Consider the following 54,187-nt stretch of genomic DNA (forward strand, 5'->3'; position numbering starts at 1 on the left):
AGTCCGCTCGCCAGCACCGGGGTGCCCGCCGCCATCGCCTCGGTCAAGATCATCCCGAAGCTCTCGCCGCCCGTGTTCGGCGCGCAGTAGACGTCGACGCTGCGCAGCGCCCGCGCCTTCGTCTCGTCGTCGACCTGGCCGAGCAGGTCGATGTGCGGTGCCAGCTCCGGCCCGGCCTCGCGCCGGAGCTGATCCGCGTCGCCGCGGCCGACGACCAGCAGCCGCAGCTCCTTGAACTCCGGCAGCAGCATCCGCAGCGCCTCCAGCAGGACGCCCATCCCCTTGCGGGGCTCGGTGTACCGCCCGACGAACCCGACCGTGCCGCCCGCCCGCGGATAACCGTCCAGCGGGAGCGCGCGGGAGAAGAAATCGACGTCGACGCCGTTGGGCACCTCGACCGCGTCACCACCGGCGTGCTCGACCTGGACCCGGCGGGCCAGCGCCGACACCGCGATCCGCGCGGTGATCTTCTCCAGCAGCGGCCGCAGCACCGGCTGGAACGCCGCGAGGGTGCGCGAACGGGTCGTCGCGGTGTGGAAGGTCGCCACGATCGGGCCGTCGGCGACTTTCAGCGCCAGCAGGGAGAGACTCGGCGCGGCGGGCTCGTGCAGGTGCAGGACGTCGAAATCGCCGTCGCGGATCCACCGCCGGACCCGGGCATAGGACACCGGGCCGAACTGCAGTCGCGCGACCGACCCGTTGTACGGAATCCCGAGCGCCTTCCCGGCGGGGACGACGAAATCCGGGACGTCGGAATCTTCGTCGGCGGGCGCGAGGACGGAGACTTCGTGCCCGCGCGCGAGAAGCGCCTTCGCGAGATCGATGACGTGGCCCTGCACGCCGCCCGGCACGTCGAACGAGTAGGGGCAGACGATCCCGATCTTCATGACCCGCGCCTGAGCCATCGGCTCAACTCGCTTCGCCGAGGTCGGCCTGTTCGCCGGCTTCGAAGTCGGAGAGCCAGAACTTCTGCATCATGTGCCAGTCGGCCGGATGCGCGGCGATGTCCCCGGCGAAGATGTCCGCCAGCGCCTGGGTGGCCGCCGGGACCTCGGACCGGTTCGTGACCCGGATCCGCGGATGCAGCCGGATCTGCCAGCCGTCCTCGGTGAACCAGCAGCCCGCCGGGATCAGCGCCGCGCCGGTGGTCGCGGCCAGCCGGGCCGGCCCTCCCGGCATCCGGGTCTGCTCGCCGAAGAACTTGACCGGCACCCCGGAGTTCGTCAGGTCCCTGTCCCCCACCAGGCAGATCGCCTTGTTCTCCCGCAGCCGTTTGAGCAGCACGCGCATCGCGGAACTGTCGCCGGTCAGCGGCACGATCTCGAAGCCGAGCGATTCCCGATAGGACACGAACCGCTGATACAGCGATTCGGGTTTCAGCCGCTCCGCGACCGTGGTGAATCCGCCGAGGTAGTCCGCGAGCCAGACGCCCGCGGCGTCCCAGTTCCCGCTGTGCGGCAGCGCCATCACCGCGCCGTTGCCCTCGGCGAGGGCGGCGTCGAGGTTCTCCACCCCGGTGATCGACTGGGCGACCTTGCGGCTGACCTCCTTGTGGTCCATCGAGGGCAGCCGGAACATCTCGTGCCAATAGCGCGCGTAGGACCGCATCGCGCGGCGGGTCAGTTCGTCGAGTTCGACGCCGTCGGCCTGCGGGACGACCCGGGCGAGATTGCGCCGCAGCTGACGCACGCCGCCGCCGTCCCGCTTCACGGCGAGGTCGGCGCCGAGCCCGAAGGTCACCGCGCCCGCCGACTCCGGCAGCCAGCGTGCGAGCCGCCAGCCCGCCGCGTAGCCGAAGTCGCCGAGCCGCTGGGAGAACCCGCTCATGCCCCGCCCTCCGCAACGGGTGGCCCGGCCGCCTTGGCGGCCCTCGCCGCCTTGGCCACCGCGGCGGTCCGCTGCAGCAGGGTGATCACTGAAAGCACCGCGAGCAGCCAGAGCGAGATGTCCACGGTGTACGGAACGCCCAGCCCGTGCAGCCCGGTTCCCACGAGGGCGATGATCAGCCGTTCCGCGCGTTCGACGAGCCCGCCGTCCGCCTCCAGCCCGGAAGCCTCGGCGCGGGCCTTGACGTACGAGATGACCTGGGCGAGCACCAGGCAGATCAGCGCGGCGGCCGCGGCAGGCCGGTTGTCGTCGTGGACGAAGCACCACCACGCGATCGCGGCGAACAACGCGCCGTCGACCAGCCTGTCGCAGGTCGCGTCCAAGACGGCCCCGAACGCCGTGCCGTACCCGCGGGCGCGGGCCATCGCGCCGTCGAGCAGGTCCAGCATCGCGAAGCCCCAGACGGTGAAGGTGCCCCACAGCAGCATGTCGTTGGGAAAGAACCCGAGCGCGCAGAGAACCGCCCCGGCGGTGCCGATGACGGTCATCGCGTTCGGGGTCAGACCGGCGCGCACGAGCACCTTCCCCATCGGGTCGGTGACGCGGGAAACGGAGGCGCGCGCGAAAATGTTGAGCATCGGTTCTTCAGGTGCACCTAAGCAGCAGGGTCGGGTGGCCGTCCGAAGCCTATCCACCCGCACCGACACCTGTCGTCGTGCCCGCCCCGGACGGGCTCCCGGTCAGTCCGCTTTGGCCAGTTCGGCCGTCTCCTCGATGTCCGCGAGGGACTCTTCCCGCAACGCCATCTCCGCCTCGGCGGCGGCGCATTTCGGCGACAACCGCGCCAGCACGGCCGCGCTGATCTCCCCGAGCGCCTTCACCTGTTCGGGGGTCAGTGGGTCGAAGAGGCTTTCCCGGACGGCCTCGACGTGGCCGGGCGCGGCCTCCTCAAGGGCGGCGAAACCTTCGGGGGTGAGCACCGCCCAGGAGCCGCGTTTGTCCGTCGGACAGGACTCACGACGGACCCAGCCGTTCGCTTCGAGCCGCGCGACCGCGTGCGAGAGCCTGCTGCGCGACGCCTTGCGCGCGTCGGCCAGCTCGCTCATCCGCAACCGGCGTTCCGGCGCCTCGGACAGGGCGACGAGCACTTCGTAGTAGGTGTGGGGCATGCCCGCCTCGTGCTGAAGCTGGCCCTCCAGATGCGCTTGCAGCATCCGCGTGGCCGCGGAGAAGTCGCGCCAGACTTTTTGCTCCTCGTCGGAGAGCCATCGGGGTTCGGACATGAGACCCATACTACCCCTGGTTGAACGCTCAACCAAACTGCGCTACAGTCATTGTTGAGCGCTCAACCAGACGAGGGTTCACCACAGACTCACACAGACTTTGGAGATCGACTCTCATGACCACCACCGAGATCCCGGGCTACGTCGCAGGCAAGTGGACGATCGACACCGCGCACTCCGACATCGCCTACACCGTGAAGCACCTCGGCCTGGCGAAGTCCCGGGGCAACTTCACCGCCTTCACCGGTGAGGTCGTCACCGCCGACAACATCCTCGACTCCTCGGTCACCGTCGAGATCGACGCCTCGTCGGTCGCCAGCGGTGTCGACGGGCGTGACACGCACCTCAAGTCCGAGGACTTCTTCCACGTCGACGAGCACCCGGTCATCACCTTCCGCTCGACCGGCATCCGCGAGGACGGCGGCGACTACGTCATCGACGGTGAGCTCACCTGGCGCGGCAAGACCGTCACGGTCTCGCTCGAGGCCGAGTTCAACGGCATCGGCGCCAACCCGGCGAACGACAACGCCACCACCCTCGGCGTCTCGGCCAGCACCACCGTGAACCGCCGCGACTTCGGCATCGGCCCGGAGGGCAACGCCTTCCTGTCCGAGAAGGTCAAGATCGACATCGAGCTGCAGGCCGCGCTCAACGCCTGAGGCCGCTTTTGCTTCCTGGCGCCGGCGGATCCACTTCCGTCACGCACAGGTCCGTGAAGGCCTCCTTGAGGGAACCTGAGTCACTCAAGGAGGCCTTCACGGCATCCTGCAAAGGAGAGTTGACGGACGACGCGCGTGATCCGACGGACGACACGCGTGACTGGATGGACGACACACCGACGAGGCCGATCCCGCCGCGAGTCGTCCACCCAATCACGCGTGTCGTCCACTGGCGTAAGTACACGAAGGCCCCCTTCACTGCGCCTAGCGCAAGCAAGGGGGCCTTCACGGACTTCAGACCGCGGTCACCAGGCCTCCGCCAGCAGCTGCCGCGTCTCCCCCAGCAACTGCGGCAGCACCTTCGTGTGCCCGATCACCGGCATGAAGTTCGCGTCGCCACCCCACCGCGGCACCACGTGCTGGTGCAGGTGCGCGGCGATGCCCGCGCCGGCGATCACGCCCTGGTTCATCCCGATGTTGAACCCGTGCGCCGACGAAACCTCGCGGATCACCCGCATCGCGTGCTGGGTGAACTCCGCGACCTCGGTGGTCTCGTCCGCCGTCAGATCCGTGTAGTCCGCGACATGGCGGTACGGCACGGCCATCAGGTGACCGGGGTTGTACGGGTACAGGTTCAGCACCGCGTACACGGTCTTCCCGCGCGCGAGGATCAGCGCGTCCTCGTCGCTCTTCTCGGGCAGATGGCAGAACGGGCAGACTTCGTCGGGTTTCTTCGACCCTTGCACGTAGGCGAGCCGATGCGGGGTCCACAGGCGCTGCAACGCGTCCGGGACCCCCACACCGTCCTGTCCGACGACTTCGGGGCCATCGGGGCCCGTCACCGGAGTACCGCCTCCAAGCTCGCCACGGTCGGCGAGGAGTTCTCGCGGCGCTGGACCCAGCCGGCGATCGCCTCGACCGCGTCGGCCACCGGGACGCCGTTGATCTGGCCGCCGTCGCGGAACCGGAACGACACCGCGCCCGCCTCGACGTCCTTCGCGCCCGCCAGGAGCATGAAGGGCACCTTCTGCGTGGTGTGGGTGCGGATCTTCTTCTGCATCCGGTCGTCGCCCGCGTCGACGTTGACCCGGATCCCCTTGGCCCGCAGCGCCTTCTCGACCCCGCGCAGATGCTCGACCTGGTCCTCGGTGATCGGGATGCCGACCACCTGGACCGGCGACAGCCACGCCGGGAACGCGCCCGCGTAGTGCTCGGTCAGCACGCCGAAGAACCGCTCGATCGAGCCGAACAGCGCGCGGTGGATCATCACCGGACGCTGACGGCTGCCGTCGCCCGCGGTGTACTCCAGCTCGAACTTCTCGGGCAGCATGAAGTCCAGCTGGATGGTCGACATCTGCCAGGTGCGGCCCAGCGCGTCCTTGGCCTGCACGGAGATCTTCGGCCCGTAGAACGCCGCGCCACCCGGGTCCGGCACCAGTTCCAGCCCGGAGTCGACGGCGGCGGTGCGCAGCACCTCGGTCGCCTCGGCCCAGACCTCTTCGGAACCGATGTACTTCTCGTCGTTCCGAGTGGACAGTTCGAGGTAGAAGTCGTCGAGACCGTAGTCGCGCAACAGGTTCAGCACGAAGTCCAAAAGGGACTTCAGCTCACCGGGGACCTGCTCCAGGGTGCAGAAGATGTGCGCGTCGTCCTGCGTCATGCCGCGCACGCGGGTCAGGCCGTGGATCACGCCGGACTTCTCGTAGCGGTACACGGAGCCGAACTCGAACATCCGCAGCGGCAGTTCCCGGTAGGAACGCCCGCGCGAGCGGAAGATCAGGTCGTGGAACGGGCAGTTCATCGGCTTGAGGTAGTAGTCCTGGCCGGGCTTGCGGACCGAACCGTCCTCGTTGTGCTCGGCGTCCAGGTGCATCGCCGGGTACATGCCTTCGCGGTACCAGTCGAGGTGTCCGGAGGTCTCGAACAGCGCGCCCTTGGTGATGTGCGGCGAGTAGACGAAGTCGTACCCCGCCTCGACATGCCGCTGGCGCGAGTAGTTCTCCATCTCCTGCCGGATGATCCCGCCCTTGGGGTGGAACACCGGCAGGCCCGAGCCGATCTCGTCGGGGAAGGAGAACAGGTCCAGCTCGACCCCGAGCTTGCGGTGGTCGCGCCGTTCGGCCTCGGCGAGCCGCTCCAGGTAGACGTCCTGCGCCTCGGCGGATTCCCACGCGGTGCCGTAGATCCGCTGCAGCTGCGGGTTCTTGTCGTCGCCGCGCCAGTACGCGGCGGCGACGCGAGTGAGCTTGAACGCCGGGATGAACTTGGTGGTCGGCACGTGCGGACCGCGGCAGAGGTCGCTCCACACGCGCTCCTTGGTGCGCGGGTCGAGGTTGTCGTAGATGGTCAGCTCGCCGCCGCCGACCTCCATCACCTCGGAAGTGTCCACATCGGACTTGATGTCGACCAGTTCGAGCTTGAAAGGCTCGTCGGCCAGTTCCTTCTTGGCCTCGTCGACCGAGTCGAAGACGCGGCGGGAGAACTGCTGCGAGCCCTTCACGATCTGCTTCATGCGCTTTTCGAGCGCCTGCAGGTCTTCCGGGGTGAACGGGGTGTCGACGGCGAAGTCGTAGTAGAAGCCGTCCTTGACCGGCGGGCCGATGCCGAGCTTGGCCTGCGGGAACTGCTGCTGCACGGCCTGGGCGAGCACGTGGGCGGCCGAGTGGCGGATGACGCTGCGGCCGTCTTCGGTGTTGGCCGCGACGGCCTCGACCTCGACCTCGGACTCCGGAGCCCAGGAAAGGTCGCGGAGGTTCCCCTCGGCGTCGCGCACGACGACGATCGTGTCCGGCCCCTTGGTCGGCAGCCCGGCTTCGCGGACCGCGGTGCCCGCCGTAGTGCCCGCCGGTACCACCACGCGCGAGGCGGTTGCGGCTGCTACTGACGACGGCTGGGACACGATGAGCTCCTCGCGATGAAAGCGGATGTTTCGTGTGATGTTAGTCGTCACCCGCCGCACGGCTCACGCGCATTACCCCTAACACCGCGAAGGCCTCCTTCCCGTCGGAAGAAGGCCTTCGCGTGTCGAGCGGCGAGGTCAGACGGTCTCGACGACCTCGTCGAAGTCCAGCCGCGGCAGGCGGTCGTACCAGGGGTTCTCGCCCGGCTTGCCGACGTTGATCACGACGAGGGACTTCCACGCCTTGTCCGCGAAGAACTCCTTGTCGATGCCTTCGGCGTCGAAGCCGGTCATCGGGCCGGCGGCCAGCCCGGCGGCGCGGACGCCGATGATGAAGTAGCCCACCTGCAGCAGCGCGTTGAGCTTGGCGGTCTCGACGCGGCCCGCCTCTTCGGCGAACAGGTCCTTGGCGCCCGGGAAGTGCGGGAAGGTCCGCGGCAGGTTCTCGTGGAACTCGGTGTCGGCGGCCAGCACGACGGTCACCGGCGCGGTCTCGGTCTTGGCGCGGTTGCCCTCGGACATCAGCGGGGCGAGGCGCTTCTTGCCCTCTTCGGTGCGGATCACCAGCGCGCGCAGCGGCTGGTTGTTCATCGACGTCGGGGCCCACTTGACCAGCTCGTAGATCGCGCGGATCTGCTCGTCGGTCACCGGCTCGTCACTGAAGCTGTTCGCGGTGCGGGCCTCGCGGAACAACAGGTCCTGAACGTCCTGCGGGAGGTTCAAGGCTTCGGTCGGCTCAACGCTGGTGGTCATCGGTGGATCTTCCTTCCGTACGCGTCCTGTTACTCGCCTCAACCTAGTTGAGCGCTGAACTATTTCTCGCTCAACTACCTCTGTGTGTGCGGTCGATCACAAGAGCGGCCGCCGCCCCGGAGGACGACGGCCGTCGAGCCGATGCGGCGGAAGGATCAATAAGCCCCGCGTCCCTGCACCACGGCCCGGAAGGTCTTCCACAGGATCACCAGGTCGAGGGCGAGGGACCAGTCTTCGACGTAACGCAGGTCGAGGCGGATGCTCTCGGCCCAGCTGAGGTCGCTGCGCCCGCTGACCTGCCAAAGCCCGGTCAGCCCCGGCTTGACCAACAGGCGGCGTCGCGCGTCGGGGGCGTACTTCACGGTCTCCTCCGGCAACGGCGGGCGGGGACCGACGAGCGACATGCGGCCGCTCACGACGTTGAGCAACTGCGGCAGCTCGTCGAGCGAGTACCGGCGAAGCATGGAGCCGACCTTCGTGACGCGTGGATCCTTCCGCATCTTGAACAGCGGTCCCGCACCCTCGTTCTCCGTCTGGAGGTCCTGCTTGAGCTTGTCGGCGTTCGTCACCATCGTGCGGAACTTGAGCATGGTGAAGGTGTGACCGTCGCGGCCGACGCGACGCTGCCGGTAGATCACCGGGCCGCGGTCGTCGAGCTTGATCGCGACCGCGATCGTCAGCAGCAGCGGGGAAACCAGGGTGAGGAGGAACGCGGAACCGAGCCGGTCGAGCACTTCCTTGACCAGACGGCGGCCACCGGTGAACATCGGCGCGCTGACCCGCAGAAGCGGCATGCCGAGCACGCCGGAGACGTTCAGCCGGGGACCGGCGACCTCCATCAGCATCGGGGCGACCACCATCTCGGCGGAGGTCCCTTCGAGGTCCCAGGCGAGCCGCTGGAGGCGTTTCGGGTTCCAGTGCTGATCCGCGGTCACGGCGACCACCCGGTAGCCGCCACGACGGACGTGGCCCGCGAGGTCGTCGAGCTTCCCGACGACCGGGACGCCTTCGACCTCGCCGCTCCCCCGCTCCGCGCCGGCGCCGGAGTAGGTGCAGACCGCCTCCACCCGCCAGCCGACGTGCGGATCGGCCTTGGTGCGGGCGATGAGATCGGCGACCGTGTCGGGGCTTCCCGCCGCGAGCACCGGCAGCAGGCACTCACCGAGCCGCCTGCGCCGGTGCAGCACCTGCCTCAGCGCGTACCGCTGCAGGAACATGAAGACGGAGATCATCGGGACGACGATGAAGACCCAGGGCTGGACGGCGAGGGCGCCGAAGAGCAAGCCGCCCAGCGCGACGAGGACAGCGGTGGCCACCAGGCCCCGGCCCAGCGTCCGGTACTCCTCGGCGCCCTCGCCCAGCACCCGTGGACTCCAGGCCCGGCAGACCGACAGCCCGAACACGAAGGCGGCGGCGGTGCCGAGCGCGTGCATGTCGTGTGGATCGGATCGATCGATCAAGAACGCGCTCATCATGATGAGCACGAAGGCCGTGAAAACGTCACTACCGATGACCCAGGCGCGGTAGCGCGATTCCCAAGCCGCGTAAGGCGGCTGCGCCGGCGTCGTGTCGACGGCCGCGGCGTTGCCCGCACCCCTTTGCGGGGGGAGCGGGATCGACTGAAGGTCGATGTGCTGCGGCGTCCCGTTAACGGTGGACGACGGCCGCACCGACTCTTCCATCAGACCTCCCGGAGTGGGGATTCCCGAACGCCGGATCAACACGCTGAGTAAATGAGACCGATTTCGAAGAGTGATCGATTCTCGAGATCCATCAGCGGCCGATGGGGCGACACACGCCAAGGTATCGGCCACTCTCCGACCATCGTTACAAGGATTTCCAGCCACATCCTGCGCGAGCTTCCGGCAAATGAATGCCGCGTTGATAACAAGATGATGACGATGGGTAATAGATCGTATCCTCCGTACAACTACGCAAAGTAGTCACGAATTCGCAGTTTTCCCGGCCACTCGGGGCACCGCGCCCCCGATCGGCCGAATGGCCCCGAAAACTCCACAGTGGACGGTCCGCGCGAGTCGATCTCCAGCCGGTCCACTGTGGATTTCACGCCGCCAGGGAAGCGTCGCGCGCGAGCCGCCCTCACGGCGGGCGGATCTTCCTTGTCAATCGGTCACCGGAGTGGCGTTTCGTCACATCACGTCAGCGTCACGGCGGGCCGCCCGCCGGAGCCGGTCGAGTGAGCCGCTCCCCCATGCCCTGCATCACTTTCACCGTGGTCTGGACCTTTCGCCGGAGGTCACCGTGCCGAGGATCACAATGTCGTCTCGATGGACGGATCGTGTGACGTTTTCACGGCGCGACGGGAAGTCCCCGGCGAATGTCCACACCGGCCGGAACAACGACTTCAGGGATCTTCGAACCGGCGGCGCCCCCGCTACCCCCGCCGCACCGAGCGCATTCAGCCCGTGACACCGGACCGGCCCGCGACGGCAGAAGTACCGCCCCCACATAACCCGCGTCCGACCTGGGGATCGAATACCTCCGGACGGCCCCGCCACCCTTGGTGTCCGAGAATGAATCAAGGCCCCGGACCGATGGTCCAGGGCCTTCATCCGGTGGGCGATACTGGGATCGAACCAGTGACCTCTTCGGTGTGAACGAAGCGCTCTCCCGCTGAGCTAATCGCCCGCTCGCGGTGTCCGGGAGACTCTACCCCACGACTTTAGGGGGCCTGCAAACGGGTGGTTCCCTCCGACCACACTCCGCTCACCAGCAAATACGGAGCGAACAACCACGAGCTAGCCGGGGTTGTCCAGACCGGGGGCCGCCCGCAACGCGTTTCGACATTCGTGCGACGGTGCTATCGCGTGACGACTAAACCGCGCAGTATGTAGGTGTGGACTGCCTGCAGGGCGCATGTAGGGCTGCGCGTCGCGCGGGTGATGATGGGGTGACGGAGTAGGGAGCCGGGGTCCGATGACCCCAACCGGGTGATCTGCGGCAAAACCGCGTTCCGATCGGCCGGCCGAAACGTCACATCATCGCCACTCGGTTCGACCGGGCCGGGAAGGAGACGAAGGGTAGGACGATGCGCAACGATCACGTGACGCTCCGCTCGACGGCGGTGTTCGACCTCCTGGCGCCGCGGACGCCCGCGGTTCCGGTCAAGGTGGAACTGCGATACGACACACGCGACCCCTACGCGGTCGTCGCCGCCTTCCGCACCGGCCGCGCCGGCTGGGTCGAGTGGGTCTACGCGCGCGATCTCCTCGCCGACGGCCTCCTGGCCGACGCCGGCGACGGCGACGTCCGCATCCGCCCCTCCGTCGAAGACCCCGAGTCCGTCCTCATCGAACTGAACTCGCCGTCCGGGCACGCCATGTTCGAGGCGTCCGCCCAGGAGCTGGCCGACTTCCTCGACCGGACCTACGACGTCGTGCTGCCGGGCAACGAACATCTGTGGGTCGACGTCGACGACGCCCTGACTCACCTCATCCCCAACGATCTGGCCTGATGACGGGCTTGCGAACAGCAAGTGGCACCCCGGTTGCAGAGCCGATTTCGGGGTCGGATAGTGTTCACACACACCACGGCGACGGGGTGAGGGACGAAACCGCAAGGTTCTGACCTTCAAGTTGACCGAGGATGTGCGGATGTAGCGCAGCTGGTAGCGCATCACCTTGCCAAGGTGAGGGTCGCGGGTTCGAATCCCGTCATCCGCTCGGAAGGCCCTCTCGGGCCTGTCACGGTGGAGTGGCCGAGAGGCGAGGCAACGGCCTGCAAAGCCGTGTACACGGGTTCGAATCCCGTCTCCACCTCGCGCGATTAGCTCAGCGGGAGAGCGCTTCCCTGACACGGAAGAGGTCACTGGTTCAATCCCAGTATCGCGCACCACCTGTTGACTGAAGCCCCGCCTCTCTTCGGAGAGGCGGGGCTTCAGTCGTTCAAAGGCGATAGCCCTTGGAGTGGTCTCTACCTGCCCGTCATGGAAGGTGGCATGCAGGTGCGGGAACCACTCCCCCAGCTTCGTCCGCTCACTCGGGGTGAGCGCAACGAGGGACCCGATCCAGCGGGTCTCGAGCGCTTGCAGGATCTGACGGCGCATCAGCGGGGTCACGTGGTCGTAGACCCTCGCGATGCCCTTCATCTTCTGCCCCAGCCGCGCTCGACGGGCGACTTCGGGGATACCGTCCTCGGCCAGCCATGTGCTGTGACTGTGCCGCCCTTCGTGGAAGGTGAGGGTCGGCAGGATCGGCTGCACCACTTCCGGAGAACGCGCGTGTGTTCAGCGTCACTGCCATCCCACACCGGACGCCAGTAGCGATTGCGGAAGTTCGACCGCCGCAACGGCGCACCCTCAGCACCGCACAGCACGAACGGGAAGCTGTGGCTGTCCATCAGCTCTTCGTAGAAGATCGCGATGCTCGGCGGCAGTTCGACGCTGCGCGTACCAGCAGGGGTCTTGGTCCGCCCCTTCTTCGCCCTGTCGTCTCGGCGTCACCGGGCGAGCTCACGGATCTGGATCGCCCCTGTAGGGACGTGCGCCCATCCGGATCAGCGAGAGTCCGCCGGTGTGTTCGCAGGGGCGTGCAAGAGCTGGTGTTCTGGGCCACCGGCGCAGTGGACCCATCGTCAGCGACCGCTTATCACCAGGACATCTCCGCCGGTGAAGAGCTGATCGGGGATCCTGTCAGGCGCGATCAGTTCGCGACGGTGCACGCCGCGCCTCGACGGCCCCGTCCGGACCGGGCTGGTCGGTGCTGAAGCCGGCGGACCGGAGGATCCGCAGGGCGGCCCGGTTCGACTCGAGAGTCGACGCACTCAGCGTCGCCACGCCGGACGCCGATGCCTCGCCGATCAGCAGTCGCACAGCCTCGGCGCCGACGCCGCGGCCCCGTGTCGACCGGGCGAGCCAGATCCCCAGTTCCGCGGCCGCGTCATCGGTGGGGCCGGCCGCGAGGCGCACCGCCCCCACGATCGTTCCTTCGGCACGGACCGCCCAGGTCCGTTCCCGGCAGGGTCCGGCCAGACAGGCTCGACGGTCCCGGTGGTAGGCGCGCAGCCAAGCGACCCGCTCGTCGCTCCATGAGCCGTCCGCTGTCAACGGCGGCGTCACGTCGTCAGCCGAGGCATCCTCGACCGCGATCCTGACTAGAGCGTCAAGTACCGCGTCGTCCACCGCGACAAGTTCCACGGCATCAGAAGGTTTCGGGGTCATGGGAGGCACTCCTTACGATCCAGACTCGTTCAGCTGCCGCGGCATGCGTGGATTCTCGCTCGTCACGGAGATTCCTGACGGCGTCGCCGCCGACTCCACCAGTCGACCAGGAGTCCACCGGTGAACGGACCCAGCCCGACGATCCCGTGGAACCAGACGTCCGCGCGACCGAACAGGTAGTTGATCCCGACGGCGGCCAGATAGCACAGTGCGGCGAGCCCCACGAGAGACGCCACTACCCGGGCGCGACGGCGTCGCGATTTCACGGGTACTCGTTCCTGATCCGGACTGGACACGCTGTCCAGCATGCCTTGTCCGCCCAGGCTGCGCCCGGCATTAAGCGAAACATGTGTGGGAGGCGGCTTTCCGGGGAACACACGACCATGACCGACCTGACGAACGTTCGTGCCGGAATGACCGAGACTGTTGGACGTTCCGGCCAGATCGCCGCCATACGGCGGATGTTGCTCGCCTTCGGGGTCGGCGGAGCGCTGGGATGCCTGGCCTGGATGGCGTTTTGGCTCGCGACACAACTGTGAGCGTCCGAGGGTTCGGCCGTGATCGGCACCCTCTTCTCGCGGTACCCGTCGTAAGTGGCCGACTCTCCTATCGCCGTCCTGGACATCGACGGGACGCTCATCGATTCCAATTACCACCATGCGCTCGCCTGGCATCGGGCTGCGCCGGCTCGGCGAGATCTATCCGGTGTGGCGGTTGCACCGGCTGATCCGCTCTCGGTGGTGAAGATCTGGAACGTCGGGTCGGCGACCGCGCGCGGGAGTTGCAGGGCGAGGAGACCGACTCGATGCTCGACGAAATGGCGACGTTGCCGGCGCCCGCGACCTGCTGCTCGCGATCAAGGAGCGAGGCCATCGGCTCGTCCTCGCCAGCTCCGGTCAGCAGCGCGCTCGCATGACATCCCCGAGCCGGAAGTCCGGTGATCGAGGGCGTGAAAAACGATTTCAGCCCAAGGTGTCCAGACCGTGCTGCCACCGTTGCCGCCGTTCCGCGCGATCCTGCTCCCACCACGGGGTGCCCCGCTCCCCCAAGGCGACCTTGGCGGCGTGCACCCGTGCCCGGGCCTCCCGCTCGGCTTCGGAGTCCTGAGCACGACGGGCCGCGCCGACGTCCCGGCGAGCGCGCATCAGCAGACCGCGCAACCGGGCCGCCGCTTCCTCTGGGATCTCCGGGTCGGTCGCTCGCCAGCGCCGGCCGTCGATCACGACGAAGCGCCCATCAGGTGTGCGCTCCGGCTCAGCCATGCGCACTCTCCGGCAACCGGATCCTGATCGGCCCTGCCCACTCTCCGTCCGGGTCGAGTGGACTTCCACGCTGGGTCAGTCGCACCTCTCCGGCCCTCGCGAGTTCACGCGCCACCTCCCGGGCTCGAGACAGTAGCGGACGCCACTCGTCCGCCAACGCTCTCGCCGCGTCGGAGGGGCAGGTGCTGCTGTCTTCGCCCCGCGCGGAAGCCAAGGCGAGGATCGCCGCCCGCAGCCGGTCCGGAAGCGGCCCGGAACCCAATGCGATCCGGGCATGAGCCGCAGCCGGTCCGGCGCTCTCCCGGATCCGCTCCAGTTCTCGTCGTGGTCCCGGCTGATCGGGCATGGAATCAGGGTCGCACCGATCGCGCTCTTCCGCCGCCTGGGCCAGTCACCGCGAAGGTCGCCTGGACGAGTGGTTTCCCGCCACGGCGAGCACGGGCAATCCTGGAGAGGACCGGGAGCTTACGGTCCACTTTGGACGACGGCGCGTACTCCGTTGCCTAGTGTGAGAGCAACTGCCAGAGTCACCGCAAGGAACCGGAATCGACGTGGATCCCGCCGGGGTCCTTCGTGGGCCGCAACGACACGCCCCCCTCGATCATGCCCTACCCGCCGAAGCGCGCGTGATCGTGATGGTGAGCAGGCCGCCGCTACCGCGGCCTCGACGGCCTCAGACCGAGCGCGCCGGAAATGTCGTTGTTCCACGGATTCAGCGGCGCGGCCGCTCATCGCGGCACGCGATAGCAGTGATCCGCGCGAGACACTTTCCGTTCTTCGCACTTTTGGAAGAATCACAGGAAGCTAATCTTCCTCGTTTTGGGAAAGGCGGAGAGAATGTCGGAAATCAGCAGGCGGGGTGCGCTCGGCGCGGGCGCGGGAATCGCTGCCGCGACCGCGCTCGGGGCGACCGGGACGGCGGGGGCGAGCACGGTGGAACCGGCCAAAACGACCACGCCGCCGTATGTTTTCCCGCTCGCCAAATCCACGCCGGCCGTCCATGACGGCGGGACGTTGCGTGGAGCCCACGAGAAGAACTTCCCGGTGCTGGCCGGTCAGCAGGGCTCGGTGTACCTGGTGCACCTCGACCCCGGCGGGGTCCGCGAACCGCACTGGCACCCGTCCGCGTGGGAGCTGAGCTACATCATTTCCGGCAAGGCGGACTGGAGCATTCTCGGGACCCACGAGGACGGCAGCTATCACAACGAAGTTTTCAGCGCGAGTGCTGGGGAACTCGTCTTCGCCCCCCAGGGGTTCTTTCACTATTTCGCGAATTCCAGCACCACCGAAGGCCTGGACGTGCTCGTCATGTTCAACACCAGTACCGGGGAGCCGAACGACGACATCGGCATCGTCGGGACGCTGAACTCGCTGCCGAGGGAGATTCTCGCCATCTCGTTCGGGGTTCCGGTGTCCGCGTTCGCCGCGATCCCCAAGGACCTCAAGCCGGTGGTGATCACCCGCCGCAGGTAGTGGCAGCGCACACACATGGTAGACGGTCGCGCACTGACAGTGGTACTCCGGAGTAGTGATCGATCCGGTGCTGCTGCGCACTTTTCTCACCGTGGCCGAGGCGGGCGGATTCTCCGAAGCCGCCCGACGGCTGGATCTCGGGCAGTCGACGGTGAGCCAGCAGGTCCGCCGCCTCGAGACGGCGCTCGGCAGCGTGCTGTTCGAGCGCGACACGCACAGCGTGCGGCTCACCGGCGACGGCGAGACGATGACCGGCTTCGCCCGTAGCATCCTCGACCAGCAGGACCGCGCGCTGCGCTATTTCTCCCGGCCGGGCCCACGCGGGCGGGTCCGGTTCGGGGTGTGCGAGGACTTCCTGCTCGGCCACGCCGCGGACGTCCTCGAGCGGTTCCGCAGCGCGCATCCGGGGATCGACCTCGACCTGTCGGTCGAGCTGAGCGAGGTGTTGCACTCCCGGCTCGCCGATGGAGACCTCGACCTGGTGCTGGCCAAGCGCGATTCCGGAGCGGGTGTGCGACGGGATCCGCTCGTGTGGGTGAGCTCGCCCGGTCTGGACCTGATCCCGGGCGAGCCGCTGCCGCTGGTCCTCTACCCGGAGCCGAGCGTCACCCGGGCCCGCGCGCTGAACGCGTTGCGCCGTAACGGTGTCCAGTGGCGGATCGGTTGCGTCAGCGAACGGCTCAACGGCCTGCGGGTCGCGCTCGAAGCGGGGCTCGGCGTCGGCCTTTTCGCGGCGTCCGTGGTCCCGGACGGGCTGGTCCCGATCAGCGGGTTGCCCGATCCGGGATCGGTGACATTCGTGCTGAGTCACGGGGGAACGGCACGGGGCTCGACGGCGGCGTTGGCGGACACGATCCTGTCGGCCCAATGGAGTCGATCGCCGCTCACGTTTCGGCAGCCGCCACTTCCGCAGCGATAGCCGAAGCGGGCAGGACGACCACACCGTCGTCAGCGTCCACCAGATCGCCCGCGCGCCCTCAGCGGAACCGTGACCCGTGGTCCGCTCAGCCCCAGGGTCGCGACCGTGCCCAGGACAGCGACACCCAGCGCCACGAACATTCCGGACGGCAGGTCCGGCTCACCGCTCCCCAGCGCCACGGTGCCGATCACCGCCGTTCCGAGCGCGGACCCGAGCTGAGGCGCGGTGTTGAGCAGGCCTGACGCGATGCCACGATCCGTCTCGCCCACCATGGCCGTCCCGGCGTTCGTCGCCGCGACCGACGCCGCGCCGAGGCCTGTTCCCGATATCGCGAGCGACACCGCGAATCCGGCTGTCGAACCAGTGCTCAGCCCGATCAGCCCGATCACCAGCGCCACCACCACGACACCGAATGCCCCGACGGCGACCCAACGGCCACTGAGCCGGTCGAGCAGCCGAGTGCCCAGCCAGCTCCCGCTCACGACACCGAGACTGAACGGGGCGAACAGAAATCCGGTCGTTCCGGCCGACAAGCCCTGCTGTTGCTGGAAGAACACCGTGCCGAGCACGCTGGCAGGCGTGGTGGCGAAGGTCAGCGCGAACGCCACCCCCAGGGCCGCGTCGAACCGCAGTGTGCCGACCAGGCGCGCCGGAACCAGAGGATCGGCTGTCCGTCGCTCCACCATCAGGAAGCCCGCCAGCAAAGCTCCGGAGAGCGTCAGTGCGATCGCACGGACCGTTCCCGTCGCCGCGCTGATCCCGTAGATCCCGGCGAGCAGTCCACCGGTCACCAGGATGGCACCGGGCAGGTCGACCGCGCCGCTGCCGGACCGCTCGGTACGGGCCGGCAGCAGCGAACGCGCGAACACCAGCACGCCCAGGCAGATCGGCACGTTGAGCAGGAAGATCGACCGCCAGCCCGCGTAGTGCACCAGCAGCCCACCGAACAGGAATCCCGCCGCTCCCCCGGCCGCCGCCGTGGCCGTCCACCAGCCGACCGCCACCACCCGCTCCCGCCCCTCCCTGGTCAGCGACAGCAGCAACGCGAACGCCGACGGGACGACGAACGCGGCGGCCAGGCCCTGGACCGCGCGCGCGGTGATCAGCACCTCGATGCCCGGTGCCAACCCGCCCGCGAGACTCGCGGCCAGGAACGCGGCCATCCCCCAGACGAACGTCCGCCGATGCCCGTAGCGGTCGGCGACGCGGCCGGCCGAGACCAGGAACCCGCCGAACAGCAACGCGTACCCGCTGACCACCCACTGTGTGGAGGCTTCCGCACCGGGGAACCGGCGGCCGATCTCGGGCAGCCCGATCACCGCGATCGTGACCCCGAGCACGTCCACGAACTGAGCCGCACACAGCAGCAGGACCGCCGCCCGCTCGCGCATCACATCACCCCGTCACCCTGTCCAGCCTGCGGTCACGAACCCGGTCCCGCCACTCACGGCGGACATACGGCAGCCCGTTGAGGTGCACCACGGGCACACTGCCGTCGTCGAGCACCGTCGTCCCCAACGCGATCCGCCGGGTACCGGCGTGCGGTCCCCACGGCGGCGCGCCGGGATCGAATCGGGCCGAGCTCCGCCAGACGCCGCCGAGATACGGGGTGAGCCGTGCGCGTTCCTCCTGCGACCGGAGTTCAAGATCGTTTTCGCCGTCGCCGGACACCTTCAGCGTCGGCGCTCCCGTGCGGACGTACTCGCCGGGCAGGTCCCGCGCGGTGACGAGGTCGGCGCGCGTGTCGGTGCCGGACTCCTCGATCCTGCCAAGCCCGTCGAACATCGACGCCATCGTCTCGTAACGCCGTTCCCGCAGTTCCTCCCCTCGGTTGTCCATCCACACCACGCCCCGCCCGCGTGCGGGGTCGAGGATCAGCTTGGCCCACATCCCCCCGAGAAACCCTTCGTGGCCGATCTGCCGGACACCCCCGCTTTCGGGCGTGAGATAGCAGCCGAGGCCGTACCGCAGATCGATGTCCAGCCTCGGATCGGAATGCGGCTTGTGCATGGCTTCCAAGCCGCTACGCAGGTGCAGCGCACCGAAGCGGGCCATGTCCACCACGGTCGAGTAGCACAGCGACGACGGTTCGTGTTTCGTCCCCGCCCTGGCGTCGTGCTCGACGCGAAGTCCCGCACTCGTACGGAGGTGATGCTGGGCCAGGGAATGCGTCATCGCGACCATCGGATCGTGCGTGCTGCGCGTCATCTCCGTCGGTGCGAAGAGCCTTTGCCGCATCAGCTCCGCGAAGGGCGTACCGGTGATCTCCTGCGCGGCGAGCCCGGCCAGGCTGACGCCGAGATTGCTGTAGCCGTAGAACTGTCCGGGGCTGGTCAGCACCGGCGTCCGTGCGTAGTCGCGACGCACCGCCTCGGCCAGGCCTGCCGGGTCGCGGCTGAGACCGTCGTGCGTCACGGCGTCCGGGAGAAGCCCGGAACGATGGCTCAGCAGGTGCCGCAGGGTCGCACCGCCGGTCCCTTCGCCGGTGCGGCGGCGGAGGCCGGGCACGTAGTCGTCGACCGGCCGATCGAGATCCAGCACGCCCTCGGCGGCGAGGGTGACCAGCACGGTCGCGGTGAGCATCTTCGTGATCGAGTAGATCCGGAACACGGTGTCCGGACTCATCGCGTGGCCGGTCTCGACACTGGTCACCCCGTCCGCCACCGCGACGTCGGGTCCAGCGGCGGTGAAGGAACAGACGGCGACGCCGGGAACGTCATGCTCCTGGCGGAAACGACGCAGGCTGTCTCGGACGTCGACGGTCATCACGCCATCGCCCCCACCCGCTGCCTCGCCAGCGCCCGTTCGACAGCGTCGACGACGTAGTCCGCGTCGTCGAGGCCGAGCTGCGGCGAAAGCGGCAGGTTCACCAGCCGGCGGAACCAGACGTCTTCCGCGACCGGCACCGACCCGAAGACGCCTCCGCGCCGACGCCATTCCGGCAGCAGGTGAACCGGGAAGTACCGCAGCACGACCTCGACCCCTTCCCGTTCCAGGTCCCGCACGAGTTCGTCGCGGTCGATGTCGTCTCGCAGCAGGAACGCGTAGAGGTGGTGAGCGTGGACATGACCTTCGGGCGTCCCCAGCACCTGGACGCCGAGTTCGCGCAAGCCGGCGTCGAGCCGTTCGGCGACGGCGCGGCGCCGCGCGAGCAAGCTGTCCAGCCGCCGCAGCTGGGACCTGCCCATCGCCGCGGCCGGGTCGGCGAGCTGGGCGTTCACCCCTCCGGACCGGATCCGAGCGCAGTCATGGGTGTAGGCGTTCTTCTCATGGGTGACGGGCCTGGGCACCGTTCCGGTCCCGTAACGGCCGAACTCGGCCGGCTTGCTCCTGGGCACGAACTCGGCGTCCGGGTTGATCGCGCGCAGCGCCCGGAGCCGGTCGGCCACTCCGGCGTCCCGGACGGTGAGCATCCCGCCCTGGCCGAGGGTCGAGATGTTCTTCAGCGAGTGGAAACTCCAGCAGCCGAGGTCGCCCCAGGTCCCCGCGCTGCGCCCGCCCGCGGCCGCGCCGATGGCGTGCGCGCAGTCCTCGACGAGGGCGACGCCTGCCCGTCCGGTCAGCGCTCGCAGCTCTTCGACACCGCCGCAAAGCCCGCCGTAGTGGGTGGTGAACACCGCGCGGGTGCGCGGCGTGAGCGCAGCGGTCACGGACGCCGGATCGAGGCACAGTGTGGTCTCGTCGATGTCCGCGAACCGGACGGTGACGTCGCGGCCGAGCAGCGGCGCCGCGGTCGCCTGGAAGGTGAGCGGGGTCGTGACGACCTCGTCGCCCGGTTCGAGTTCGAGCACGCGCGTGGCGAGTTCCAATGCCATCGTGCAGCTCGACACCGCCACCGCGTGGGCCGCCCCGGTGCGCCGGGCAAACTCCTCCTCGAAGCGCGCCACTTCGGCGCCGTCGGAGAGATGGCGACCGGCGGTGAGCACCGCCGTCACGGCCGTAAGGTCTTCTTCGGTCACGCCGCTGCCCTGGCCGTGCTGCGGGATTCGGTAGGTCGTCATGGCTGCCCCTCAGCTCGCGATCGGCCCGGCCGGTTTGAAGTACGTCGGCACGGCGGGCAGTTCCGGGGACGGCCCCAGCTCCGCGGCGAGCCGGGCGACGCCCTCATCCAGCGGGATCTCCGGCCGGAAACCCAGTCCGCGCAGGCGGCCGATGTCGGGGACATGGCGATAGGTGTCTTCGGTGACGGAGGTGTCCACGACGAGATCGACCTCGCGTCCGGTCGCCGCCGAGATGGTCTCCGCGAGCCGGCGCAGGCTGTATTCGGCACCGGAGCCGAGGTTGTAGGTGGCGCCGCGCTCTCCGCGCGCGGCCACCAGGTCCAGCGCGCGCACCACGTCGGAGACATGGGCGAAGTCGCGGGTCTTCCGGTCGATGTCCCCCGCCGCTTGGACGGGAAGACCGTTGAGGTGCCAGCGAAGGTATTGCGAAACTTCTCCCCCGGCGGTGCGTGGATCCTCACCAGGCCCGTACAGCGTGAACGCGCGGGCGATGACCGTGTCGAGACCGAATGTCTCGCCGAATGCCCGCACCACGTGCTCACCGGCCAATTTGGACGCCCCGTAAGGCAGAAACGGTTCCGTGGCATGGGTTTCCGGCATCGGCACCGCTCGCGGCCTGCCGTAGACCATGGCCGACGAAAGATAGAGCAGCCGGGAGACCCCGGCCGACACGGCGCCCGCGCACAGGTTCGCCGTGCCGAGGGCGTTGATCCTGAAGTCGGACAGCGGGTTCTCCACCGATCGCGTCCCGCTCGGGTTGCCCGCGAGGTGGAACACGGTCCGCGCGCCGACCAGGGCCGCCTCGGCCTGTTCCGGATCACGCAGATCCGCCCGCCGATAACCGATTCCCGGCGGCAGGACGACCGTCGCCGGGTCGACGATGTCGGCGACGACCACCCGGGCGCCGGCGTCGTGCAGATGCCGCACCAGATGCCCGCCGACGAAGCCGAGCCCGCCGGTGACGACGGTGATTCCTTTTTCTTCGATCGACATGTTCGTTCCCCTATCGAACGCGATGAAGCTCGGTTCGGCAGCACGGAACACTGCTGCCGCGCGAAAGTCGATTCAGCTGCTGATCACCAGGGCGCCGCCTAGGCCGACGAGCGCCGTCCCGGTGACCCGGTCGAGCACCTTGCGCGGTCCGCTGCGGCGCATCAGGGTCGACAACCGGGCGGTGAGCAGCACGAACAGTCCCCACCAGAGGACCCCCAGAACGATGTCCAGCCCGCCCAGCAGCAGCACCTGGGGCGCCACGGCGGCGTCCCGGTCGAGGAACTGGGGCAGCACGCTCACGAAGAAGAGCGCGGCCTTCGGGTTCAGCACGTTGGACAGGAACGCCTGGCGGAAGATCCGCCACGGACGTCCGATCACCGGTTCGTCCGCCTCTTCGGCGGGCTTCTCACTTTTCGGCTCGCTCTTCCACGACTTCCAGAGCGCTTGTGCCCCCAGGTAGACGAGGTACGCGGCACCGACGAGCTTGAGCACGGTGAATGCCACAGAGCTGTGCAGGAGGGCGGTCGAAACGCCGAGTGCCGCGGCCGTCATGTGCACGGCCAGGCCGCACTGCACGCCGATCGCCGCGATGAACCCGCTGGACCTCCGGCGAGCCGAATAGCGCAGGATCACCATCCAGTCCGGGCCGGGGACGACGTAGGCGATCATGACCACGCCGATGAACACCGCCAGCGTTCCCGCGCTCATCGTCCTCCCTCTCCGCTCGGCACGTTCTGGTTCCCGGGTTCCCGATCATGGGCCGGTCCAATCACGCGGTGGCGGCCCCCTGATCGGCATCACTCGAAAGCAGGATCCCGGCATCGGCTCAGCCTTGCCGCACGGTCGCGATGGAGAACCGGTACAGCATCTCCGCCTCGTGCCCGTCGCCGAGTTCCCCGGTGCCGAACAGTTCGCTGACGTCCAGCTCTCCGTCGTATTTCGCGGCGAGCTTCCGCATCAGCATGATGACGGCCCGATTGCTCGGGTTGACCGTCGTCTCGAAGGTCCGGGCGCCGTCGGAACGGACCCGGCGCGTGATCTCGTCCATCATCGCGAAAGCGAGTCCCGGTACCGGCCGGTCCTGATCGATCGCCGACTGCCAGGCGAAGTAGACGGCGGGGTCGCGCGGCGGCCGGTACCCGGTCACGAAACCGAGGATCGCGCCGTCGTGCTCGGCCACCAAGGAGGTCGACGCGAAGTCGCGGCACCAGATCAGGTACGCGTACCGCGTGTTGACGTCGAGCCGTCCGGACCGGCGCACGAGATCGTGCACGCCGGCGGCGTCCTCGACGGCCGGGGACCGCAGTGTCACCTGGAACGCGGCCGTTTCGCTGGATGCGGAGGTCATCGTGCTGCCTCGATTCGTTCGGTCATGGCGTGTCCGATCCGGGACGGGGCGTGTTCGCTGTTCCACAGCGCGACCCGGTCCAGCCCGGCGACCAGCGCCGGCGCGTGCGGCTCGTCGAGCACTCGTTTCACCTCGGCGAGCACGGACGGCGGTTTGGCCCGGGCGAGGTCCGCGAACCGATCGGCCGCCTGCCGGGCGGCGGCCATCGAGGGTGCCACGTCGTTGACCAGGCCGGCCCGCAGCGCGCGGTCCGCCTCGAACCGGCCCCCGCCGAGGGCCAGTTCCCGGACCACTCCCTCCCCGGCGAGGCGGGGCAGCCGCTGCAGTCCCCCGAGATCGGCGACCACGCCCAGGTCGGCTTCGGGCATGGAGAACCAGGCACGCTCGGTCGCGAACCGGACGTCGCACGCGCTGACCAGCTCGAACGCGGCCCCGGTGCATTCACCGTCGATGATCGCGACGACCGGGCGCGGGCAGGAAGCCAGACCGGTGATCGCCTGCTGCAGCCGCCGGATGTCGGACGACAGCGTCTCGGCGGTTTCGCCGCGCCGCCCGGCGCGCCGGAGCCGGGTGAGGTACCACCGCAGGTCGAGCCCGCGGGAGAAAAGGTCCCCCGCTCCCCGCAGGAACACGCACCCGCGTTCCTCGGTGAGCGAGCCGGTCAACTCGGCGAGTTCGGTCCAGAACGCGCCGCCGAGCACATTTCCCTCGCCGGTTCCCCGCACGACGACGTCGAGATCTCCCTCCGAGGTCCGCTCGACGGACAGCGCGGTCATGTCGCGCCATCCCGTTCGACGATGATCGCGAGATCACCGATCCGGTGGATGTTGCCGAGGTCTTCGTCCTCGATCGTGCAGCCGAAGTGGTCCTCCACCTGGGAAAGCAGGTCGATCACCTGCGCCGAGTTCATCCGGAGGTCGTTCTCGAGTGACGAGTCCGCGGTGATCTCGCCGGGCGGCTCTTCGAGCTGTTCGCGGACGAGCGCGGCGATGGCGGGTACGGAGTCGGACATGGCAGGCAGCTCCTTTCTGGTCAGTCGCCGGTGCCGTCGAGCACGGCGAGCGCTCCGGCGGCGCTGCGGCCGGTCTCGTGTTCGAGGTCGGCCAGCTCGGCGAACGCGCCCCGCACCAGGGACGGGCGAGCCCGGCCACGGTGGACCGACGCGGTCGCGAAGCGCAGAGTGCGCGGCAGCTTCGACCAGCCATCGGCCGCCGAGGTGAGCGTTCTCCGCTGCCGGGCGTCGGTGGTGCGGTAGTGCATGTGGCGAGTCAGCCGCCGGTAGCGGAAGAGATGGTGCCGCGACGCGGCCCAGCAGTCGTCGACGATGCCGGGATCGTCGAGCAGCGCGTCGCCATCGGACAGACGTTCACCCAGGCGTTCCAGGGCGGTGGCGCTGTCGGCGATCCAGCCAGCAGGCAGTAAGGAGGGCCGCAGTTGCGGGAACCTCCGCTGGAGCAGCAGGTAGCGGCTGTCGCCGGGTACGGGGACCTCGAACCCGAACGCGAAAGTGTTACGCAGGCGGTGTTTCGCGGGTTCGTCATGGTCCCTGCGCATGAGCGTGCCGAGTCCGGTGTCGTCGATCCAGCCGTCGAACGGCACCTGTTCGGCGCCGCTGGTCATCAGTCCGGTGAACCGGTCGTGGACGTGCCAACGGCCGTCACGATGGCCGTCGACGAGCACGAAATGCGGCGCCGCCGCACCGCCTGGGGCCGCCGACCATGGCAGCTGGGAGCTGTAGCCCACGACCAAGGCCCGGCCGTACCTGCCGATCTCGTGCCGGACGGCCGCACGGACCGCTTCGAAGTCGTCGAAGCCCTGGTAGGTCAGCCGCGACCCGTCACCGAGCCGGTTGAGCGGGCGGTCGTGGTGCGACATCGCGATCAAACCGTCGGGCCGGTCGAGGTCGACGGCCAGCCGCACGGACGCGGCGAGGAAGTCGGCGCCGGACGGTGTCTCGCTTCCTTCGAGGTAGGCCGCGAGGTTGGCGGTGTAACAGCTGAGCCCGGGCGCCGTCTCCGTCATCGGTTCGTCCTTTCCGTGTACGCGCAGCAGACCGCGGCGGCGCTGTCGGCGTCTCGCAGGTGCAGCCACCGCAGTGCCCGCCAGGAGCCCGTCCGGTCGCCGGGGTGAACGGGGATTTTCCAGGGGTGACCGGCGATCCCCTCGCCGGTCGCCTTGACGCAGGCTTCCTGCGCGGCCCAGATCCGGGCGAACCGCCGGGCGCGTTCCGGCGGTGGCGCCTCGGTGAGGTCCGCGACGAGGCCGGGTTCGCAGCAGCGCCGCATCATGCCGGGACTGGGCAGCCACGCTTCCTGCACGTCGACGCCGACGTCCCGGCCGGGCGCGACCGCGACGGCGACCATGTCCGCCGAATGGGACAGGCTTATCCCGACGTCACGACGTCCTGGCAGCAGGGGCTTCCCGTGTGCGGTCTTCCCGAGTCGCGTGCCGTCGATGTCCAAAGTGGACAAAGCATGGACGAGCAGCGCCCTGGCCGCGGTGTATTCCTTCGCCCGCCAGTCGGACAAGGCGCGGGCCTCCGCGGCGGCTTGGGCGGGGATCGGCAGGTGGTCGAGGACGTCCGAGATGGGTCCGAGGACGACGTGCACGCCCTCGTCGGCGTCGGTTCGCGCGATCACAGCACGGCCTTCAGTTCCCGGCGATGCACCAGAAGCGGGCTCAGTTCGTCCCGGATCTCGCTCCAGCGCGGCGCCCCGACGACCAGCACGTGGTCGGCGTACGGGAGTTCGTCCGCGACGTCGCAGGTGAGCGCCGCGACGCCGCCGCCGGGGACCGGAAGCCCGTCGACGTCGCGGAGCTCGGTGCGGTGAAAACGTTGTGTGGCGGGCAAGACGGAGAAATCCGAGCACAGGCCGCCCTGGCCCGAGCTGAGCACGGTGATCGCGAACCGCCCTGCTCGCCTGAGATGTCCCAGTGTCGAACTCCCGACGCCCAGGGCGAGCACGATCAGCGGCGGCGAGTCCGACAGGGACATGAGCGCGTTGACGGTGCATCCCGCCGGGCCGTCCGGTCCGAGGGTGGTGACGACGGTGACTCCGGTAGGCCACTGGGCCATCAGCGACCGGAACCCCGCCTGGTCTTCGGTGAGGGAGAGGGTCATCGCCGCCTCACCAGTCCAGCGTGACGTCTCGGTCGAACAGCGCCAGGGCGCCGTTCGCGTCGAGCAACCGGTCGTTGGCGTAGTTCAGGCTGGACGCGCGCAGATCGCGGAAGACCCTCTCCAGCGGGATCGCCGATCCTCGCATGTATCCGTGCCGTAGTCCGGTGAGCTCGATCAGTCCGTCGACCACCGCCAGCGCTCGCTCGGCGGCGAAAACCTTCAAGCCGTTGAGCCGCAACTGCACCGGAACAGCTTCCGGATCGGGCGCTGTCTCCGCGTCCCGGACGACTTGCCCCAGCAGGGCCGCCATGGCGTCCAGGTCGAGCCGGGCGGTGGCCAGCCGCCGCCGGAGCAGCTCCGACGCCGGATCGAACTGGCCGCGGGTGCGGGAAGAGCGGATCATCTCCAGCACCGCGGAGAGCGCGCCACGGGCGCCGCCTAGCCAGCACGCGGCCCAGCCGACGTGCCCGGTGGGCACGAACGTCCGGATCGCGACGTCGCGGAACTCCCCAGGCTCCCCCACCACGTTCGTGGGGGCGACCTCGCCGGTCAAGGTGAGCGGAACGCTGTGCGTGCCGCGCATGCCCATCGGGTTCCACTCACCTCGCCCGACGGTCACCTCCAGGTCGGCGCGGTCGGCGTAGACGAGGGAGACGTCGTCGTAGCCCGCGTCCGGTCCTTTCCGCATCGTGACGAGGAAGCCGTCGGCGACCGCGCCGCCGGTGACGATCGGAGCGTCCCGGTGGATCGCCAGCCGGGAGCCGGACGGCGTCAGCGGCGCGTCCGCGGTGAGCAGATGCCCGCCCTTGCCGCGTTCACTGGTCACTGACGCGAGGTAGACCTCACCACCGGCGATCCTCGGCAGCAGGTTCTCCCGCAGTTCGCGGCCACCGTGGGTGACGACGGCCGAAACCTGCTGGCAGTGCATCGCCCAGATCATCGCGGTGGACACGCACGCGCCGCCGAGTTCGACCGAGACCCTGGCCAGGTCGGTGAGATCGCCACCGAATCCGCCGAACTCACGCGGGACGAGCAGTCCCATCAGTCCGGACCGGCGCAGTGCCGCCAGTTGTTCCACCGGGAATTCGGCCGATTCGTCGATCGCTCGGGCGTGTTCCCGGAGCACCGGGATGACCTCGGCGGTCCGCTCGGCCAAGGTGGCCGGTTCCGTCGCGGTCGCGGTCATCAGCTGCTCACCCCCGCGTCGTGGGCCTGGCGGACCCGGTCGTACAGCGCGCCCTGCGTGGCGAAGGTGCTGTCGGTCATCGCGTCGTCGGGAAGTTGCACGCCGAATTCGTCTTCCAGGTCGAAGAGCAGGTCGATGGCGCGCATCGAGTTCAGGCCGAGCTCCTTGAGCTTGGCGTCGGCCGTCAGGTCCTGTCCCGGTTCGAGGTTCGTGAGGTGCTTGCGCAGGACGAGGTTGAAACGTTCGGTGTCCATGGTTCCTCCAGTCAGAGCGGGTCCCGGCCGACGGTCAGTCGGGACGCGGATTCGACACGGCCGTCCGTGACGACGATTTCGGCGGGCGCGGGGTGGCCGAGGAAGGCCAGCAGGCTGGCCGTCGGGCCGTAGGCGCCGGTGTTGGGGATGGTGACCAGGTCCCCGGTGGCCAGCGGCGGGAGCTGCGCGCCGCGGGCGAGGACGTCGAGCGGGGTGCACAGCGGTCCGGCCACGGTGGTGGGTTCGCCGCCGGGTGTGTGTTCGCCGCCAGCGCCGTGCACGGAAGCCGAGACGGCCGGGATGCGCCGCAGTCCGGACATCCCGCCGAGGTGGTGCACCCCCGTGTCGAGCATCGCGTACCGGGTCCCTTTGGAGGACTTGACGTCCACCACCCGGCTGACGAGCACCCCGCAGTCGCCGACGAGGTACCGGCCGGACTCGAACGAGATCGACGGCGTGCCGTCACGCCAGCCGGGGAGCTGTTCGTCCAGCAGCGCTTCGAGACCGGCGGCCAGCCCACCGAACACCGGACGGTCACCGGCGCGGGCGAACGGGAGGCCGAAACCGCCGCCGAGGTCGACCTCGGTGAGGCCGGGGAACACCGTCGCCAGTTTCGCGGCGATGCCGATGCCGACCTCGAACTGGGCGAGCAGGTCCTTCTCTTCGGTGAGGTTCGTGCCCATGTAGAGGTGCAGTCCCGAGACGGTGGCGTGCGGCCTGCTGCCGAACCGCGGCGTCTCCGCCAGCACCCACGAAAGGTCGGCGCCGAACTGTGAGGACGTGCCGGTCATGCTCAGCCCGGCACCAGGTACGGCGAGATCGGCGTTGATCCGCAACGCGCACTCGGTGCGGACGTCGCGTTGGGCGGCCAGCCGGTCGACCCGCGTCAGGTCCTCCGGCGACTCCACCGAAAAGCGCCGGACGCCGTGCTCCAGGGCGTGGGCCACGGTCCCCTCGGTCTTGGCCGGACCGGTCAGCAGGATCGCATCGGACGTGACGCCTGCCCCGAGCGCGGCGTCGATTTCGCCGGTGGAGCTGACTTCGGCACGGCACCCGAGCGCATGGAGCAGCCCGATCACCCTCGGATGCGGGTTGGCCTTCACCGAGTAGTACACGGTGGAAGGTCGAGGGAGCGCGGCGACGAGATCCGCGTGCGCTCGTTCGATCGCATCCAGGTCGTAGACGAAGGCAGGCGTGCCGAACCGTTCGGCGACGGCGGTGGGCGTGGTCGTCACAGCGCGGCCTCCAGTTCTCGTTTGTCGACCTTTCCGTTGACACCGTGCGGGATCTCGGCGAGGACCAGCAGACGGTCGGGCACCTTGTGCGGCTCCAGCCGCCGGTTCAGTTCGGCGCGCAGCCTCACTTCGTCCAGTGATCCGGTGACGGCCAGGACGGCGGGGCGGCCGTCTCGCGGTGGCAGGACCGCGACCTCGGTGACACCGTCGACGTCAGCGGCGGCTCCTTCGACCTCGATCGCGCTGACCCGGAACCCGTTCTGCTTGTAGATGTCGTCGTCACGGCCGTCGAAGTAGATGTGGCCTTCGCCGTCGACGCGGCACCGGTCGCCGGTGAGAAGTGTGGCGCGCCCGAATTCGTCGCGCGGGAAACGGGCGGCGGTCAGCTCCGGTGCCCGCCAGTACCCGGCCATCACGTTCGGCCCGCGCACGGCGAGCTGACCGACCTGTCCGGTGGGCAGTTCCTCGCCGTCTTCGCCGAGGACGACGACTTCGGTGCCCGGCAGCGGTTTCCCCACCGAACCGGGCCTGACGACGTCGGCGTTCGGGCTTTCGATCGAGACACGCTTGCATTCGGTCAACCCGTACATCGGGACGACCAGCAGTTCGGGCGCGTACTCGCGGAGTTTCGCCGACGTCGCCGGGGAAAGCGCCGCGCCGGTGTTGGTGACCAGCCGGAGTGTCCCGGGCAGGCGGCCTGCCCGTCCGGCGAGCCGCAGAAGCGTCGCGGCGAGGCCGGGGACCAGTGGGAGTACCGAGATCCGGCGCGCCTCCAAGGTGCGCAACAGCGCGGGCCCGGCGTCGCCGTCATCACCGAGTACCAGGCAGGCACCAGCCGACGCGGCCAGGAACACTTGGTAAAGCCCATAATCGAAGGACAGCGGCAGACAGCAGAACACCCGGTCCTCAGGCAGGTAGCCAAGTTTCTCGGTGATGGCGTCGATGGCGAAGAGTGCCTGGTGGTGCGTCGACACCACGGCCTTCGGTTTCGCGGTACTGCCCGAGGTGTAGATCAGGCTGAGAATGTCGGTGCCCGTCACCGTGACGGACGCGGGCTCGCCGTCGTGCTCGTCCGGCAGTTCGTCGAGCTTTCGGACACCGGAGGCCAGTTCGGCGAACGCCTCCTGCGCCTCGGCCGAGGCCAGCACCAGTTTCGGTTCGCTGTCCCGCACGATGTGCTCGAGGTGGAACGGCCGCGTCTGATCGCTCACCACCACGTAGACGGCTCCGATCCGCGAGGTCGCGTAGAGCAGCGCGACGGTGTCCGCGGCGTGCGGCGCCGCGATGAGGACCCGGTCTCCGCGCCCGACGCCCTGCGCGGTCAACCAGGCCGCGAGTGTCCGCGAACGCCGGGCGAGGTCACGGTAGGTCCAGGTCAGGTCACCACGGACGACGGCGGGCGCGTCCGGCGTGCCGGTCGCCCGGAGGTCGACCAGATCGTGCAGCAGACGCGCGGTCATGACCGTCCTCCGTCCGCGCCGGCGACACTCAGCAAGCCGGCGAGGGAGTCCACGGTCTCGAAGGCTTCCGGCACGATGCCGTCCGCGGGGACTTCGACGCGCCAGCGGTCCTCTAGGCGTTCCAGCACGCTGACGATGGCGACCGAGTCGAAACCCGGCAGGTCGAACAGGGTCCTCTCGGCGACCACGTCGTCCGTGGTGAGGCCGAGCAGATCGGCGATGGTGCCGGTGATGGATTCGGTCAGCGCCGCGGTGGGCGGCGAGGTGGCCGGGGTCATCGGGTCTCCGCTCCTCGGTCGAGGTCGAGCGCGCCGATCAGCGCGCGTTTGGATGTCTTGCCGGTGCCGGTGGTCGGCAGTCCGTCGAGCACGTGGACGCGGGCGGGCACCATGTAGTGCGGCAGGTGATCGCGGCAGTGCCGCAGCAACGCCGGGATCAGTGATTCGTGGTCGGCCGCGCCCCGCGGGACCACGGCCGCGTGCAGTTCGTTGGTCAGCGCCGGATCCGGGACGGCGACCACGGCGACGGAGTCGACCTCCGGATGGGTGGCGAGCTGGGCCTCGACGTCGCCGAGTTCGACGCGGTAGCCGCGGGTCTTGACCAATCCGTCGTTGCGTCCGAGCAGGCGCAGTGTCCCGTCTTCGTCGCGCCGGGCGAGATCCCCGGTGCGATAGAATCGGCGAGGTCCACTGTGGACCATCGCCGCCTCCGTCAGCCCGGGACGACCGAGGTATCCCGGCGTGACGCAATCACCGGCGACGACGAGTTCCCCTTCCGCGGCACCTTCCACGCTGATGTTCCCGTCTTCGGTCCGCAACCCGATCGTGGTGCCGTCGACCGGAGATCCGATCGGGATCCGGACGCCGGGTTCCGGTGGGGCCCCCACCACGTGGCTGGTGACGACGTTGGTCTCGATGGGGCCGTACAGGTTCGCCATCCGGGCCTGAGGCAGCGCGCGCATGAGGTCGGCCAGCGGCGCGGCACGGAACTCCTCGCCCGCGAACAGCACCCGGCGCAGGTCCGGCAGCCCTTCCTCGGCCAGCTTCGTGCGGCGGACCAGCGCGCTGAGCGCGGTCGGCACCGCGTAAAGGTGGGTGATGCGGCGTTCACGGAGAAACCGCCCGAAGGCTTGGGGGAACAGCGCGGCTCGTTCGGGGACGAGGTGCAGCCAGGCTCCCGCCCCGAGACCGACGAAGAGGTCGTACACGGGCAGGTCGAAATGCAACGGTGCGTGCACCGCGATCCGATCGGCCGGGTCGAGCGGGAAGGCACGCTCCGCCCAGGAAACGAAGGCCGCGGCGTTCTCATGGGTGATCACCACCCCCTTGGGCTCGCCGGTCGAACCGGACGTGTACAGCACGTATGCCTCGTCTCCCGGTGCCGGACCCGGCGGCGCCGCGGGTCCGCCGGGCGCGTCGAGCAGAGCGCCGAGATCGAGGTCGTCGAACACGCGGGTACAGCCGGCGTCTTCCACGATGAAGCGTCGGCGCTCCTCCGGTAGACCGGAATCGATGGGAACATAAGGGATTCCGGCGCGGAGGCAGCCCAGGAACGCGACCACCGCACTGGCTCGTTTGCGGCTCACGACCGCGATCCGGCCGCGAGTTCCGACAAGCTCGGCCGCGAGCACTCCGGCAGCATGGGCGAGTTCACCGTAGGTCAGGTCACGGCCGTCGCCGTCGGTCACGGCGGGCCGATCCGGTTGTTCGGCGGCCTTGGCGAAGAATCGGTGATGGATGGCCTTCACTGCGTCACCCTCCGGATCCGGTCGGCGTTCAGGTGGGTTCGCGCGGTCCGGGCTTCGGCATCGAGCGCCGCGGCCAACGCGTCGGTCACTGTGGCGGGGACCGAACGGCCGGCTTCGGCGCGCCGGACTGCCACATAGGTCAGTTCCCGCAGTTTCCGCCACTTCGGGACGACGTCCTCGGCCATGGCGAGGGCGAAGTCCTCAACGGGCGTTCCTTGATCGGCGAGCCACAGCGCGTGCAACTCCCGGTCCCTGGTGAGCAACCAGGTCTCCAGCGTCAGCCTTTTGAGTGCTTCGGCGGTCAGTTCCTGGTGCGCGCCGAGGAAAGCGGCCACCGTCCCCTCCCGGTGGGCGCCGTCGATCGCTTCGCAGTTCGACAGCACCTCGCGGACGGGATCGATCGGCTCCCGCGTCCCGGACGACCGCAACGTCGCCCACGAGCCCTGGTCCAGCGCGTGCCCGAGGTCCCCGAGCGCGATTTTGGTGGCCAGGGGTTCGGCACGCCCCCAATGGGTCACGTTTTCGTAGGGATCGACCACGTGTATTTGCGGTTCACGACCGTCCCCGACGCCTTCGACGACGAATCCATGAGTCATGTGCTCGTTTTCGTAATACGGCAGCCACGGCATCCGGAACGCGTCGCCGGTGACCGCGACCGCCCGCCCGTCTCGTAGTTCGTCGCGCCATTCCTCGATCGCTTCGGCGATATTTCCGATCGGCCGCCACTCCGGCCAGAACCCAGTGAAGCGCCGTACTGATCTGACCCGTGCACGCGGCGGCAGGTCGACCATCACGCCAGTGTGGACGTCCTCGATGGTCCGAAATGCCCATTGGTGCGCGAAAGGTGTCCGGATGTCGACGACGCCGGCCTGTGCCAGCAACAGCGCGACGGTGTCCCAGACGCAATCGAGAAAAGGTGAATCAACCCTATCGAGCAAGTGTGCACAAGGAGCAAAAGATCGCATTTCCTGCATTTATTTCCCCCACGCTCTCGATGAGAACGAGATCAAGAAGATTTCGTCGATGTGCGATGACTAATGTCTACCCCAACCTCAATACGCCTGCAACGTGGCCTGTTCGAGTGATAAGCAATAGAAGACGCAGACTATCCGCGAGCCGGTGAAGCAAACGGGACAACCCGGTGCAATAACGGTCGCGACCGGAGTAGCCGCCTTGAGCCGACTGGCGCAGCATCGGCGTCAGATTCGCCCGATCGGCCGCCGGGCGCCCTGTCCCGAGTGGCGGTACTGCCGCCGCGCACGCGAGCGGCGGACGTCAAGGAGACCGCACCCGTCCGGCCTCCAGGTACGCGGTACCTGCGGTCAAGAGCTCTTATCCGCTTGAAGCCGCTTTGAGTTCGAAGCTTCGCCGTTCTCCGAGCGACAAGGGCACGATTCTGCCCCGCCTTGCGGACGCTCGACCATACGCTGACCGTGGTGACCCTCCGCGGAAACGGAACCGCCGGGCTCCAAGCCGGGAGCGTCTTCGGGCTCCGGTCCGGGTGTGGTCATGGTCTTCACCGTGACAGATCCGCCCGTCCCGGCAGCGTGGCGAATCCAGGTTTGAATCGGCCTCCCTGTGGACATCCTGCTTTCGCACGGGTCGATCCCCGTTGCCGCGTCAAGCAGTCGGCGTCGTGTCACGACAAGACGCACAGAGGAGCGAAACGGGATGGAATCGGAGTTCGGCGGAGCGGCCGTCCGAGGTTTGCACAATTACGTGCGGATCGTGATCGGGGAACTCGGGTTGAGCGGAAACGCCTACTACGCGCAACTCGATCCGTCTGCCGGGGCGTACATCGCCTTGGAGCGGAGGCTGCCCGAACACACCGGGTGCGACGTCGCCCTGGTGTGGAACGAACTAAAGGGCTGGGCGCTGGCTCTCGAAATGGACAGCGCGGCGGACCTTCTCGTGGTCCAGCGTCTCGGGGCCGACCTCCTTCCCGCGCCCCGGGTAGTGGCCGCGTTCACGCGAAAGGCCTACGAGGGTGAGGTCATGTCGAACAGGGACATCTCGTCGCCTCCACATTGCGAAGCCCTTGTCGATCGCCTGGCTGCTTACTCCGGCCTTCCCCACACCGCTATTCCCGGTGACGACCGGCCGGCGACCACGGTGTAGGCACCGGCCGGCACTGGGTCAGGAGAACGAGTCAGGCCCCTCGGTCCGCGTCAGTTCGCGAACCGCGGTCTTCATCAACGGGTACACCGGGACGCGCACGTCGAGATCGAACAGCCGCAAAATCCTTAGTACCGCGGCGGAATCGGTCACGAGGCCGATGCGGCGGCGCTCGGTCACCGCCCTGCTCGCCTCGGCCTGCAACACTTCCAGCCCGGCCGCGCCGAGGAAGGTCAGCTGAGACAGATCGAACACCGTGGCGGCGGGCAGCGGCTGGGACAGATTTTGCCGGAGCAACGACGCGGTACGCATGTCCAGCTCACCTGATACGGCGAGGATCAGGAGATCGGTCGTCACGGTGTGGTGCCAGACACCCGTCGGTCGCGCCTCGAGAGGCCGAGCATAGAACCCCAGCCCGCCGGGGCCAGGAGTGGTGAGAACGGCGGCGGAGCGGCCATCGGTGTGGTGGGTCGAAGTCATGGTGGTCTCCCGGTGATCGGGACGACACGGGACGGCAAGTGGGCCTGCGCTATGTGCACGAAGGAACTCGCGGAAACGCGTCGCCGGGCCGCTCACGACCCCTTCTCCAGGGCGTGGCGGGCGGACGTCGGCATCGTGCACGCGAAGCTACGGATTGAACCCCACGCACCACTCACCGTACACCGGCTGATCGATCTTCACAGACACCTGAGCGATCGAATTCAAGAGCCCACGTCACGAGGTCTATCGCGCCGTTGACTCTCCATCGAAGATCGCTGGCCGGCGTTCTCCCGGCCGCCGCGGTCGAGGGTGAAATCCGGCCAACGGTCCTCCCCCGCGAGGTCGTCGGTGCGGTAGATATCGTGCTCGGCCAGGCTGATCACTGCTCGACGTCGACGAGCTCCGCGAGTCCGCTGACGGTGAGGACGGGCATCAGCAGCGGGCCGGTGCGAATGCGGATCTTGTCGGCATAGGTGAACAGCGCGTGGATACCGCCGCTGTCGAGGTACTCCACCCCGCGCAGGTCGACGATGGCCGTACCGTTCCGCGTCGCGTCAGCGAGCGCGCCGCCGAAAGCGTCGACATTGCTCAGATCGATCTCGCCGGAGGCGACCAGGAGGACGACACCGTCTTCACGGCTGTCCGTGGAGAAAGTGAGCTGAGCGCCCATCAGGAAAACCTCGCCTTCAGATAAACGGTGGTTCCGGCATCTCCTTGTTCGACGGTGACCTCGTCCATGAAGGCGCGCATGAGGATCAGGCCGCGTCCTCGATCGGAGACCTCGTCGACGCTGGGATTTTTCCACGAGCCGGTGTCCTGGACGACCAGGTCCACGCTGTCGGCCGAGGCGGCGGCCTGAAGCCGGACGAGGCCGTCGGGATCGTCGCGATGGCCGTGCTCGACGGCGTTGGCGGTGGCCTCGCCCGCCGCGACGAGGATGTTCTGCAGCAGGTCGGCGTCCAGCCCGCAGCGCTGGAGCCATTCGCGCAACGCCCTTCGCACGAACGCCAGTTCGCCCACGTCGGCGGGAAAGCTCACATCGAGTGGGCCCGGACTGCGATAGGTCAGCAATGCCACATCGTCCTCATATCCATCGGGCGGAGCCAGCTCGGACATGAGCAGTCCGGCCAGGCATTCGAGGGTGGAGTCGCTGTTCTCGGCGATCAGCGCGGCGGCGCGGTCGATACCGTCGCTGAGCGAGCGGCGACGCCGTTCGACGAGACCGTCGGTGTACAGCAGCAGCGTGGCCCGGGGAGGGATGACGACGCGTGCCTCAGGACGCGGTCTGCCGGGCCGGACACCCAGCGGAATCGATCGGCCACCTTCCAGCAGCTGAGCGGTTCCGTCCGCGCCGACCAGCACCGGCGGTGGGTGCCCGGCGGCGGCATAACTCAGCTCGCCGGTGTCCGGTGAGAGCACCGCGCAGAACGCGGTGGTGCAGACGGCGCCGGGCAGATGGCCGGCGAAGCGGTCCAATCCGGTCAAGGCCGCCGCCGGGCTGGGGTTCTCCGTCAGCAGGGCGCGGCAAGCGCTGCGCAACTGTCCCATCACGGTGGCCGCGGCGAGACCGTGCCCTACGCAGTCACCGACGGCCAGGGCGATACGTCCGTCTTCGAGCTCGACGACGTCATACCAGTCACCGCCGACCTGCAGCGGGCTGTTGGCCGGCTGATACCGGGCGGCGAAGCCCTCGGGTAGCCGGTGTGGACCGAGGATCGCGTGCTGGAGCGCCAGCGCGACTTCCCGCTGCTGATCGATCTGATGCACCCTGGCGAGGCCTTGTCCCAGCCGTCCGGCCAGTACCGTCAACAAGGTCTCGTCTTCGGCGGTGATCGGCCGTGTTTCGGCCAGTTCGAGCCAGAGGACCAAGGCGCCACCCGGGTGCTGGAGCGAGATTCCGACCGTGCCGGGCTCGCCCGCCACGAGGCTCAGCGGGTGTGAGCCGCGCAAAGCGCTGACTGCCTGCCGGGATCGAGTTGCCAGGTCCTCCCAGCGCACCGGGTCGCCGACGATCACCGGATCGGTGTCACGGCCTTGTGCGGGAAAGAGGACGGCCAGCACCCGGCGTGCCTTCCAGACCCGGCGGAGCTCGTCCATCGCGGCGAGCAGAGCTTCGTCGACGGAGTCCGCCTGCGCGAGTTGCTGGTTCAGGCCGGAGAGGGCGCTCTGGCGCTGGACCGCGTAGTGCTCCGCGGTCACGTCGCGGAACGTGCCGACCGTGACACGTCTTCCGCTGTCGGGATCTTCGACCTGGTTGAAGCTGGCGGTGACCCACAGCCGGTGACCGTCGCGGTGGTCGACGGGGATGGTGTAGCTGCCACGCCGATCGCGCAGCACGGTGTCGAAGGCGTCGGAGACGAGCCGGTGCGCGTCGGGATCAGTGTCCGCGTCCGGCCACCACGGGTGGACCGGCTGGTACGGCAGGCTCTCCGGGCCGTATCCGAGGATCTCGGTGAAGGCGTTGTTGATCTCGACGACAGCTCCGTGTTCGTCACAGACGAAAAAGGCTTCCTGCAGCGAGTCGATCAGCGCGGCACGCCACCGGGCGGACCGCGCGCGCAAGCGGGCGAGTTCGACGTTCGCCCGGACGCGGGCCAGCAGTTCGGCCGAGGCGAACGGCTTGACGAGGTAGTCGTCGGCGCCGGCTCGCAGCCCCTCGATGGAGGCTTCCTGACCGGCTCGTGCCGAGAGCAGCAGGACGGGCACCGCGGCGGTGCGCGGTTCACCGCGCAGTCTCTCGACCAGGCCTAGCCCATCGAGACCCGGCATCATCACGTCGCTGATGAGGAGGTCCGGTGGTCTGGCACGAACGGCGTTGATCGCTTCACCGCCGTCCGCGACGGCCTCGACCACGTAGCCCGCCCCGGCGAGGAGCCGGGTCAGGTATTCGCGCATGTCCGCGTTGTCGTCGGCGATCACCACCCGGGCGGGGGTGGCCTGGCGCCACGCCGAGGTCTCGGCGGCCCCGGCGATGTCCGGTGTCTCGGAGGACCAGCGCCCGGCCTCCAGCACATACGGTTCCGAGGTGGAGCCGGAACCGGAACGGTCACCGGACTCGGCCAGCGAGCCGGCGGGGAGGTGAGCGGAGCCGAAAGGGAGCCGAACGGTGAACGTCGTGCCCACGCCTTCGGCGCTGTCCGCGTCGATGGTGCCACCGTGCAACTCCACGAGCTCACGCACCAGCGCGAGGCCTATCCCGCTGCCTTCATGTGAGCGGGCGCGGGTGTTCTCGATCCGGTGGAACCGCTCGAACAGATGCGGCATCTCCTTGGCGGGCACTCCTACCCCGGTGTCGGCCACGACGACGGTCGCCGTCGCCGCGTCCTGGGCCACGGTGACCATGATGGCGCCTTCGAACGTGAACTTCACCGCGTTGCTCAAGAGGTTGAAGACGACCTTCTCCCACAGATCGAGATCCAGGTACACCGGCTCGTCCAGGGCCGGGCACTCGACAGTGAACCGCAGGCCTGCCCGCTCGACGGCCGACTGGAACACGCCGGCCAGTTCCGCGGTCACGGCCGGGAGATCCACCGGTGCGAAGCTGGCCTGCATACGCCCTGCTTCGATCCTTGAGAAGTCCAGCAGCGTGTTGACCAGCTTGCTCAGCCGAGATCCGTTGCGGTGAACGACTTCCAGGTCCGCGCGAACGGCGTCGTCCAGGCTCGACGCGCTCGAAAGCAGCCCTTTCACCGGCCCCATGATCAAGGTGAGCGGGGTGCGGAACTCGTGGCTGATGTTCGAAAAGAAGACCGTCTTCGCCCTGTCCAGTTCCGCGAGTTCCTCCGCGCGCCGCTGCTGCGCCTGATAGCTGCGGGCACTGGTGATCCCGGCGGCGATGTGCGTCGCCACCAGTTCGATGAAGCCGCGGTAGCCGTCGTCGAGGTCGCGATACCGGTTCAGCCCGGCCACCAGGAACCCTTGGGGCACGCCTCCCTGCTGTCTCAGCGGAATGACCAGGGCCTGGGTGGGAGGCGCGGGCCACTCCCCGGCAGGCAGCCCGGCCGTCGTGTCTTCGTCGAGATCGATCAGCACCGTCCCGCCCTCGGCCATCTGCTTCACCGGCAACTCAGGCGACGGCACGGTAACCCCCGCCGCGAGGCCGGTCGACGCGGCTTGCCGAGCCGACCCGTCGTCGTCGAACAGGTAGATCAGGGTGAAAGGAAGGTCACGGGTGTTCCGGCTGAGCTGGCCGACGGCGAAGGCGAGCACCTGGGCTTCGGTGGTGATCACACTGGGGTCCGAGCCGAGGTCTCGCAGCGTCGCCATCCGGCGCTCGCCGATGATCCGGTCGGTCTCCTCGCTCACCACGCACAACAAGCCGACCACCTGGCCGGTGTCGTCGTACAGCGGGCTGTAGGAGAACGTGTGGTAGCTCTCCTCCAGATAGCCGGAGCGCTCGACGAACAGCAGCAGACCTTCGTCCCAGGTCGCCTTGCCGGTGGACAGCACGGTTTCGACGCGCGGGCCGATGTCGTCCCAGATCTCCGCCCACACCTCGTTGGCCGGGCGACCGAGTGCCCACGGGTACTTCCGTCCCAATGAGTTGTGCCGATAGGCCGAGTTGCAGGCGAAGGTGAGGTCCGGCCCCCACGCCATCCACATGGAGAACCGCGACGACAGCAGGATGCCGACAGCCGTCCGCAAGCTCAGCGGCCACCCGTCGGGTCGTCCGAGCGGAGTGGCCGCCCAGTCCACCTCGACCAGATCGCGACCCACCTCGCCATCCGCGGCGAACACGTCGATCCGGCCGCTCACGGCATCTTCAGAAGGCACTCGACGCTCTTTCCTGTCCCACGCTCGCCACGGCGGCCGCGTTCCTCTCGCGATCGCGGTATACCCGCTGAGGGCCCCGATGACGCGTTCGATGACCGAGCTGGTTTCGGCCGGTCGTGCCGGGGTAACAGGAGGCGAACAGGAAACAGGCCAGCCCTCAGGGAGTCGCTTGATGAGCACAATCACCAAGTCCGTCGACGTCGAGGCGCCGGTCACAGACGTCTACAACCAGTGGACCCAGTTCACCGAGTTCCCGCGCTTCATGGAAGGCGTGGAACGCATCGAGCAAAGCGACAACACCCACACCCACTGGACGATCAGCATCGCCGGGGTGACCCGCGAATTCGACGCGGCCGTCACCGAACAGCACCCGGACGAACGGGTCGCCTGGAAATCCGACGACGGCCCGACCCACGCCGGAGTCGTCACCGTGCACCGCCTCGACGAACGTGCAGCGGCTCTCTGACGAGATCGCGAGCCGCAAGCGGACCTGATCCGAAGCCAAGGGCCTCGTTTGATCAGGAGCTAAGACTTTTGAGCAACCTCTGCCGTTCGAACGGAGGTCACGCGGCAGACGGCAGCCGTGAGACGTGGACAGTCCCTCAAGAGGCCCCGGCCGGGTCACGTTCTGTGGAAAATCGAGGACGACGTGGTGCCCAGCTGCTCGGACGGCGTAGCCAGACTTGAGGCCAAGGTTTTGCCCTCGTGGCATGAAATCCGGTGTCCGGTCTTCGGGAGATGACCTCAGAGCGCCTCCAGCTCATGACATCGTGAACACAGGCGGCCGATCGCGCCGCGAGATCGATTACCGGTTCGACATTTATGGCACACCACTATGCTCATCGGATGGAATTCACCGTCGACCAGCTTGCAGGCTACGGTGACCGAGACCTTGACGCCGACCTGGCCCGCTGGTTCCCGGACCGGCCACCTATCCGGATCACTGAGCCGATCCGGCCGATCGAGCCGTTCCTCGCCCGGCTACCGCAGGACGCCGCCGCGGCGCTCGCAGCGTTCGACCGCAGAGTCAGGTCGGGGACGCTGCCGTGGGTCGTCGACGTGACCGACGACTCCTACGGGTTCGACTTCGCCGGCAACGACTGCCAGATCCTCGACTCCGACTACGAGACAGCCCTCTCCGATGACGACGTGTGGTCCATCGCCTCCGACGGCGGCGGAAACCTCTACGTCGTGCTGACCAACGGCCGCGTCGCCGTCTGGTTCCACGAGGAAGAGGTCATCGAGGCGAACACCCAGTTCGACAACCTCGATGTCTTCCTCTACTCGATCGTGCGCTACCAAGCCGTTCGGGCACACGCACTGGATCGCGCCGCCGTCGAGGCCGACTTTCATGCCCTCGCCCAGCCCGGCGCACTGGAACCAGAAGTGGGTCTCCTCGCGTACCTGCGCTAGCGCTCAACGCCCTGGTTCACCCCGCAGGCCGTGCACCAACGGCGCATTGCCGCACCACCGAGGCCTGGTAGACAACGCCACCGCGGTAGCGGACCAGGCCACCGTTCCCGAGCGCAGCACATGCGTCGCGCCGATACGTCCGTTTCACACGGTGGACTCGGATTTCGACGTGCCGGGGTCCGCGAATCGTGTGTGGAGACCGGACCGCGGTCGAGCCGGCCCCGCTGTTCCGTTCGTGCAACACAGGTCTCGGCGGCGTCGGCTCGGCTCTCGGCCTGCGTGACTAGCTGGGTGCCGACCTCTCGCCAACCTGGGCTCTTTACTCTCTGCAGTCCTCTTCAGACAGTCCACTTTCGACCATACGAGAGACTGCGACTCCGAGACTGGATGCCACATCAGTCGTTTGCCGCCGCTTGTTTCCCGCGCGCATCCACAACGAGACCCGCATGCCCGGTGTCGCCATGAGAAGCCACCGTGAGGATGGCGTCGGCGAATGAGGTCTTCTCCGCCAGCCTGTGGCTGATCGCGGGGAGGGAGCCGGCGAACGTGGCCTCGTCGAACGACACGGTGCGGGTGATCGTGGCCTGGTCGAACGAGGCAGGGCCGGTGAACGTCGCACCTGTGAACCTCGCGCCGCGGGCGAACGTCGCGCCACCGAACCCGGCTTCACCGGTGAACGTCGCGCCGTCGAACTGTGCGTCTTCGGTGAACGTCACGCGGCCGAACCACGCATCATCAGTGAACATCACGTCGCCGAACCTCGCGTCTTCGGTGAACGTCGCACCCGTGAACCGCGCGCCGCGGATGAACCTCGTGCCGTCGAACCACACGTCGCGGGTGAACTTCGCGCCGTCGAACTCAGCGTCGCCGAGAAACGTCGCCTCGAGGAAGCGAGCGTCGCCGATGAACGTCGCACGGCCGAACCAGGCATCACCGGCAAACGTCGCCTCGGGGAACCGGGCGATGCCGGCGAACCTCGCACCGTCGAATCGGGTGGTGCCGGCGAACGTCGCGCCGCCGAACCAGGCGTCGCCCTGGAACTGCGCGTCGTAAAACCAAGCATCGGTGAACGTCGCAGCACCGAACGAAACAGTGCCGGTGAATGTCGCGCCACGGAACCGCGGGTTGCCGTCGAGAGTCGCTCGAATGAAGCGGGCGGTCCGTAGCCGGCAATTGCTCAGGTCGAAGGCGATGAGGCGGGCGTTGGTGAGGTCGAGGTCGATACCGTCCCAGAACGCGCTGCGGTCGGAAGGGTTGAGGTGGCCGGTGAGAATGCGTTGCCCGGTGAGCCGTACCTCGCGTTCCTGGAACGATGCTTGACGTTGTGCCGGATCTGACTCCGCCGGGCCGGACTCGGATCCGGGCGGTGTGTAAGGCATGCGCAGGTAGGCGCAGATGACGTTGACGATGCTCTGCCGCTGCGCGGGGTTGTTGTGCGCGAGTCGTTCGAGTGCGTAGAGACCGGCCAGGCGGACAGGGGCTTCGGCAGAGCCGAGTTGGTCGGCGGCTTTGGTGTAAAGCTCGGTGACGTTCTTCTCGGTCGAGTCGGTTTCGCTGTGCCATTGCCGCCGTACCGCCAGCAGTAGCGCGAAAATGCCCGTCGTGCCCGCGCCGATGCCAAGCCCTGTCTTGATCGCGTCGACCCGCGCGGCACCCGGATCCTTCGCCGCCGAAGCCTCCCCCAGCAGCCAGCTGGTTGCGCCCCAGGCCACGACGACCACCACGATCGCGGCGGCCAGGACGACCCACCAGCTCATCCCCGCCGCCCGGGTCCCGGAAGCGCGTGGCCCCCGCATCCGCCACCCAGCGGCGACCACCCCTGCCGCGGCGACGGCGAACAGTGCCAGCGTCATCGCGCGCGGACGCGCCCACTGAGCCAACGTCGGCCAGTCGACCCATCCGAACAGCAGTGTCATCCCGGCAAGCAGCGCCGCCGCGCTGAGCAGCAGAGCCCCGCTCGCCGACTTTCCTCTCGTCACTTACGGACAGTCGTCCGCGACCCACGCGACGCTACGCCGTCCGCACGATCGGCGTTGACCTTCGCCGGCCTTGCCTCACTTTGGGGTGCGCGACGTCGCTTCCCCCGATCCGGCCTCCCAGGAGAACGGGCGGTGGTGCACGATGCGTTCACGGGCGCCCGCGACGACGTCGGCCGGGTCGCGGGCCTGGCCGATGGCGTGGAGAATCCGGGCGGCCGCGCCGGTCAGCAGCGAATACACCACGACCGGGGCTTCGTCCTCGCCGGGAAGCTCGACCGGCAGTATCGCCATGCTCATGTCCCGCATCGCCTCGTGCGGCGGGACCGGACCGGAGAACGCGTTCCGGAGATGTCCTGCGGTGATCACGGCGTATCCCGGTCCCCGCTGTGCGATGTCGGTGTAGTCGGCCGGGGCGCTGTCGCTGAGCATGTGCATGACCATGAGGTCCAGGTCGCCACTCGCCCGGCATTCGGCCGCTGTCCCCCGCACCGCCATCTCCGTCAGCCGGAGCGGCCCGGCCTTCGACGCCGGGAAGCCGGTCGTGCGGGTGAAGTACCGGTGGTCGAACACGCGGGCGAGCACCACGAGCTCGTCGGCCCGACCGCCGTCACCGTCCCCGACGACCCTGGCGAGCCGGGTGACTTCATCGATGAGCGCGTCGTCGCCGAGCGCAGCAGCGGCGTCGAACATCGGTCGCCATGGAACATCGTGCACATTCACGCTGGCAGAGCTCCCCCTCGGATCGCGTCGCCGGACCACGACGGCCCAGCCTAAACCGATTCTCGCCGGAGGATGCCCCACCCGGTCGAACGAACGCGCCTGAGCCCTGCTGGCGGACCGCGCACGATCGGGCGAAGTCGGGCGATCGTCCCGCTCGGATCGCGAGGCGGAACGGATCGGCCCTTTACCGTGCCCGTCATGGACGACGACGAGCGGGCGCGGGCGCGACGTGTGCTCACCTTCGCTCTCGACGTGGCGATGCAGATGTTCCGCCAAGGCATCGAAACCGACGTCATCGTGCGCACCCTCCGCCGGCTCGCGGCCGCGGGCGGCGTCGAGGAGCTGCGGATCTCCGTGGGCGTCCGGGCCATCCATCTCCAGTACTGTCCGCACGCGCACGGCGAACCGGTGGTACTGCTGGGAAGCGTCGAGGCGAACGACGCCCGTGACATCGGGCGGATGGAAGACCTGGAAGCACTGGCGGTCCGCGCCGGCACCGGCGAGATCACGCCGGACGAGGCCGAGCGCACGATCGAAAAGCTTGCGACGGCGGGCCCCACCTGGCCGTGGTACGTCAGTTTGCTCGGCGGGTGCCTGCTCGCGGCGATGATCTGCCTGCAGGCCAACGGCACCGTCCTCGCCGCGGCGGTGGCGGCCGCGCTGTTCGTGCTCGCCAACCGCGTCGGGTGGGCGCTGGGCATGGTCGGTATCGCGGAGTTCTTCCAGATCGCGGCCAAGGCGAGCACCGTGCTCGTCGCCACGATCTCGCTCCTGTCGCTCGCTTTGCTCGACGGGCACGAGGCCGCGAGCCTCGCCGCGGCCAATCTCGTCCTGCTGCTGCCGATCCTGACCCTGGTGTCACTCGTCGAAGACGCCGTCGGCGACTACCACCTGATGGCGGCCGCGCGCGCCGTCACGGTCCTGCTGCTCACCGGGGCGATCGTCACCGGCGTCATGGTCGTGGTCTCGGTGGCGAACGGACTCGACATCCTCGGCGAGGCGGGCCGGGTCCAGCTGGCCGCGCTGCCGCTCGCGCTGGTGCCGGTGACCGCGATGGTCGGCTCCCTCGGCAACGCGATCCTGATGGGCACCCCCGCGCGCCGGTGGCCGCTCGCCTGCGGAGCCGGTGTCGTCACCTCCCTGGTGAACTGGGTGGGACACTCGGCGCTCGGTCTGGCCGCGCCGCTGGCGATCTTCCTCGCGACCACGGTGCTGGGCGTCCTGGCCGGCGCGGCGGCACGGATACTGCGGGTACCGACTGCCGTCGTCACGATCCCCGGGCTGACCGGTGCCGTGCTGCCGGGCCCCGCGCTGTACCTGAGCCTGTCGCAGGTCTTCGCCCAGGTCCCCGGCGCGTGGACCGCCGTGGCCGAAGCGACCGTCTCCACCGCGGCGATCGGCGTCGGCGTCGTCCTCGGCCTCCAGCTAGCGGTACTGCGCCGCACCGTGAGCCGCGGCCCGGAGCTGCGCTGACGGGCAATCGCAGATCTCAACGCCCCCGGCATGTTCCGGCGTCCTCGTGCTCAATGTGGATTCACGTCCTTCATTCGACTGCCGGAATCGACTAAGGGGCTTGGCTCTCACCCAGCTGTTTGGCCATTGCGGTGGCAGCTTCGTTGAGTTCGTGCAACGCGGCCTTGCTCAGCCGTTCGCCTTCGATGGTGGCGGTGCGGTCGCCGACCTTGGCGGTGATCTTGACCTTCATGCCCCGCGTTCGCAGGTACGCCACGAGCGAGGTGGTGACCGCACCGATGCCACCGCTGGTGAGCACGACCGACACGGTGTCGAGCACCTGTCCCATGGCGTGTTCGGGCATCGGCTGCCGGTGCATCGTCACGCGTCCGCGCAAGTCGTCCTCGGCGTTCAGCCACGCTCGCAGGGCAAGCGCGTCGTCTTCGCCTTCCACGGTGATCAGCACAGTGCTACCGGTCATGGTTCGGAATGGTAGGTCGGGCGGGTAGCCGTGTGCAGCCGATCGCCCGAAACCGCCTCCCGCGGTGTGGGAAAATCGCACGATGGCGGTTCTCCCCGATGCGGCTGGAACACACGCGGTCCTGATCGGTGTCAGCGAGTACGACTCTCTGCCAGACCTACCTGGTGTGGCCAACAACCTGACCACCCTGCGCGAGCTGTTCACGGCCCGTGACGTGCTGGGACTTCCCGAGGACAACTGTGTGCTGCTGACCGGTTCCGTGACACCGGACGACCTGGACCGGGCGATCTCAGGTGCCGCAGCGGCGGCGTCGGACACGCTGATCGTCTACTACTCCGGTCATGGGCTGATCGACGAACACGACGGAACGCTGTATCTGGCTTCGCGGAACACCGAGACCACACGGGTCCACGCGACCGCCACACCGTACGAATGGATCCGCCGGGCGATCATGCGTGGCCCGGCGCGTCGGGTCGTGATCCTCGACTGCTGTTTCAGCGGGCGCGCGTTGAACAGCATGGACGGCCGTCAGATCGCCGCGATGGCAGCGGCGGAAGGTACCGCCGTGCTCGCCGCCGCACACGAGAACCGGATGGCGGTCGCCCCGCAGGACGAGCCGCACACCGCGTTCACCGCCGAGCTGGTCCAGTTGCTCGGCAAGGGAATTCCCGACGGGCCGGAACTGCTCGACGTCGACGAAGTGTTCAATGTCGTGTCCCGAGCGCTACGCGCCAAGGGGCGGCCGATCCCGCAGGGCGCGTTCCGGAACACGGCGAAGGACCTGGCGTTGGGCCGAAACCGGGCGTGGGTGCGGCCGGATGTGGTGATCCACCAGCCGCCGACGGCGCACGGAAGCGGATCGGGGGCCGGGCGCGGCCAGTCCGTCCTGACCATCAGCGAAGAGATCTGCGAGGCGATGATCGCACACGTCCGGCGGGTCTACCCGCGGATAGCGTGCGGGATGGTCGTGGGGCCGAAGGCGACTGGTCTTCCGGAGCGGCTGATCGAGATCACCAATCGCTCGACCGTCCCCGTGTTCTGGGAATTCGACCCCTTCGAACAACTTCAGGCGTTCAAGGAGATGGCTGAGAACGACGAGGAACACGTCATCCTTTACCACTCCCGCGTCGAGGCGGGTGCGTACCTGTCCAAGGCGGACGTGACCTACCTGGACGAGGAACGCTCGGGCCGCCACCTGGTCATCGTGGCGATCCCGGACCCGGACAGCATCGAACTCCGGGCCCACCGGGTCGCCGAGTCGCGCATCATGGAGGAAGAGATCCGCGTCGTACGGTCGTACCCCTAGTGCTGCCACCGACGTGCGGCCGAGTTCGGCGGCTGTGGCGAGACTCGTTACTCCGCAGGAACGACGCGTACCAGGTGCTTGATCTCCTGGAACGCTTCAAGGCTCCGCGGACCGTTGAGGCGGCCGATTCCGCTCTGCCCGAAGCCGCCTTCCTCGAACTCGTCGCGGACAACCGCCCAGGCGTTGGTCCACACCGACGCGGCGAGGCCGAATTCGGTGCTGTTCGCCAACCGCGCGGCCTCGTCCTCGGTGCGGAAGACTTCGAAGGTGGCGACCGGGCCGAACACCTCACACTGCACGATGTCGTCGTCGGGGCCATCCGTGAGCGGGCCCCCGCGCACCAGCACCGTGGCCGTCAGAGACCAGCCGAGCGCTCGGGCACGGCGATGCAGACCAGGAGAGGCAAGGACGGCAGCTTGATCGAGAGCGCCATCAACGCGGTGGCCACGCCGACCACCCTCTTCCGCGCCGACCCGGTCCAGGAATGGGTCGCGCTGCTCAAGACCGCGGCCACCCGGGTCGAGGAGGAAATCGCGACACGATGTCCCGAGGTGTGCCTCGAAATCGTTCGCGTACCTACTGTCCTGGTCTCACGGTGGGTCAGAGGTTGATGGCCAGCCACAGCGCCAGCCACGCGAGCAAGGCGATGACCCCGCCCACGCCGGCGGCCAAGAGAACACGCCGGATCCCGAGTGTTTGATCGACGGAGACCGCCAAGGCGGCTTCGGCCGTCGGTACCACGACTTCATCGCTCATGACAGGGAGGTACCTCGCGCGGCGCGGTCTAAACCACCGAATTCACGCCGATCGGCGGATCGGTTCGTCACCGACTCGTGGTCGCCCAGCGGCCGAGAAGGACCGTCAGCCGGCCGGGCCGAGCACCGCGTCGTCGAGCCGGGGCGGGTACGGGCCGTAGGCGTTGTCCTTCGCGCCGCGGCCCCGGACGGCCGGGATCGCGAACAGGGCTTTGAGCAGCTTCGGGGGTGCCGCACCACGACCGCGTTCCCGTGCCCTGGCGGCGCGGCGCTCGATCCTGGTCTGCTGCGCCTGGACTTTCTCGATCGCGGGCAGCCGGTCCCCTTGGATCGCCGCGAGGTCTTCTTCGACGGGTCCGCCGCGGCGGAAAGCGGGGACGAGACGGTTCGCCGCGGCGACGGCGTCCTGGACGGCCATGAGGATGCCGTTGCCGCCGACGGGTGAGATCACGTGCGCGGCGTCGCCGAGGAGGAGCAGCCCCGGCCGGTGCCAGGTGCGGACCCGCGAGATGTCCACCGACAACAGCGTGGTCTGCGAGAAGTCGGTGAGCAGGTGCGCCCGGTCCGCCAGCCAGGGGACGTGGTGACGCAGGAAAGCCTGGATCGGCTCCACGCTGCGGTCGCGGACTCGCGAGTAGGTTCCCTTCGCGACGCTGTAGCCGACCTGCCAATCCCGGACGCCGCCCAGGACACCGACATAGCTGTCCTTCCCGTAGTAGAGAGCGAGGTCCGCGTCGGGCGGGTCGTGCGGGGCACGGGGAAGGCGGAACCAGAGGATGTCGGTCGTCGCGCCGAGCGGGACGGCGGGGAGGTCCGCCAGCCGCCGGACCGTGGAGAACCGCCCGTCCGCGCCCACGATCAGCCGGGCGGAGACGTCGCCGCCGCGATGCCGGACGCCGGTGACCGCACCGGAGTCGTCGGTCAGCAGCCCGGTCACCTTGGCGTTCGTCTCCAGCGAAAAACCAGGCAACCGCGACGCGCGTTCGGCGACGTAGTCCAGGAATCGGACCTGCGGCATCAGCGCCACGAAGTTGTACGAGGTGTCGAGCCGGTCGTAGTCGGCGACGCTGTAGGCCCCGGCGGCGGTGTGGAAGCGGAAGGACGTCGCCTTGAAGTGCTCCTGGGCGAGCAGTCCGTCGGCGAGGCCCAGCCGCGCGAACAGTTCCAGGGTGTACGGGTGCAGCGAGTCGCCGCGGAAGTCGCGATCGAAGTCGGATCGCGACTCCAGGACCCGGACCGTGATCCCGCCCCTGGCCAGCAGATATCCCAGTACGAGACCACCTGGCCCGCCACCGGCGACCACCACCTCGACGCGGTCGCTCACTCCCGCTCCCCCAGCGAAAAGACGGCCATCTTCGGCAGTGCGCCGGTGATCTCTTCGAGCGAGGCGTCCTGGGCGACCGGAAAGGCGCTGACGGCCCAGGGAGCGCTCATCGCCCGGAGATACTGCCGGACCACCGCAGCCGCTTCCGCCCCGGCGACCGGCCGGGCTTGGCGCTCGAACCGCCGTTCACCGTCCAGGAGCACGCACGCAGGCTCCTCGGACAGGTTCCGGACCCAATCGCGGTCCCGCTGCGGCGCGATCAGGAACCAGTCACCGTCGCGCTGGACGACGGCCAACGGGACGAGCCGCGGCCGGCCGCTGACCCGTCCGCGGGTCTCCACCACGCGCAACGCGTAACCGCCTTCGAGAAGCGGCTCTCCGGCTTCGGCCCGGAGCTTGTCCACCATCGCGGCGTTGACCGAACGGAAGTCCATGCCCAGCTCCTCGGATGAAATCGCTAGATTGTCTAGCGAAAAGTATGATCCGACGGTGACCGTCCCGCACGACGAACCCGCGGCCAGGATCAACCGCAGCCTGCTCGACCTGCTGGCCGAGGCCGGCCCCGCGGAGCGCGCCCTCGCCGCCCGGCTCGGGATCGGGGTGACCGACGCCCGCGCGCTGCAACACCTCGCCGTCGCGAGCACTCCGACCGGGACCGTCGAACTGGGCAACCGGCTGCACATCCGCTCCGCCTCAGCCGCCGTGCTCGTCGACCGGCTCGAAAACAGCGGTCACCTCCAGCGGCGCCCGCATCCGACCGACCGTCGCCGGGTGCGTCTGGCAGTCACCGGCTCCGCACAGGAGCAGGTCCGCACCGCCCTGCGACCACTTCTTCAGCACATATCGGCCCTGATCGACCAGCTCGGCCCCGACCAGGCCACGACGATCGCGGACTTCCTGGGCGACGTGGTCACCGCCCTTCGCGGATACAGCGACGAAACCGACCGAGACGTGACCTAGGATTTTTCGGAGCGGAGACGCTGGTCGTAGCCTCGCTGGGACTTCTGGATTTCGTCGGTGTGGGCGACCGTCCAGTCGTACAGCCGGCCGAACGGCTCCCGGAGGGATTCGCCGAGCGGGGTGAGGGAGTACTCCACCCCGACCGGTGAAGTCGGCAGCACCCGCCGCTCGATCATCCCGTTGCGTTCCAGACGGCGCAGGGTCTGGGTCAGCACCCGCTGGGTCACGCCTTCGAGGCGGCGTTTGATGTCGTTGAACCGGCGAGGCGTTTCGAGGACATCCATCGCCATCATCGACCACTTGTCGGCGATCTGGTCGAGAATCGGACGGCTGGGGCAGTCGGCCCGGTAGACGGTGCCGGTGTCCGCGCCGGTGCCAGGAGCAGTCATGCCGGGTATCCTCCGCGATCCTAACGATGCCGAAAGTGCGTTCTTGACGCAGATCGATCCACGCCGGAATCTAGGTATACATCAGGAACCTAGATGCCTGCCAGGTACGGATCGGAGTTCTGCATGCACCACGACGCCTACGCGACCCTGCGAGTGAGCCGCGAGGCCGGCATCGTCCGCGTCACCCTCGACAACCCACCCGTCAACGTCCTCGACGTCGCTCTCATGACAGACCTCCGGCGGCTGCTGACCACGTTGCGAGAAGACGACTCGGCCCGGGTGATCGTGTTCGACAGTGCCGATCCGGAGTTCTTCATCGCCCACGTCGACATGTCCCTGGTCGACGCGCCGGACGCCTTCGACGAACTCGCGGCCGAGGGGCCCGCGGGGGTCAACGTCTTCCAGGCGCTGGGGGACTTGTTGCGGCACCAGCCTCAGGTGACGATCGTCAAGCTCACCGGCCTGGCGCGCGGCGGAGGGGCGGAATTCGTCACGGCCGCGGACATGGCGTTCGCGGCGATCGGCACCGCCGGAATCGGCCAGATCGAGGCCCTCATGGGAATAGTGCCCGGCGGCGGAGGCACCCAGTACCTGGCCGGCCGGATCGGCCGCAATCGCGCTTTGGAGGCGGTGCTCAGCGCCGACCTGTACGACGCGCGGACCGCCGAACGCTACGGCTGGGTCAACCGGGCACTCCCCGCCGACGAGCTCGACGACGTCGTCGATCGCCTTGCCCGCAACATCGCCGCACTGCCCGATGGCGTGGTCGCCGCGGCGAAACACGCCCTCGCCCCCGACGATCTCGCCGAGGGCTACCGGCGAGAACACGACGCCTGGGCGGGCCAGTTCGTCCGGCCCGCGGCCGAACGGTTGATCCGAGCCGGCCTGGCCCACGGCGCCCAGACCCGCGATGGCGAACGCGATCTGGAGGGCTTGCTCCGCAAGCTGGCAGGCTGATCGGCCAGCCACCCGGGTTCGGGGTTTCGAGTGGCTCAGCGGCCGCGGAACCGTGCCGCCAGCGCGGCGATCGGCGACCGCCGGGTCCGGACCGGAAGCCTGCCGGAGGTGATGTCTTCCAGCAGGGTCGCCACGGTTTCCCGCGCGCAGGTGCGGTTCGCGCCGATCCCGCCCGAGGGGCCGCGTTTGATCCAGCCGACCACGTAGGCGCCGGTCTGTCCGTCGACGCGGCCGGCGGTGTTCGGGATCGTGCCGCGGTCGTCGTCGAACGGGAGTCCCGGCACGGGGACACCGCAGTACCCGACCGCGCGCACGACCTGGCCGGCGTCGATCTCGACCGGTCCGTCCGGACCGGTGACGCGCAGACCGCGCACCTGCGTGTCCCCGATGATCCCGGTGGGCGCGGAGTGGAAACGCAGGACGACGCGGCGTCCGTCCGTTTCCGGCGGCGCGGACCAATCGACGGTCTCGCGACCGAGGTCGCGCAGCAGTTTCGCCTTGCCGGTGCCCGCGTCGATCGCGGCCGTGGTGCGCGGGTCCGCGTCGTCGACGACGAGCGGCACGTCCGAGCGCCCGGCCAGCGCGAGCAGTTCCGGGGAGGTGCAGGCGGCGTCTTCCGGTCCACGCCGGGCGAGCAGCACGACTTCCCGGATCTTGCTGGTGCGCAAGCGTTCCAGCGCGTGCGGGGCGATCGTGGTCCCGGTCAGCGCGTCCGGGTCGGCGGTCAGGATCCGGGCCACGTCGAGGGCGACGTTGCCGGTGCCGACCAGCACGACTCGTTCCGCGGACAGGTCCACCGCGTTCGCGGGGACGTCCGGGTGTCCGTTGTACCAGCCGACGACAGTGGTCGCGGCGATGCTGCCGGACAGTTCTTCGCCGTCGAGACCGAGGCCGCGCGCGGACGAGGCACCGACCGCGTAGACGACGGCGTCGTGGCGCTCGGCCAGTTCGTCCACGGTGACGTCGCGGCCGACCTCGGTGCCCAGCCGCAGCCGCAGCCGCGGGTGGTCGTGAAGCCGCGAGAAGGTCTCGCCGATCCGTTTCGTGGCGGGGTGGTCCGGGGCGACGCCGAAGCGGACGAGCCCGCCCGCGACCGGCAGCCTGTCGATCAGGGTGACCCGCGCGTTCGTGTGCAGGAGCAGGTCCTCGACGGCGTACATACCGGCCGGGCCGGTGCCGACGACGGCGATGTCCGGCGGCGCGAAGTCGCTCGGGATGGCCCTGTCGAACGTCGGCGGGGTCCAGCGGTGGAAGTTCGGCGCCGGGTCGGCTGACGAGACGACCTCACGGTCCGCGAAGTACTCCGCGTTGATGCCCGCGTAGACCTGGAGCGGTCCGGTCAGCAGATCCGCCGGGAAGATCGCGTCCACCGGGCAGGCGTCCGCGCAGGCACCGCAATCGATGCACGACGCCGGATCGACGTAAAGCATCTCGGTGGTGCCGAAATCGGGCTCGTCCGGCGTCGGATGGATGCAGTTGACCGGGCAGACCGACACGCAAGTGGCGTCGCTGCAACAGGTCTGGGTGATCGCGAAGGCCATGTCAGATCAGGTTCGCCCGCTTGTAGAACACCAGAGCGGGCCGGGTGAGCAGACCGCACGAGCCGAGGAACTCCATCAGACCGGCGCAGCTGGAGCGCATCATCGACTTGTGGTGTTCGTTGGCCTTCGCCTCGCGCAACGCGCGCGTGGTGTCGAGTCCCGCGTTCTTGTAGACGTCGCGGTTGACCATGCTGCTGACGATGAAGTACGACGCGATCGCGATGACCAGCGCGTTGATCCGGCGGCGCACGGGGCCGGCGCCCTCCAGCTGCTCACGGGTCTCTTCCCTGGCGAACTTCATGTGCCGGGACTCTTCGACCACGTGGATGTTGTTGATGGTGCGCACGAACGGGACCACGCGCTCGTCACGCATCCAGTCGCGCTGCATCACGTCGAGGACTTCTTCGGCGACGAGGATCGCCGCGTACGCCGCTTCGCCGGTGGCCGTCGCCTTGAAGACGCGGCCGAGCTCGACGGCGAGCTTGCGCGGGCGGTACGGCGGCGCGCCGAGCTTCGCGGCGCCGCGGGCGAACATGATCGAGTGACGGCATTCGTCGGCGATCTCGGTGAGCGCCCACTGGAAGGCCGGGTCGGTCGGGTCCTTGGCGTAGAAGTCACGCAGCACCATCTGCTGGAGGATCATCTCGAACCAGATCCCGGTGCTCGCGACCGAAGCGGCTTCCTGGCGTGTGAGCTCCTTCTGCTGCTCGGTGCTCATCTCGGCCCAGTAGCTCGTGCCGTAGAGAGTGCTCCACTCCGGGCTCGCGCCGTGGAAGTCCTTGTCCAGCGGCGTCTCCCAGTCCACTTCGGTGGCCGGGTCGTAGGACAGCATCGCGGACGAATCGAGAAGCCGCTGCGCGGTCTCGCGGCGGCCCGCCTCGGCCGTCTCCGCGGTGCGCGGCACATCGATGCTGGTCATACGGACCTCCCTGACAACGTCGGCTGGGTGTACGGTTTAAGCGTTACCGAGATTCACTGTTACCTAAGGTAACACCTAAATGGCCGTCAAGGCCACCCGCCCCGCCGATCAGCGAGGAGCCCGACCTTGACCACACCCAGCCGCGTCGGCTCCTTCGATCACGACGGCCTCGTCTTCGACGTGCGCGACACCGGACCGCTGGACGGTCCCGTCGTCGTCCTGCTGCACGGATTCCCGCAGACCAGCACTTCGTGGGCGGAGACCGCCGCGCTGCTCAACGACCGGGGATACCGCACGATCGCGCCCGATCAGCGCGGCTACTCACCCCGCGCGCGTCCGCGGGGCCGCTTCGCCTACCGGTCGAGCCGTCTCGTGGGCGACACCGTCGCGCTCATCGACGCCATCGGAACCGGACCAGTTCACCTGGTCGGGCATGACTGGGGCGCCAACGTCGCCTGGGCGACCGCGGCCCGGCGGCCGGACCTGATCAGGTCCCTGACCAGCGTGTCGGTCCCCCACGCCGGGGCTTTCCTGCGCGCGATGGTGACCGGCGACCAGCTCGTCCGGTCGTCCTACATGGCCTTCTTCCAGATCCCCTGGCTGCCCGAACGCGCCATGCGGTCCCGGCCGCGGCTCCTCGACCGCACACTCGCCAAAACCGGGATGACCACGGCCCAGATCTCCCGGGTCCACCAGGAGATCTTGCTCGCCGGCGCGCTGACCGGCGGGCTGAACTGGTACCGCGCGATGTTCTTGCAGAGTCCGGCTGGCTTGCGCGGCCGGGTTTCCGTGCCGACCACCCATGTCTGGAGCGACGGCGACACGGCCCTGTCCCGCCGGAGCGCCGAACTCGCCGGGCAGTACGTCGACGGCGAGTACCGGCTCGAGATCCTGACCGGTGTCAGTCACTGGGTTCCCGAAGAGGCGGCCGCGACGCTGGCCGCCATCATCGACCGCACCGCGACGGCCGCGGTTCACGCTGCCTGAAGGAAGTGGTCGTGAGTGGCGTTTCGGGTTCTAACCC

General features: G+C 68.6%; 56 protein-coding genes, 4 tRNA genes and 1 pseudogene (1 of these 61 cut by a window edge). 17 read left to right on the forward strand and 44 right to left on the reverse strand.

The genetic code is table 11. The features are described 5' to 3' along the window. The 4 genes from AB0N89_RS21235 to AB0N89_RS21250 all read right to left on the reverse strand — a co-directional run. Positions 1-887: the 5' portion of a glycosyltransferase family 4 protein gene (locus AB0N89_RS21235; RefSeq protein ID WP_364206913.1), read on the reverse strand. Its footprint begins 259 nt before the window's first position; 887 of the gene's 1,146 nt are visible here — the first part of the coding sequence; its start codon is at positions 885-887; its stop codon lies off the left edge, out of view. A gap of 22 nt (positions 888-909) precedes the next feature. Next, positions 910-1,827 carry a phosphatidylinositol mannoside acyltransferase gene (locus AB0N89_RS21240; RefSeq protein WP_364206915.1) on the reverse strand — a complete coding sequence of 306 codons (918 nt, stop codon included), beginning with the start codon at positions 1,825-1,827 and terminating at the stop codon, positions 910-912. Beyond that, positions 1,824-2,465: a phosphatidylinositol phosphate synthase gene (gene pgsA, locus AB0N89_RS21245; RefSeq protein WP_191252861.1), complete on the reverse strand. Its 642-nt coding sequence runs from the start codon at positions 2,463-2,465 to the stop codon at positions 1,824-1,826. Before pgsA ends, AB0N89_RS21240 begins: the two co-directional genes overlap by 4 nt. Before the next feature lie 102 nt (positions 2,466-2,567). Beyond that, complete coding sequence (locus tag AB0N89_RS21250; RefSeq protein ID WP_364206917.1) at positions 2,568-3,110, reverse strand: MarR family transcriptional regulator; 543 nt, start codon at positions 3,108-3,110, stop codon at positions 2,568-2,570. A gap of 116 nt (positions 3,111-3,226) precedes the next feature. On the opposite strand from AB0N89_RS21250, the gene AB0N89_RS21255 reads away from it, so the two are divergent. Then, on the forward strand, positions 3,227-3,769 hold the full coding sequence (locus AB0N89_RS21255; RefSeq protein ID WP_364206919.1) for a YceI family protein: 543 nt from the start codon (positions 3,227-3,229) through the stop codon (positions 3,767-3,769). 305 nt (positions 3,770-4,074) lie between these two features. On the opposite strand, the gene AB0N89_RS21260 is transcribed toward AB0N89_RS21255, so the two are convergent. From AB0N89_RS21260 to AB0N89_RS21280, 5 genes are all read right to left on the reverse strand, one after another. Continuing rightward, positions 4,075-4,611, reverse strand: a complete 537-nt coding sequence (locus AB0N89_RS21260) for an HIT domain-containing protein (RefSeq protein WP_364206921.1) — start codon at positions 4,609-4,611, stop codon at positions 4,075-4,077. Beyond that, on the reverse strand, positions 4,608-6,626 hold the full coding sequence (thrS, locus tag AB0N89_RS21265; RefSeq protein WP_364206923.1) for a threonine--tRNA ligase: 2,019 nt from the start codon (positions 6,624-6,626) through the stop codon (positions 4,608-4,610). The genes AB0N89_RS21260 and thrS overlap by 4 nt, the downstream gene beginning before the upstream one ends. Positions 6,627-6,806: 180 nt before the next feature. Continuing rightward, positions 6,807-7,421 carry a malonic semialdehyde reductase gene (locus AB0N89_RS21270; RefSeq protein ID WP_364206925.1) on the reverse strand — a complete coding sequence of 205 codons (615 nt, stop codon included), beginning with the start codon at positions 7,419-7,421 and terminating at the stop codon, positions 6,807-6,809. A gap of 155 nt (positions 7,422-7,576) precedes the next feature. Next, positions 7,577-9,103: a sugar transferase gene (locus tag AB0N89_RS21275; protein WP_364206927.1), complete on the reverse strand. Its 1,527-nt coding sequence runs from the start codon at positions 9,101-9,103 to the stop codon at positions 7,577-7,579. 895 nt (positions 9,104-9,998) lie between these two features. Then, positions 9,999-10,070 (reverse strand) — tRNA-Val (locus tag AB0N89_RS21280). Between the two features lie 400 nt (positions 10,071-10,470). Between AB0N89_RS21280 and AB0N89_RS21285 the strand changes: the two genes are divergently transcribed. The 4 genes from AB0N89_RS21285 (at position 10,471) to AB0N89_RS21300 (ending at position 11,276) form a co-directional block, all read left to right on the forward strand. Continuing rightward, positions 10,471-10,896, forward strand: a complete 426-nt coding sequence (locus tag AB0N89_RS21285) for an SsgA family sporulation/cell division regulator (RefSeq protein WP_005159130.1) — start codon at positions 10,471-10,473, stop codon at positions 10,894-10,896. 135 nt (positions 10,897-11,031) lie between these two features. Beyond that, positions 11,032-11,104: transfer RNA gene (locus AB0N89_RS21290), tRNA-Gly, on the forward strand. 25 nt (positions 11,105-11,129) lie between these two features. Further along, positions 11,130-11,200: transfer RNA gene (locus tag AB0N89_RS21295), tRNA-Cys, on the forward strand. A 1-nt stretch (position 11,201) separates the two neighbouring features. Then, positions 11,202-11,276: transfer RNA gene (locus tag AB0N89_RS21300), tRNA-Val, on the forward strand. A 796-nt stretch (positions 11,277-12,072) separates the two neighbouring features. Here the strand turns inward: AB0N89_RS21300 and AB0N89_RS21305 are convergent. Both AB0N89_RS21305 and AB0N89_RS21310 read right to left on the reverse strand, forming a co-directional pair. Next, entirely contained in the window at positions 12,073-12,600 is a 528-nt protein-coding gene (locus tag AB0N89_RS21305; RefSeq protein ID WP_364206929.1) for a GNAT family N-acetyltransferase, read from the reverse strand. A gap of 62 nt (positions 12,601-12,662) precedes the next feature. Beyond that, a complete protein-coding gene (locus tag AB0N89_RS21310) occupies positions 12,663-12,866 on the reverse strand; it encodes a hypothetical protein (RefSeq protein WP_364206931.1) in 204 nt (67 codons plus the stop codon). A 117-nt stretch (positions 12,867-12,983) separates the two neighbouring features. Between AB0N89_RS21310 and AB0N89_RS21315 the strand changes: the two genes are divergently transcribed. Further along, positions 12,984-13,139 (forward strand): hypothetical protein, encoded by a 156-nt coding sequence (locus tag AB0N89_RS21315; RefSeq protein ID WP_364206933.1) that lies wholly within the window; start codon positions 12,984-12,986, stop codon positions 13,137-13,139. Positions 13,140-13,562: 423 nt separating this feature from the next. Here AB0N89_RS21315 and AB0N89_RS21320 read toward each other — a convergent pair whose 3' ends face one another. Both AB0N89_RS21320 and AB0N89_RS21325 read right to left on the reverse strand, forming a co-directional pair. Further along, positions 13,563-13,862, reverse strand: coding sequence for a hypothetical protein (locus tag AB0N89_RS21320; RefSeq protein WP_364206935.1), 300 nt, complete (start codon positions 13,860-13,862; stop codon positions 13,563-13,565). Beyond that, positions 13,855-14,208 carry a DUF3253 domain-containing protein gene (locus tag AB0N89_RS21325; RefSeq protein ID WP_364206937.1) on the reverse strand — a complete coding sequence of 118 codons (354 nt, stop codon included), beginning with the start codon at positions 14,206-14,208 and terminating at the stop codon, positions 13,855-13,857. Before AB0N89_RS21325 ends, AB0N89_RS21320 begins: the two co-directional genes overlap by 8 nt. Before the next feature lie 491 nt (positions 14,209-14,699). Between AB0N89_RS21325 and AB0N89_RS21330 the strand changes: the two genes are divergently transcribed. Together AB0N89_RS21330 and AB0N89_RS21335 are read left to right on the forward strand one after the other, a co-directional pair. Continuing rightward, a complete protein-coding gene (locus AB0N89_RS21330; protein WP_364206939.1) occupies positions 14,700-15,335 on the forward strand; it encodes a cupin domain-containing protein in 636 nt (211 codons plus the stop codon). A gap of 55 nt (positions 15,336-15,390) precedes the next feature. Next, a complete protein-coding gene (locus tag AB0N89_RS21335) occupies positions 15,391-16,254 on the forward strand; it encodes a LysR family transcriptional regulator (protein WP_364206941.1) in 864 nt (287 codons plus the stop codon). Between the two features lie 29 nt (positions 16,255-16,283). Here the strand turns inward: AB0N89_RS21335 and AB0N89_RS21340 are convergent, their stop codons facing one another. The 18 genes from AB0N89_RS21340 to AB0N89_RS21425 all read right to left on the reverse strand — a co-directional run bounded on the left by AB0N89_RS21340 (position 16,284) and on the right by AB0N89_RS21425 (position 32,480). Further along, positions 16,284-17,645: an MFS transporter gene (locus AB0N89_RS21340; RefSeq protein WP_364206943.1), complete on the reverse strand. Its 1,362-nt coding sequence runs from the start codon at positions 17,643-17,645 to the stop codon at positions 16,284-16,286. 4 nt (positions 17,646-17,649) lie between these two features. Next, positions 17,650-19,020, reverse strand: a complete 1,371-nt coding sequence (locus tag AB0N89_RS21345; protein ID WP_364206945.1) for a serine hydrolase domain-containing protein — start codon at positions 19,018-19,020, stop codon at positions 17,650-17,652. After that, entirely contained in the window at positions 19,020-20,255 is a 1,236-nt protein-coding gene (locus AB0N89_RS21350; RefSeq protein WP_364206947.1) for a DegT/DnrJ/EryC1/StrS family aminotransferase, read from the reverse strand. The genes AB0N89_RS21345 and AB0N89_RS21350 overlap by 1 nt, the downstream gene beginning before the upstream one ends. Before the next feature lie 9 nt (positions 20,256-20,264). Continuing rightward, a complete protein-coding gene (locus AB0N89_RS21355) occupies positions 20,265-21,248 on the reverse strand; it encodes an NAD-dependent epimerase/dehydratase family protein (RefSeq protein WP_364206949.1) in 984 nt (327 codons plus the stop codon). 72 nt (positions 21,249-21,320) lie between these two features. After that, on the reverse strand, positions 21,321-21,956 hold the full coding sequence (locus tag AB0N89_RS21360) for a LysE family translocator (protein WP_364206951.1): 636 nt from the start codon (positions 21,954-21,956) through the stop codon (positions 21,321-21,323). Between the two features lie 118 nt (positions 21,957-22,074). Then, positions 22,075-22,596: a diaminobutyrate acetyltransferase gene (gene ectA / locus AB0N89_RS21365; protein ID WP_364206953.1), complete on the reverse strand. Its 522-nt coding sequence runs from the start codon at positions 22,594-22,596 to the stop codon at positions 22,075-22,077. Then, positions 22,593-23,372 (reverse strand): enoyl-CoA hydratase-related protein, encoded by a 780-nt coding sequence (locus tag AB0N89_RS21370; protein WP_364206955.1) that lies wholly within the window; start codon positions 23,370-23,372, stop codon positions 22,593-22,595. Before AB0N89_RS21370 ends, ectA begins: the two co-directional genes overlap by 4 nt. After that, positions 23,369-23,608, reverse strand: coding sequence for an acyl carrier protein (locus AB0N89_RS21375; protein WP_364206957.1), 240 nt, complete (start codon positions 23,606-23,608; stop codon positions 23,369-23,371). The genes AB0N89_RS21370 and AB0N89_RS21375 overlap by 4 nt, the downstream gene beginning before the upstream one ends. A 20-nt stretch (positions 23,609-23,628) precedes the next feature. After that, positions 23,629-24,618, reverse strand: coding sequence for a hypothetical protein (locus AB0N89_RS21380; protein WP_364206959.1), 990 nt, complete (start codon positions 24,616-24,618; stop codon positions 23,629-23,631). Then, positions 24,615-25,235 (reverse strand): 4'-phosphopantetheinyl transferase superfamily protein, encoded by a 621-nt coding sequence (locus AB0N89_RS21385; RefSeq protein ID WP_364206961.1) that lies wholly within the window; start codon positions 25,233-25,235, stop codon positions 24,615-24,617. The genes AB0N89_RS21380 and AB0N89_RS21385 overlap by 4 nt, the downstream gene beginning before the upstream one ends. Continuing rightward, positions 25,232-25,717, reverse strand: coding sequence for a flavin reductase family protein (locus AB0N89_RS21390; RefSeq protein ID WP_364206962.1), 486 nt, complete (start codon positions 25,715-25,717; stop codon positions 25,232-25,234). The genes AB0N89_RS21385 and AB0N89_RS21390 overlap by 4 nt, the downstream gene beginning before the upstream one ends. A gap of 7 nt (positions 25,718-25,724) precedes the next feature. Further along, positions 25,725-26,903 (reverse strand): acyl-CoA dehydrogenase family protein, encoded by a 1,179-nt coding sequence (locus tag AB0N89_RS21395; RefSeq protein WP_364206964.1) that lies wholly within the window; start codon positions 26,901-26,903, stop codon positions 25,725-25,727. Continuing rightward, on the reverse strand, positions 26,903-27,157 hold the full coding sequence (locus AB0N89_RS21400; RefSeq protein WP_364206966.1) for a phosphopantetheine-binding protein: 255 nt from the start codon (positions 27,155-27,157) through the stop codon (positions 26,903-26,905). The genes AB0N89_RS21395 and AB0N89_RS21400 overlap by 1 nt, the downstream gene beginning before the upstream one ends. Positions 27,158-27,168: 11 nt before the next feature. Beyond that, on the reverse strand, positions 27,169-28,392 hold the full coding sequence (locus tag AB0N89_RS21405) for a type III PLP-dependent enzyme (RefSeq protein ID WP_364206968.1): 1,224 nt from the start codon (positions 28,390-28,392) through the stop codon (positions 27,169-27,171). Next, positions 28,389-29,852 (reverse strand): class I adenylate-forming enzyme family protein, encoded by a 1,464-nt coding sequence (locus AB0N89_RS21410; RefSeq protein ID WP_364206970.1) that lies wholly within the window; start codon positions 29,850-29,852, stop codon positions 28,389-28,391. Before AB0N89_RS21410 ends, AB0N89_RS21405 begins: the two co-directional genes overlap by 4 nt. Further along, positions 29,849-30,130: an acyl carrier protein gene (locus AB0N89_RS21415; RefSeq protein ID WP_364206972.1), complete on the reverse strand. Its 282-nt coding sequence runs from the start codon at positions 30,128-30,130 to the stop codon at positions 29,849-29,851. Before AB0N89_RS21415 ends, AB0N89_RS21410 begins: the two co-directional genes overlap by 4 nt. Further along, positions 30,127-31,599 carry an amino acid adenylation domain-containing protein gene (locus AB0N89_RS21420; protein WP_364206974.1) on the reverse strand — a complete coding sequence of 491 codons (1,473 nt, stop codon included), beginning with the start codon at positions 31,597-31,599 and terminating at the stop codon, positions 30,127-30,129. Before AB0N89_RS21420 ends, AB0N89_RS21415 begins: the two co-directional genes overlap by 4 nt. Continuing rightward, positions 31,596-32,480, reverse strand: coding sequence for a hypothetical protein (locus AB0N89_RS21425; RefSeq protein WP_364206976.1), 885 nt, complete (start codon positions 32,478-32,480; stop codon positions 31,596-31,598). The genes AB0N89_RS21420 and AB0N89_RS21425 overlap by 4 nt, the downstream gene beginning before the upstream one ends. Before the next feature lie 790 nt (positions 32,481-33,270). Between AB0N89_RS21425 and AB0N89_RS21430 the strand changes: the two genes are divergently transcribed. Beyond that, positions 33,271-33,717, forward strand: coding sequence for a DUF6292 family protein (locus AB0N89_RS21430; RefSeq protein ID WP_364206978.1), 447 nt, complete (start codon positions 33,271-33,273; stop codon positions 33,715-33,717). Between the two features lie 18 nt (positions 33,718-33,735). Here AB0N89_RS21430 and AB0N89_RS21435 read toward each other — a convergent pair whose 3' ends face one another. The 3 genes from AB0N89_RS21435 to AB0N89_RS21445 form a co-directional block, all read right to left on the reverse strand. Continuing rightward, on the reverse strand, positions 33,736-34,194 hold the full coding sequence (locus AB0N89_RS21435; RefSeq protein ID WP_364206980.1) for an STAS domain-containing protein: 459 nt from the start codon (positions 34,192-34,194) through the stop codon (positions 33,736-33,738). 379 nt (positions 34,195-34,573) lie between these two features. After that, on the reverse strand, positions 34,574-34,864 hold the full coding sequence (locus AB0N89_RS21440) for an STAS domain-containing protein (protein WP_364206982.1): 291 nt from the start codon (positions 34,862-34,864) through the stop codon (positions 34,574-34,576). Then, positions 34,864-38,967 carry a SpoIIE family protein phosphatase gene (locus AB0N89_RS21445; RefSeq protein ID WP_364206984.1) on the reverse strand — a complete coding sequence of 1,368 codons (4,104 nt, stop codon included), beginning with the start codon at positions 38,965-38,967 and terminating at the stop codon, positions 34,864-34,866. Before AB0N89_RS21445 ends, AB0N89_RS21440 begins: the two co-directional genes overlap by 1 nt. A 172-nt stretch (positions 38,968-39,139) precedes the next feature. Here AB0N89_RS21445 and AB0N89_RS21450 point away from each other — a divergent pair. After that, positions 39,140-39,415, forward strand: a pseudogene (locus AB0N89_RS21450) (SRPBCC family protein); the annotation flags it as partial. Positions 39,416-39,813: 398 nt separating this feature from the next. Next, the gene (locus AB0N89_RS21455; RefSeq protein WP_364206986.1) at positions 39,814-40,380 is read left to right on the forward strand and encodes a hypothetical protein; all 567 of its coding nucleotides are present in this window, start codon (positions 39,814-39,816) and stop codon (positions 40,378-40,380) included. 395 nt (positions 40,381-40,775) lie between these two features. Here the strand turns inward: AB0N89_RS21455 and AB0N89_RS21460 are convergent, their stop codons facing one another. Then, entirely contained in the window at positions 40,776-42,359 is a 1,584-nt protein-coding gene (locus AB0N89_RS21460) for a pentapeptide repeat-containing protein (RefSeq protein ID WP_364206988.1), read from the reverse strand. A 75-nt stretch (positions 42,360-42,434) separates the two neighbouring features. Continuing rightward, the gene (locus AB0N89_RS21465; protein ID WP_364206990.1) at positions 42,435-43,049 is read right to left on the reverse strand and encodes a hypothetical protein; all 615 of its coding nucleotides are present in this window, start codon (positions 43,047-43,049) and stop codon (positions 42,435-42,437) included. A 228-nt stretch (positions 43,050-43,277) separates the two neighbouring features. Here AB0N89_RS21465 and AB0N89_RS21470 point away from each other — a divergent pair, with 228 nt between their 5' ends. Then, entirely contained in the window at positions 43,278-44,552 is a 1,275-nt protein-coding gene (locus AB0N89_RS21470) for a threonine/serine exporter family protein (RefSeq protein WP_364206992.1), read from the forward strand. A 91-nt stretch (positions 44,553-44,643) separates the two neighbouring features. Here AB0N89_RS21470 and AB0N89_RS21475 read toward each other — a convergent pair whose 3' ends face one another. Further along, on the reverse strand, positions 44,644-45,012 hold the full coding sequence (locus AB0N89_RS21475) for a hypothetical protein (RefSeq protein WP_364206994.1): 369 nt from the start codon (positions 45,010-45,012) through the stop codon (positions 44,644-44,646). Between the two features lie 82 nt (positions 45,013-45,094). On the opposite strand from AB0N89_RS21475, the gene AB0N89_RS21480 reads away from it, so the two are divergent. Beyond that, entirely contained in the window at positions 45,095-46,318 is a 1,224-nt protein-coding gene (locus tag AB0N89_RS21480; RefSeq protein ID WP_364206996.1) for a caspase family protein, read from the forward strand. A 47-nt stretch (positions 46,319-46,365) separates the two neighbouring features. Here the strand turns inward: AB0N89_RS21480 and AB0N89_RS21485 are convergent, their stop codons facing one another. Beyond that, positions 46,366-46,659, reverse strand: a complete 294-nt coding sequence (locus tag AB0N89_RS21485) for an aldehyde dehydrogenase family protein (RefSeq protein WP_364206998.1) — start codon at positions 46,657-46,659, stop codon at positions 46,366-46,368. A 75-nt stretch (positions 46,660-46,734) separates the two neighbouring features. Here AB0N89_RS21485 and AB0N89_RS21490 point away from each other — a divergent pair, with 75 nt between their 5' ends. Next, positions 46,735-46,929, forward strand: a complete 195-nt coding sequence (locus AB0N89_RS21490) for a hypothetical protein (RefSeq protein WP_364207000.1) — start codon at positions 46,735-46,737, stop codon at positions 46,927-46,929. On the opposite strand, the gene AB0N89_RS21495 is transcribed toward AB0N89_RS21490, so the two are convergent. From AB0N89_RS21495 to AB0N89_RS21505, 3 genes are all read right to left on the reverse strand, one after another. Next, positions 46,919-47,074, reverse strand: a complete 156-nt coding sequence (locus AB0N89_RS21495; protein WP_364207002.1) for a hypothetical protein — start codon at positions 47,072-47,074, stop codon at positions 46,919-46,921. The two genes, AB0N89_RS21490 and AB0N89_RS21495, sit on opposite strands and share 11 nt — an antisense overlap. A gap of 105 nt (positions 47,075-47,179) precedes the next feature. Continuing rightward, positions 47,180-48,397, reverse strand: coding sequence for an FAD-dependent oxidoreductase (locus tag AB0N89_RS21500; RefSeq protein WP_364207004.1), 1,218 nt, complete (start codon positions 48,395-48,397; stop codon positions 47,180-47,182). Further along, positions 48,394-48,831, reverse strand: a complete 438-nt coding sequence (locus tag AB0N89_RS21505; RefSeq protein ID WP_364207006.1) for a nitroreductase family deazaflavin-dependent oxidoreductase — start codon at positions 48,829-48,831, stop codon at positions 48,394-48,396. The genes AB0N89_RS21500 and AB0N89_RS21505 overlap by 4 nt, the downstream gene beginning before the upstream one ends. A 55-nt stretch (positions 48,832-48,886) precedes the next feature. Between AB0N89_RS21505 and AB0N89_RS21510 the strand changes: the two genes are divergently transcribed. Continuing rightward, positions 48,887-49,357 carry a MarR family transcriptional regulator gene (locus tag AB0N89_RS21510; protein ID WP_364207008.1) on the forward strand — a complete coding sequence of 157 codons (471 nt, stop codon included), beginning with the start codon at positions 48,887-48,889 and terminating at the stop codon, positions 49,355-49,357. Here AB0N89_RS21510 and AB0N89_RS21515 read toward each other — a convergent pair. Next, a complete protein-coding gene (locus AB0N89_RS21515) occupies positions 49,354-49,746 on the reverse strand; it encodes a helix-turn-helix domain-containing protein (protein WP_364207010.1) in 393 nt (130 codons plus the stop codon). The two genes, AB0N89_RS21510 and AB0N89_RS21515, sit on opposite strands and share 4 nt — an antisense overlap. Before the next feature lie 93 nt (positions 49,747-49,839). Here AB0N89_RS21515 and AB0N89_RS21520 point away from each other — a divergent pair, with 93 nt between their 5' ends. Next, positions 49,840-50,703: an enoyl-CoA hydratase/isomerase family protein gene (locus AB0N89_RS21520; RefSeq protein WP_364207012.1), complete on the forward strand. Its 864-nt coding sequence runs from the start codon at positions 49,840-49,842 to the stop codon at positions 50,701-50,703. Between the two features lie 35 nt (positions 50,704-50,738). On the opposite strand, the gene AB0N89_RS21525 is transcribed toward AB0N89_RS21520, so the two are convergent. Both AB0N89_RS21525 and AB0N89_RS21530 read right to left on the reverse strand, forming a co-directional pair. Beyond that, on the reverse strand, positions 50,739-52,244 hold the full coding sequence (locus tag AB0N89_RS21525) for an FAD-dependent oxidoreductase (protein ID WP_364207014.1): 1,506 nt from the start codon (positions 52,242-52,244) through the stop codon (positions 50,739-50,741). A gap of 1 nt (position 52,245) precedes the next feature. Then, a complete protein-coding gene (locus tag AB0N89_RS21530; RefSeq protein WP_364207016.1) occupies positions 52,246-53,163 on the reverse strand; it encodes a diiron oxygenase in 918 nt (305 codons plus the stop codon). Between the two features lie 126 nt (positions 53,164-53,289). Here AB0N89_RS21530 and AB0N89_RS21535 point away from each other — a divergent pair, with 126 nt between their 5' ends. Then, the gene (locus AB0N89_RS21535) at positions 53,290-54,150 is read left to right on the forward strand and encodes an alpha/beta fold hydrolase (protein WP_364207018.1); all 861 of its coding nucleotides are present in this window, start codon (positions 53,290-53,292) and stop codon (positions 54,148-54,150) included. The last annotated feature ends 37 nt before the right edge of the window (positions 54,151-54,187 follow it).

The organism is Amycolatopsis sp. NPDC089917 (genome assembly GCF_040684635.1).
Classification (GTDB): domain Bacteria; phylum Actinomycetota; class Actinomycetes; order Mycobacteriales; family Pseudonocardiaceae; genus Amycolatopsis.

What these genes read in the sequence shown, in the direction of transcription:
- AB0N89_RS21350 (WP_364206947.1), bottom strand. Translation starts at nt 20,255, where the DNA reads ATGACGACCTACCGAATCCCGCAGCACGGCCAGGGCAGCGGCGTGACC.
- ectA (WP_364206953.1), bottom strand. Translation starts at nt 22,596, where the DNA reads ATGACCTCCGCATCCAGCGAAACGGCCGCGTTCCAGGTGACACTGCGG.
- AB0N89_RS21440 (WP_364206982.1), bottom strand. Translation starts at nt 34,864, where the DNA reads ATGGGCGCTCAGCTCACTTTCTCCACGGACAGCCGTGAAGACGGTGTC.
- AB0N89_RS21495 (WP_364207002.1), bottom strand. Translation starts at nt 47,074, where the DNA reads ATGAGCGATGAAGTCGTGGTACCGACGGCCGAAGCCGCCTTGGCGGTC.
- AB0N89_RS21515 (WP_364207010.1), bottom strand. Translation starts at nt 49,746, where the DNA reads ATGACTGCTCCTGGCACCGGCGCGGACACCGGCACCGTCTACCGGGCC.
- AB0N89_RS21520 (WP_364207012.1), top strand. Translation starts at nt 49,840, where the DNA reads ATGCCTGCCAGGTACGGATCGGAGTTCTGCATGCACCACGACGCCTAC.
- AB0N89_RS21410 (WP_364206970.1), bottom strand. Translation starts at nt 29,852, where the DNA reads ATGACCGCGCGTCTGCTGCACGATCTGGTCGACCTCCGGGCGACCGGC.
- AB0N89_RS21525 (WP_364207014.1), bottom strand. Translation starts at nt 52,244, where the DNA reads ATGGCCTTCGCGATCACCCAGACCTGTTGCAGCGACGCCACTTGCGTG.
- AB0N89_RS21475 (WP_364206994.1), bottom strand. Translation starts at nt 45,012, where the DNA reads ATGACCGGTAGCACTGTGCTGATCACCGTGGAAGGCGAAGACGACGCG.
- AB0N89_RS21355 (WP_364206949.1), bottom strand. Translation starts at nt 21,248, where the DNA reads ATGTCGATCGAAGAAAAAGGAATCACCGTCGTCACCGGCGGGCTCGGC.
- AB0N89_RS21270 (WP_364206925.1), bottom strand. Translation starts at nt 7,421, where the DNA reads ATGACCACCAGCGTTGAGCCGACCGAAGCCTTGAACCTCCCGCAGGAC.
- AB0N89_RS21505 (WP_364207006.1), bottom strand. Translation starts at nt 48,831, where the DNA reads ATGGACTTCCGTTCGGTCAACGCCGCGATGGTGGACAAGCTCCGGGCC.
- AB0N89_RS21380 (WP_364206959.1), bottom strand. Translation starts at nt 24,618, where the DNA reads ATGACGGAGACGGCGCCCGGGCTCAGCTGTTACACCGCCAACCTCGCG.
- AB0N89_RS21345 (WP_364206945.1), bottom strand. Translation starts at nt 19,020, where the DNA reads ATGACCGTCGACGTCCGAGACAGCCTGCGTCGTTTCCGCCAGGAGCAT.
- AB0N89_RS21330 (WP_364206939.1), top strand. Translation starts at nt 14,700, where the DNA reads ATGTCGGAAATCAGCAGGCGGGGTGCGCTCGGCGCGGGCGCGGGAATC.
- AB0N89_RS21255 (WP_364206919.1), top strand. Translation starts at nt 3,227, where the DNA reads ATGACCACCACCGAGATCCCGGGCTACGTCGCAGGCAAGTGGACGATC.
- AB0N89_RS21325 (WP_364206937.1), bottom strand. Translation starts at nt 14,208, where the DNA reads ATGCCCGATCAGCCGGGACCACGACGAGAACTGGAGCGGATCCGGGAG.
- AB0N89_RS21340 (WP_364206943.1), bottom strand. Translation starts at nt 17,645, where the DNA reads ATGCGCGAGCGGGCGGCGGTCCTGCTGCTGTGTGCGGCTCAGTTCGTG.
- AB0N89_RS21530 (WP_364207016.1), bottom strand. Translation starts at nt 53,163, where the DNA reads ATGACCAGCATCGATGTGCCGCGCACCGCGGAGACGGCCGAGGCGGGC.
- AB0N89_RS21400 (WP_364206966.1), bottom strand. Translation starts at nt 27,157, where the DNA reads ATGGACACCGAACGTTTCAACCTCGTCCTGCGCAAGCACCTCACGAAC.
- AB0N89_RS21430 (WP_364206978.1), top strand. Translation starts at nt 33,271, where the DNA reads ATGGAATCGGAGTTCGGCGGAGCGGCCGTCCGAGGTTTGCACAATTAC.
- AB0N89_RS21415 (WP_364206972.1), bottom strand. Translation starts at nt 30,130, where the DNA reads ATGACCCCGGCCACCTCGCCGCCCACCGCGGCGCTGACCGAATCCATC.
- AB0N89_RS21465 (WP_364206990.1), bottom strand. Translation starts at nt 43,049, where the DNA reads ATGTTCGACGCCGCTGCTGCGCTCGGCGACGACGCGCTCATCGATGAA.
- AB0N89_RS21320 (WP_364206935.1), bottom strand. Translation starts at nt 13,862, where the DNA reads ATGGCTGAGCCGGAGCGCACACCTGATGGGCGCTTCGTCGTGATCGAC.
- pgsA (WP_191252861.1), bottom strand. Translation starts at nt 2,465, where the DNA reads ATGCTCAACATTTTCGCGCGCGCCTCCGTTTCCCGCGTCACCGACCCG.
- AB0N89_RS21395 (WP_364206964.1), bottom strand. Translation starts at nt 26,903, where the DNA reads ATGACCGCGACCGCGACGGAACCGGCCACCTTGGCCGAGCGGACCGCC.
- AB0N89_RS21275 (WP_364206927.1), bottom strand. Translation starts at nt 9,103, where the DNA reads ATGGAAGAGTCGGTGCGGCCGTCGTCCACCGTTAACGGGACGCCGCAG.
- AB0N89_RS21315 (WP_364206933.1), top strand. Translation starts at nt 12,984, where the DNA reads ATGACCGACCTGACGAACGTTCGTGCCGGAATGACCGAGACTGTTGGA.
- AB0N89_RS21360 (WP_364206951.1), bottom strand. Translation starts at nt 21,956, where the DNA reads ATGAGCGCGGGAACGCTGGCGGTGTTCATCGGCGTGGTCATGATCGCC.
- AB0N89_RS21305 (WP_364206929.1), bottom strand. Translation starts at nt 12,600, where the DNA reads ATGACCCCGAAACCTTCTGATGCCGTGGAACTTGTCGCGGTGGACGAC.
- AB0N89_RS21390 (WP_364206962.1), bottom strand. Translation starts at nt 25,717, where the DNA reads ATGACCCTCTCCCTCACCGAAGACCAGGCGGGGTTCCGGTCGCTGATG.
- AB0N89_RS21250 (WP_364206917.1), bottom strand. Translation starts at nt 3,110, where the DNA reads ATGTCCGAACCCCGATGGCTCTCCGACGAGGAGCAAAAAGTCTGGCGC.
- AB0N89_RS21285 (WP_005159130.1), top strand. Translation starts at nt 10,471, where the DNA reads ATGCGCAACGATCACGTGACGCTCCGCTCGACGGCGGTGTTCGACCTC.
- AB0N89_RS21370 (WP_364206955.1), bottom strand. Translation starts at nt 23,372, where the DNA reads ATGACCGCGCTGTCCGTCGAGCGGACCTCGGAGGGAGATCTCGACGTC.
- AB0N89_RS21375 (WP_364206957.1), bottom strand. Translation starts at nt 23,608, where the DNA reads ATGTCCGACTCCGTACCCGCCATCGCCGCGCTCGTCCGCGAACAGCTC.
- AB0N89_RS21240 (WP_364206915.1), bottom strand. Translation starts at nt 1,827, where the DNA reads ATGAGCGGGTTCTCCCAGCGGCTCGGCGACTTCGGCTACGCGGCGGGC.
- AB0N89_RS21480 (WP_364206996.1), top strand. Translation starts at nt 45,095, where the DNA reads ATGGCGGTTCTCCCCGATGCGGCTGGAACACACGCGGTCCTGATCGGT.
- AB0N89_RS21470 (WP_364206992.1), top strand. Translation starts at nt 43,278, where the DNA reads ATGGACGACGACGAGCGGGCGCGGGCGCGACGTGTGCTCACCTTCGCT.
- AB0N89_RS21435 (WP_364206980.1), bottom strand. Translation starts at nt 34,194, where the DNA reads ATGACTTCGACCCACCACACCGATGGCCGCTCCGCCGCCGTTCTCACC.
- AB0N89_RS21455 (WP_364206986.1), top strand. Translation starts at nt 39,814, where the DNA reads ATGGAATTCACCGTCGACCAGCTTGCAGGCTACGGTGACCGAGACCTT.